This is a genomic window from Qipengyuania sp. (genome assembly GCF_965277845.1).
In the GTDB taxonomy this organism is placed as follows: domain Bacteria; phylum Pseudomonadota; class Alphaproteobacteria; order Sphingomonadales; family Sphingomonadaceae; genus Qipengyuania.
Genome location: NZ_OZ255844.1, coordinates 2,918,268 through 2,975,134, shown reverse-complemented (window position 1 = coordinate 2,975,134; position 56,867 = coordinate 2,918,268). Strand labels below are relative to the sequence as shown.

The 56,867-nt window shown below is 59.1% G+C and carries 54 protein-coding genes, 1 tRNA gene and 1 pseudogene (2 of these 56 cut by a window edge); 30 read left to right on the top strand and 26 right to left on the bottom strand.

What is annotated here, in order from left to right; genetic code table 11:
• The 4 genes from ACQY4G_RS14535 to ACQY4G_RS14520 form a co-directional block, all read right to left on the bottom strand.
• Positions 1-1,381 carry the 5' portion of a cation:proton antiporter gene (locus tag ACQY4G_RS14535; protein ID WP_421991915.1) on the bottom strand. It extends 380 nt beyond the left edge of the window, so 1,381 of the gene's 1,761 nt are visible here — the first part of the coding sequence; it begins with the start codon at positions 1,379-1,381; its stop codon lies off the left edge, out of view.
• Between the two features lie 50 nt (positions 1,382-1,431).
• A complete protein-coding gene (locus tag ACQY4G_RS14530) occupies positions 1,432-3,087 on the bottom strand; it encodes a GNAT family N-acetyltransferase (protein ID WP_421991913.1) in 1,656 nt (551 codons plus the stop codon).
• 162 nt (positions 3,088-3,249) lie between these two features.
• The gene (locus ACQY4G_RS14525) at positions 3,250-4,470 is read right to left on the bottom strand and encodes an NADP-dependent isocitrate dehydrogenase (protein WP_067689935.1); all 1,221 of its coding nucleotides are present in this window, start codon (positions 4,468-4,470) and stop codon (positions 3,250-3,252) included.
• A gap of 305 nt (positions 4,471-4,775) precedes the next feature.
• Positions 4,776-5,012 (bottom strand): hypothetical protein, encoded by a 237-nt coding sequence (locus tag ACQY4G_RS14520; protein ID WP_291177007.1) that lies wholly within the window; start codon positions 5,010-5,012, stop codon positions 4,776-4,778.
• Between the two features lie 571 nt (positions 5,013-5,583).
• Between ACQY4G_RS14520 and ACQY4G_RS14515 the strand changes: the two genes are divergently transcribed.
• On the top strand, positions 5,584-6,837 hold the full coding sequence (locus tag ACQY4G_RS14515) for a sugar transferase (protein ID WP_421991911.1): 1,254 nt from the start codon (positions 5,584-5,586) through the stop codon (positions 6,835-6,837).
• Positions 6,838-6,943: 106 nt separating this feature from the next.
• Entirely contained in the window at positions 6,944-7,846 is a 903-nt protein-coding gene (locus ACQY4G_RS14510) for an IS1595 family transposase (RefSeq protein WP_421991909.1), read from the top strand.
• Positions 7,847-7,971: 125 nt separating this feature from the next.
• Here ACQY4G_RS14510 and ACQY4G_RS14505 read toward each other — a convergent pair whose 3' ends face one another.
• Entirely contained in the window at positions 7,972-8,406 is a 435-nt protein-coding gene (locus ACQY4G_RS14505) for a hypothetical protein (protein WP_421991907.1), read from the bottom strand.
• 380 nt (positions 8,407-8,786) lie between these two features.
• Entirely contained in the window at positions 8,787-9,461 is a 675-nt protein-coding gene (gene nusG, locus ACQY4G_RS14500) for a transcription termination/antitermination protein NusG (RefSeq protein WP_421991905.1), read from the bottom strand.
• A gap of 102 nt (positions 9,462-9,563) precedes the next feature.
• Here nusG and ACQY4G_RS14495 point away from each other — a divergent pair, with 102 nt between their 5' ends.
• From ACQY4G_RS14495 to ACQY4G_RS14425, 15 genes are all read left to right on the top strand, one after another.
• Positions 9,564-9,953, top strand: a complete 390-nt coding sequence (locus ACQY4G_RS14495) for a MarR family EPS-associated transcriptional regulator (RefSeq protein ID WP_421991903.1) — start codon at positions 9,564-9,566, stop codon at positions 9,951-9,953.
• A gap of 324 nt (positions 9,954-10,277) precedes the next feature.
• The gene (locus ACQY4G_RS14490; RefSeq protein WP_421991901.1) at positions 10,278-11,333 is read left to right on the top strand and encodes a glycosyltransferase family 4 protein; all 1,056 of its coding nucleotides are present in this window, start codon (positions 10,278-10,280) and stop codon (positions 11,331-11,333) included.
• 90 nt (positions 11,334-11,423) lie between these two features.
• A complete protein-coding gene (locus tag ACQY4G_RS14485; protein WP_421991899.1) occupies positions 11,424-12,860 on the top strand; it encodes a hypothetical protein in 1,437 nt (478 codons plus the stop codon).
• Positions 12,805-14,106 (top strand): glycosyltransferase, encoded by a 1,302-nt coding sequence (locus tag ACQY4G_RS14480; protein ID WP_421991897.1) that lies wholly within the window; start codon positions 12,805-12,807, stop codon positions 14,104-14,106. The genes ACQY4G_RS14485 and ACQY4G_RS14480 overlap by 56 nt, the downstream gene beginning before the upstream one ends.
• Positions 14,103-15,020, top strand: coding sequence for an NAD-dependent epimerase/dehydratase family protein (locus ACQY4G_RS14475; RefSeq protein WP_421991895.1), 918 nt, complete (start codon positions 14,103-14,105; stop codon positions 15,018-15,020). Before ACQY4G_RS14480 ends, ACQY4G_RS14475 begins: the two co-directional genes overlap by 4 nt.
• Complete coding sequence (locus tag ACQY4G_RS14470) at positions 15,017-16,018, top strand: sulfotransferase family protein (RefSeq protein ID WP_421991893.1); 1,002 nt, start codon at positions 15,017-15,019, stop codon at positions 16,016-16,018. Before ACQY4G_RS14475 ends, ACQY4G_RS14470 begins: the two co-directional genes overlap by 4 nt.
• 51 nt (positions 16,019-16,069) lie before the next feature.
• Complete coding sequence (locus ACQY4G_RS14465) at positions 16,070-16,930, top strand: class I SAM-dependent methyltransferase (RefSeq protein WP_421991891.1); 861 nt, start codon at positions 16,070-16,072, stop codon at positions 16,928-16,930.
• A gap of 22 nt (positions 16,931-16,952) precedes the next feature.
• Positions 16,953-17,963, top strand: a complete 1,011-nt coding sequence (locus ACQY4G_RS14460; RefSeq protein WP_421991889.1) for a sulfotransferase family protein — start codon at positions 16,953-16,955, stop codon at positions 17,961-17,963.
• Positions 17,960-19,045 carry a DUF1972 domain-containing protein gene (locus ACQY4G_RS14455; protein WP_421991887.1) on the top strand — a complete coding sequence of 362 codons (1,086 nt, stop codon included), beginning with the start codon at positions 17,960-17,962 and terminating at the stop codon, positions 19,043-19,045. Before ACQY4G_RS14460 ends, ACQY4G_RS14455 begins: the two co-directional genes overlap by 4 nt.
• Positions 19,046-19,049: 4 nt before the next feature.
• The gene (gene rfbC, locus ACQY4G_RS14450) at positions 19,050-19,610 is read left to right on the top strand and encodes a dTDP-4-dehydrorhamnose 3,5-epimerase (protein WP_421991885.1); all 561 of its coding nucleotides are present in this window, start codon (positions 19,050-19,052) and stop codon (positions 19,608-19,610) included.
• Positions 19,607-20,659 carry a dTDP-glucose 4,6-dehydratase gene (rfbB, locus tag ACQY4G_RS14445; protein ID WP_421991883.1) on the top strand — a complete coding sequence of 351 codons (1,053 nt, stop codon included), beginning with the start codon at positions 19,607-19,609 and terminating at the stop codon, positions 20,657-20,659. The genes rfbC and rfbB overlap by 4 nt, the downstream gene beginning before the upstream one ends.
• A 7-nt stretch (positions 20,660-20,666) precedes the next feature.
• Positions 20,667-21,509, top strand: coding sequence for a dTDP-4-dehydrorhamnose reductase (gene rfbD / locus ACQY4G_RS14440; protein ID WP_421991881.1), 843 nt, complete (start codon positions 20,667-20,669; stop codon positions 21,507-21,509).
• A 14-nt stretch (positions 21,510-21,523) separates the two neighbouring features.
• Positions 21,524-22,414 carry a glucose-1-phosphate thymidylyltransferase RfbA gene (rfbA, locus tag ACQY4G_RS14435; protein WP_421991879.1) on the top strand — a complete coding sequence of 297 codons (891 nt, stop codon included), beginning with the start codon at positions 21,524-21,526 and terminating at the stop codon, positions 22,412-22,414.
• 159 nt (positions 22,415-22,573) lie between these two features.
• Positions 22,574-23,374: an FkbM family methyltransferase gene (locus tag ACQY4G_RS14430; protein ID WP_421991877.1), complete on the top strand. Its 801-nt coding sequence runs from the start codon at positions 22,574-22,576 to the stop codon at positions 23,372-23,374.
• Positions 23,375-23,488: 114 nt separating this feature from the next.
• A complete protein-coding gene (locus tag ACQY4G_RS14425; RefSeq protein WP_421991875.1) occupies positions 23,489-24,808 on the top strand; it encodes an oligosaccharide flippase family protein in 1,320 nt (439 codons plus the stop codon).
• A gap of 45 nt (positions 24,809-24,853) precedes the next feature.
• On the opposite strand, the gene ACQY4G_RS14420 is transcribed toward ACQY4G_RS14425, so the two are convergent.
• On the bottom strand, positions 24,854-25,393 hold the full coding sequence (locus tag ACQY4G_RS14420; RefSeq protein WP_421991873.1) for a tyrosine-type recombinase/integrase: 540 nt from the start codon (positions 25,391-25,393) through the stop codon (positions 24,854-24,856).
• 406 nt (positions 25,394-25,799) lie between these two features.
• Between ACQY4G_RS14420 and ACQY4G_RS14415 the strand changes: the two genes are divergently transcribed.
• Together ACQY4G_RS14415 and ACQY4G_RS14410 are read left to right on the top strand one after the other, a co-directional pair.
• Positions 25,800-26,057 (top strand): helix-turn-helix domain-containing protein, encoded by a 258-nt coding sequence (locus ACQY4G_RS14415; RefSeq protein ID WP_421991871.1) that lies wholly within the window; start codon positions 25,800-25,802, stop codon positions 26,055-26,057.
• On the top strand, positions 26,014-26,199 hold the full coding sequence (locus ACQY4G_RS14410) for a hypothetical protein (protein ID WP_421993680.1): 186 nt from the start codon (positions 26,014-26,016) through the stop codon (positions 26,197-26,199). The genes ACQY4G_RS14415 and ACQY4G_RS14410 overlap by 44 nt, the downstream gene beginning before the upstream one ends.
• A gap of 33 nt (positions 26,200-26,232) precedes the next feature.
• On the opposite strand, the pseudogene ACQY4G_RS14405 reads toward ACQY4G_RS14410, so the two are convergent.
• Positions 26,233-26,307 (bottom strand): annotated as a pseudogene (locus ACQY4G_RS14405) (hypothetical protein); the annotation flags it as partial.
• Positions 26,308-26,563: 256 nt separating this feature from the next.
• A complete protein-coding gene (locus ACQY4G_RS14400; RefSeq protein WP_421991869.1) occupies positions 26,564-26,779 on the bottom strand; it encodes a hypothetical protein in 216 nt (71 codons plus the stop codon).
• 518 nt (positions 26,780-27,297) lie between these two features.
• Here ACQY4G_RS14400 and ACQY4G_RS14395 point away from each other — a divergent pair.
• The 4 genes from ACQY4G_RS14395 to ACQY4G_RS14380 all read left to right on the top strand — a co-directional run bounded on the left by ACQY4G_RS14395 (position 27,298) and on the right by ACQY4G_RS14380 (position 32,831).
• A complete protein-coding gene (locus tag ACQY4G_RS14395) occupies positions 27,298-28,704 on the top strand; it encodes an O-antigen ligase family protein (RefSeq protein WP_421991867.1) in 1,407 nt (468 codons plus the stop codon).
• Between the two features lie 70 nt (positions 28,705-28,774).
• On the top strand, positions 28,775-29,500 hold the full coding sequence (locus tag ACQY4G_RS14390; RefSeq protein WP_421991865.1) for a polysaccharide biosynthesis/export family protein: 726 nt from the start codon (positions 28,775-28,777) through the stop codon (positions 29,498-29,500).
• Positions 29,497-31,641 carry a GumC family protein gene (locus ACQY4G_RS14385; protein WP_428483080.1) on the top strand — a complete coding sequence of 715 codons (2,145 nt, stop codon included), beginning with the start codon at positions 29,497-29,499 and terminating at the stop codon, positions 31,639-31,641. Before ACQY4G_RS14390 ends, ACQY4G_RS14385 begins: the two co-directional genes overlap by 4 nt.
• A 17-nt stretch (positions 31,642-31,658) precedes the next feature.
• Entirely contained in the window at positions 31,659-32,831 is a 1,173-nt protein-coding gene (locus ACQY4G_RS14380; protein WP_421991861.1) for a hypothetical protein, read from the top strand.
• 329 nt (positions 32,832-33,160) lie between these two features.
• Here ACQY4G_RS14380 and ACQY4G_RS14375 read toward each other — a convergent pair.
• Together ACQY4G_RS14375 and cpdR are read right to left on the bottom strand one after the other, a co-directional pair.
• Positions 33,161-33,235: transfer RNA gene (locus ACQY4G_RS14375), tRNA-Val, on the bottom strand.
• 79 nt (positions 33,236-33,314) lie between these two features.
• A complete protein-coding gene (cpdR, locus tag ACQY4G_RS14370; RefSeq protein WP_067689845.1) occupies positions 33,315-33,707 on the bottom strand; it encodes a cell cycle two-component system response regulator CpdR in 393 nt (130 codons plus the stop codon).
• Between the two features lie 197 nt (positions 33,708-33,904).
• On the opposite strand from cpdR, the gene ACQY4G_RS14365 reads away from it, so the two are divergent.
• Entirely contained in the window at positions 33,905-34,855 is a 951-nt protein-coding gene (locus ACQY4G_RS14365; RefSeq protein ID WP_421991859.1) for an N-formylglutamate amidohydrolase, read from the top strand.
• Positions 34,856-35,068: 213 nt separating this feature from the next.
• Here ACQY4G_RS14365 and ACQY4G_RS14360 read toward each other — a convergent pair whose 3' ends face one another.
• The 5 genes from ACQY4G_RS14360 to ACQY4G_RS14340 all read right to left on the bottom strand — a co-directional run bounded on the left by ACQY4G_RS14360 (position 35,069) and on the right by ACQY4G_RS14340 (position 40,362).
• Positions 35,069-35,881 carry a class I mannose-6-phosphate isomerase gene (locus tag ACQY4G_RS14360; RefSeq protein ID WP_421991857.1) on the bottom strand — a complete coding sequence of 271 codons (813 nt, stop codon included), beginning with the start codon at positions 35,879-35,881 and terminating at the stop codon, positions 35,069-35,071.
• Positions 35,878-36,843: a mannose-1-phosphate guanylyltransferase gene (locus tag ACQY4G_RS14355; RefSeq protein WP_421991855.1), complete on the bottom strand. Its 966-nt coding sequence runs from the start codon at positions 36,841-36,843 to the stop codon at positions 35,878-35,880. Before ACQY4G_RS14355 ends, ACQY4G_RS14360 begins: the two co-directional genes overlap by 4 nt.
• A 170-nt stretch (positions 36,844-37,013) precedes the next feature.
• Positions 37,014-37,823 carry a hypothetical protein gene (locus tag ACQY4G_RS14350; protein ID WP_421991853.1) on the bottom strand — a complete coding sequence of 270 codons (810 nt, stop codon included), beginning with the start codon at positions 37,821-37,823 and terminating at the stop codon, positions 37,014-37,016.
• Positions 37,824-38,058: 235 nt separating this feature from the next.
• On the bottom strand, positions 38,059-38,847 hold the full coding sequence (locus ACQY4G_RS14345) for a SapC family protein (RefSeq protein ID WP_291171918.1): 789 nt from the start codon (positions 38,845-38,847) through the stop codon (positions 38,059-38,061).
• A 66-nt stretch (positions 38,848-38,913) separates the two neighbouring features.
• A complete protein-coding gene (locus tag ACQY4G_RS14340) occupies positions 38,914-40,362 on the bottom strand; it encodes an FAD-binding oxidoreductase (protein ID WP_421991851.1) in 1,449 nt (482 codons plus the stop codon).
• Positions 40,363-40,547: 185 nt separating this feature from the next.
• Here ACQY4G_RS14340 and ACQY4G_RS14335 point away from each other — a divergent pair, with 185 nt between their 5' ends.
• Positions 40,548-41,090, top strand: coding sequence for a hypothetical protein (locus tag ACQY4G_RS14335; protein ID WP_421991849.1), 543 nt, complete (start codon positions 40,548-40,550; stop codon positions 41,088-41,090).
• A 118-nt stretch (positions 41,091-41,208) separates the two neighbouring features.
• Positions 41,209-42,558 (top strand): DEAD/DEAH box helicase, encoded by a 1,350-nt coding sequence (locus tag ACQY4G_RS14330; protein ID WP_421991847.1) that lies wholly within the window; start codon positions 41,209-41,211, stop codon positions 42,556-42,558.
• A gap of 44 nt (positions 42,559-42,602) precedes the next feature.
• Here ACQY4G_RS14330 and ACQY4G_RS14325 read toward each other — a convergent pair whose 3' ends face one another.
• A complete protein-coding gene (locus tag ACQY4G_RS14325) occupies positions 42,603-44,912 on the bottom strand; it encodes an ATP-dependent helicase (protein ID WP_421991845.1) in 2,310 nt (769 codons plus the stop codon).
• A gap of 147 nt (positions 44,913-45,059) precedes the next feature.
• On the opposite strand from ACQY4G_RS14325, the gene ACQY4G_RS14320 reads away from it, so the two are divergent.
• Both ACQY4G_RS14320 and ACQY4G_RS14315 read left to right on the top strand, forming a co-directional pair.
• Positions 45,060-45,365 carry a hypothetical protein gene (locus tag ACQY4G_RS14320; RefSeq protein WP_291176922.1) on the top strand — a complete coding sequence of 102 codons (306 nt, stop codon included), beginning with the start codon at positions 45,060-45,062 and terminating at the stop codon, positions 45,363-45,365.
• Positions 45,366-45,641: 276 nt separating this feature from the next.
• Positions 45,642-46,043, top strand: coding sequence for a hypothetical protein (locus ACQY4G_RS14315; protein WP_421991843.1), 402 nt, complete (start codon positions 45,642-45,644; stop codon positions 46,041-46,043).
• Between the two features lie 61 nt (positions 46,044-46,104).
• Here the strand turns inward: ACQY4G_RS14315 and rsmD are convergent, their stop codons facing one another.
• Genes rsmD through ACQY4G_RS14300 form a run of 3 tightly spaced genes read right to left on the bottom strand, consistent with a single transcriptional unit; the run spans position 46,105 to position 48,605 of the window.
• Positions 46,105-46,659: a 16S rRNA (guanine(966)-N(2))-methyltransferase RsmD gene (rsmD, locus tag ACQY4G_RS14310; RefSeq protein WP_421991841.1), complete on the bottom strand. Its 555-nt coding sequence runs from the start codon at positions 46,657-46,659 to the stop codon at positions 46,105-46,107.
• Positions 46,656-47,423, bottom strand: a complete 768-nt coding sequence (locus tag ACQY4G_RS14305; RefSeq protein WP_291176912.1) for a pseudouridine synthase — start codon at positions 47,421-47,423, stop codon at positions 46,656-46,658. The genes rsmD and ACQY4G_RS14305 overlap by 4 nt, the downstream gene beginning before the upstream one ends.
• An 18-nt stretch (positions 47,424-47,441) precedes the next feature.
• On the bottom strand, positions 47,442-48,605 hold the full coding sequence (locus ACQY4G_RS14300; protein ID WP_421991839.1) for an aromatic ring-hydroxylating oxygenase subunit alpha: 1,164 nt from the start codon (positions 48,603-48,605) through the stop codon (positions 47,442-47,444).
• A gap of 71 nt (positions 48,606-48,676) precedes the next feature.
• Between ACQY4G_RS14300 and ACQY4G_RS14295 the strand changes: the two genes are divergently transcribed.
• On the top strand, positions 48,677-50,410 hold the full coding sequence (locus ACQY4G_RS14295) for an AmpG family muropeptide MFS transporter (protein WP_421991837.1): 1,734 nt from the start codon (positions 48,677-48,679) through the stop codon (positions 50,408-50,410).
• A 64-nt stretch (positions 50,411-50,474) separates the two neighbouring features.
• On the top strand, positions 50,475-50,852 hold the full coding sequence (locus ACQY4G_RS14290) for a PilZ domain-containing protein (protein WP_067689804.1): 378 nt from the start codon (positions 50,475-50,477) through the stop codon (positions 50,850-50,852).
• Here the strand turns inward: ACQY4G_RS14290 and ACQY4G_RS14285 are convergent.
• The 6 genes from ACQY4G_RS14285 to pyrF all read right to left on the bottom strand — a co-directional run.
• A complete protein-coding gene (locus ACQY4G_RS14285) occupies positions 50,849-52,150 on the bottom strand; it encodes a bifunctional folylpolyglutamate synthase/dihydrofolate synthase (protein ID WP_421991835.1) in 1,302 nt (433 codons plus the stop codon). The two genes, ACQY4G_RS14290 and ACQY4G_RS14285, sit on opposite strands and share 4 nt — an antisense overlap.
• Before the next feature lie 8 nt (positions 52,151-52,158).
• On the bottom strand, positions 52,159-53,007 hold the full coding sequence (gene accD / locus ACQY4G_RS14280) for an acetyl-CoA carboxylase, carboxyltransferase subunit beta (protein WP_291171877.1): 849 nt from the start codon (positions 53,005-53,007) through the stop codon (positions 52,159-52,161).
• Between the two features lie 152 nt (positions 53,008-53,159).
• Positions 53,160-53,948: a tryptophan synthase subunit alpha gene (gene trpA, locus ACQY4G_RS14275; RefSeq protein WP_421993676.1), complete on the bottom strand. Its 789-nt coding sequence runs from the start codon at positions 53,946-53,948 to the stop codon at positions 53,160-53,162.
• A 477-nt stretch (positions 53,949-54,425) separates the two neighbouring features.
• Positions 54,426-55,643, bottom strand: a complete 1,218-nt coding sequence (gene trpB, locus ACQY4G_RS14270; RefSeq protein WP_291171871.1) for a tryptophan synthase subunit beta — start codon at positions 55,641-55,643, stop codon at positions 54,426-54,428.
• 87 nt (positions 55,644-55,730) lie between these two features.
• Complete coding sequence (locus ACQY4G_RS14265; protein WP_421991833.1) at positions 55,731-56,372, bottom strand: phosphoribosylanthranilate isomerase; 642 nt, start codon at positions 56,370-56,372, stop codon at positions 55,731-55,733.
• Positions 56,373-56,382: 10 nt separating this feature from the next.
• Positions 56,383-56,867, bottom strand: the 3' portion of a protein-coding gene (gene pyrF / locus ACQY4G_RS14260) for an orotidine-5'-phosphate decarboxylase (RefSeq protein ID WP_067689789.1). Its footprint extends 190 nt past the window's final position; the window shows 485 of its 675 coding nt (coding positions 191-675); its start codon lies off the right edge, out of view — the gene reads right to left on this strand; the stop codon is at positions 56,383-56,385.

Genomic DNA, 56,867 nt, shown 5'->3' with positions numbered 1-56,867 from the left:
CGCCGAACGTGGCGCGAAAGCCGCTGCGCTTCGCATCCTCGATCAGGTCCGGATCGGAATCGAGCGCGATATAGGGTTTCTCATGCGCGTGGAGCATCTGCGCAACCAACAGACCCACGCGGCCCGCCCCGACGATGATGACCCTTGCTTCATTACCCGTGTCCTCGGGCAATTCGGGAATGGGTTCGACCCTCCGCGCGATCGCACGACCCAGACGTGCGAGCAGCGGCGTGACGGTCAGGCCGATGGCGGTCACGATCTGCCAGAACTGGGCTGTGCCGGGTTGGATCAGCAGGGCCGAGCTGGCCGCGGCGATGATGATGAGGCTGGTTTCCGATGGGCTTGCCATCAGGATTCCCGTTTCCGCGGCCGTGCTGCGGCGTGCGCCCATCAGACGGAGCAGAACGCCGGTGACCAGCGCTTTGAACGGCAGGATCAGCAGCACCGCTGTCGCAATCAGGCCGAGGTTCTCCCAGATCGTCTGCAAGTCGATGCTCATGCCGACCGTAATCAGAAAAACACCCAGCGCGAGCCCCTTGAAGGGCTCCATGATCGTTTCGACTTCACCGTGATATTCGGTCTCGGCAATCAGCAGGCCCGCGATCAGAGCTCCGACGATCGGCGACAGGCCCACCGCCGCGGTGGCGAGGCTGGCGCCGATCACCACCAGCAGGGAGGCGGCGAGGAAAAGCTCTGGGCTCTTGGTGCGCGCGGCCTGGCCGAACAGGCGAGGAAGGGCGACACGGCCCAGGATCATCATCGCGGCGATGACGAGGCCGCCCTGCCACAGAGTGGTGAGCATGCCTTCCCAGCCCTCTCCTGCCGCATTGGGTGCCATGGCGCCGAGGACGAAGATGATCGGCACGATCATGATGTCTTCGAACAGCAGCATGGCCAGGGCCGCGCGGCCGACCGGCGAATGCGTGCCGGCGATGGGCAGCACGATGGCGGTCGAGGAGAAGGCGAGGGCAAATCCGAGTGCCAGGGCGCCGGTCCAGAACTGGCCCATCATCGACAGCGCGATCGCGAGGCAGCTGCCGATCACGATAAGCTCCATCGCGCCGAGCCCGAAGACCAGTTTTCGCATTTGCCACAAGCGGTTGAAGCTGAGTTCGAGACCGATCGTGAACAGCAGCAGGATTATCCCGAACTCGGCAAATGGCTCCAGCGCCTCGGGATCGGATATGGTTATGTGATTGAGCCATGGATGCTCGAAGACGAGCCGCCCGAGGCCATAGGGCCCCACGGCAATGCCGATCAGGATGAAACCGATGATCGGTGTTACGCGAAAGCGCGTGAAGACCGGGATGACGAGCCCTGCCGCCCCGAGAATCACCAGCGCGTCCGATACCGCCGGGCTTGCGAATTCAGCCGATGCCATGGACTTACTCGTAACCGCGCCTTGCTACGCTGTCACGACGCTTGCGCGGGCTACCCCCCGCCGGCATGCGAGGGGCCGAGCGGTTCGCGGCGCGGGCGCGGTTTGCCCGGGTGCTTGCCGTCCTCGTCCCATTCGATGCGGTAGAGGTCGAAGCGGCGGTCGGCGAGGTTGCGCACCGTCCCCTCGGCACGGGCCCAGCTGAGATCGGCGAGGTTGATATCGCTGATCGTCAGCGTCTCCACATTCTCGCTGGCCTCGGCGGCGATCCCGTCGCGCGCGAAGGGGAAATCGCAGGGCGTCAGAATGCAGCTTTGCGCATATTGGATGTCCATGTTCGCGACATTGGGCAGGTTGCCGACATTGCCGCTGAGGACGATGAAGCACTGGTTCTCGATCGCTCGCGCCTGCCCGCAATAGCGCACGCGCAAGTAGCCCTGGCGGCTATCGGTGCAGAACGGCACGAAGATGATTCGCGCGCCCTCGTCGGCCAACCGGCGGCTGAGTTCGGGGAATTCGCTATCGTAGCAGATCTGCACACCGATCGGACCGCAGTCGGTCTGAATCACCTCGACCTTGTCGCCGCCCTTGATGTTCCACCAATACCGCTCGTTCGGGGTGGGATGGATCTTTTCCTGCGCGTGGACCGACCCGTCGCGCAGGCAGACATAGGCGACGTTGTGAATGTCGCCGTCCTCCATCCGTGTCGGGTGCGAGCCGGCGATGATGTTGATGTTGTAGCGCATCGCCATTTCCGAAATGTCGGTGCGCAGGCGCGGAGTGTATTCGGATAGCCGCTCGATCGCTTCGACCGGCGAGAGCTCCTTCTCCTCGAAACTCAGCAGCATGAGCGTGAAGAGTTCGGGAAAGACGATGAAATCCGCCTCGTAATCGCTTGCGACATCGACGAAATAGCGAATCGCGCGCATGAATTCGTCGTAATCGGCAACCTGGCGCGCCTGGAGCTGGCAGGTCGCCACGCGCACCGCCTCGACCCCGCGCGGGAGTCGTTTCTTGACCGGTTGGTCGCGCTCCACATAGGGATTGCGCCAGACCATCATGACGGCATTGGCCATCGAGGCTTTGTCCTCCGGCAGGTAGCCTTCCATGATCCGTTCGGGCTCGAAGCCGTTGGCCAGTTGGAAGCGCAATACGGGGTCGTGCAGTTTCCCTGCGACGACCTTCTCAAGATAGTCTTCCGGTCCGTCGACCCGCCGGCGAAAACGTCGATAGTTGGGCATCCGTCCGGCGAATACGATACCGGTCAAATCCTTCTCTTCGGCGAGCGCGCGGCGTTCTTCGTAAAGCCGCCGCCCGATGCGCACGCCGCGTACTTTGGGATCGACGCACATCTCGTAACCATAGAGCCAGTCGCCGGTGGGATCGTGCCGGCTGCCATAGCCATTGCCGGTGATCTCGTCCCAGTCGTGCGGCTGGAATGCGAGCGCCTGAGCCAGTTGCATAGTCGCGCAATAGCCGACCACTTCGTCGTCGAGCAGGGCGACGAAGCAGCCTTCCTTGAAATTGTTGATCTGGCCGCGGATTTCGCCGTGGGTATAGGCGGGCATGTCCTCGTAGACCCGGCGAACGAGTTTCGCGATGCCGGGGATGTCCTTGATCATCGCATTGCGCACCTCGAGCCGGCGCTGGCCGAACTTCTCGGTGCCCTTGCGTTTCACACTGCGCGTCTTGGTCGGCTGCTTGGCCATTAGCCCCTCGATTAAAATGTTTGCGAGCGACCGAAGGTCGCGCGGCATTCCTTGGTCATACCGTGCCAGAAAAGCAAAGGGCGCCGCGTCATTCGACGCCGCGCCCTGGATTGCTCCCTCGCAATGCTCATCGCAATGACGAGCAAGCGGGGTGGTTCCTCATCAGGCCCAGGCCTGCATTTCCTTCTCGAGATTCTCGACGATCGCCTCGAAGAATTGTTCGGTGGTCATCCAGCTCTGGTCCGGACCGATGAGCAGCGCGAGGTCCTTGGTCATATTGCCGCTCTCGACCGTCTTGATGCAGACCTTCTCGAGCGTTTCGGCGAACTTCACCACCTCGGGGGTGTTGTCGAAGCGGCCGCGATAGATCAGCCCACGGGTCCAGGCGAAGATGCTTGCGATCGGGTTGGTGCTGGTCGCCTTGCCTTCCTGATGCTGGCGATAGTGGCGCGTGACGGTGCCGTGCGCGGCTTCTGCCTCGACGGTCTTGCCATCGGGCGTCATCAGCACCGAAGTCATCAGGCCGAGCGAACCGAAGCCCTGCGCCACCACGTCCGACTGAACGTCGCCGTCGTAGTTCTTGCAAGCCCAGACGAATTTGCCGCTCCACTTGAGCGCGGCAGCGACCATGTCGTCGATCAGGCGGTGCTCGTAGGTGATGCCGGCTTCCTTGAACTTGTCCGCGAACTCCGCGTCGAACACTTCCTGGAACAGGTCCTTGAAGCGGCCATCGTACTTCTTGAGGATGGTGTTCTTGGTCGACAGGTAGACCGGCCAGCCGCGGTCGAGGCCGTAGTTCATGCAGGCGCGCGCGAAATCGCGAATACTGTCGTCGAGATTGTACATCGCCATGGCGACGCCCGAACTCTGGAACTCGTAGACGTCGAGATCGATGTTCTCGCCGTTCTCGCCTTCGAACACCAGGCGCAGCTTGCCCGCGCCGGGGATGAGCGTGTCCTTTGCACGGTACTGGTCGCCGAAAGCGTGGCGACCGACCACGATCGGGTCGGTCCAGCCCGGGACGAGCCGCGGGACATTGTCGATTACGATCGGCTCGCGGAAGACGACGCCGCCGAGGATGTTGCGGATCGTGCCATTGGGGCTCACCCACATCTTCTGGAGGTCGAATTCCTCGACACGCGCTTCGTCGGGCGTGATCGTCGCGCATTTTACGCCGACGCCATACTTCTTGATGGCGTTGGCTGCGTCGACAGTGATCTGGTCTTCCGTTTCGTCGCGCTTTTCGATCGACAGGTCGTAATACTTCAGGTCGACGTCGAGATAGGGCAGGATCAGCCGTTCGCGGATCCACTGCCAGATGATTTTCGTCATTTCGTCGCCGTCGAGCTCGACGATCGGGTTCGCAACCTTGATCTTCGCCATGGGTTTCCTGTTCATTCGGATGTGTGTTGCGCGCGCCATAGCAGAGCGCCGGGCGAGGGCAAGGGAGCGGTCGCACCATCGCGGCCCGCCGAGAGCGAGCGAAGGTCAAACGCACCGACCTGCGACCATGGACCTTTGCCACGGCCATTACACGACCGGCAGGATCGGCGGAGATAGGGCACGGCAATGGCCCCGATGGACCGGTCAAGCGATAGATAAAGCGGCGATCGGAATTTACGCCGCACATGAAAAAACCGGCCGCGGAGAAGCTCCGCGACCGGTTCAATCAAAATTCAGTCAGATCGTTACGGGCTGACCGGCGTGTCGTCGTCGTCGCTTGCAGCGGCGATGATGCCACCGATAACGGCGAGGCCAGCCAGGATAGCGATGATGAGGCCAGTGCCACCCAGTTCCGAGCTATCTTTGGCGCTCTGCGAAGAACGCTCAACGGCAACCGAGGCAGCAGGTGCGGCCGAAGCAGCTACGGGCGCGAACGCCATTGCAGCAGCCGAAGCCGAGATCATTATTTTCTTTGCAATCATGTTTATCTCCGTTGCATTTTTTGTTCACGACAAGCGACACAAATTTCGCGCCGCAACGCGCCCGTTTTCGATTCTCTTGGTAATTGAAGTGACGCGGTGTCGCAACCCCTTTTGTCCCCTGAATCGAACCGTTTGTCTGCTTGAAGCCCCAATAATTCCGATTGGTTCCCAGAAAGTTGACGTCTCAGCTATTTTTGGGCCCGTCGAACTTCGCTCTTCATAAGCTGCGTCGTTGAAGCAGAATGCTCCTCCAACTCCCCGTCGGCGGAGCTTACACGGAAGCTGAACGGTTTACTTTGGCCCAACCATTGCCTTGCCTCATCCCTAACGCTGCGATGTCAATCCTGCGGAGTTCGGCCCTGCCGATCTGGCAGCTGTGAAGGACACTTTCTGACAATCCCACTATGGTAAGTGGACTGACCTCAGGCTATCGGCATTAACTTAGAAAAACCCGGCTGGTCTGAATTGCAAGTTGAGGCTAGATAGAGACAAGCGGCGCTAAGGCTCTCGGAGGAAAATCTTGTCAGTAAATTTGCCCTCGGCGATAGTTCGTCGCGGCTTATTCCACTCGTTGCGATTTGAACTCGCTTTCGTTCTGTTGCTTGGTGTGGCAGTGCCGATTTTTGTACTCGCGGTGGTTGAAGTGGGTGCACCTCCCAGCCCTACACGGGCGGTCAATTGGATCACGCAAGGGCCCGCCGGGAATTCGCTCGTAGGCGTGACGCTCTGCGCCTTGGGTGCGATCGCAGTTCTTCGCCGATTGCGGTTCTATCCGGGCGTGGCTGTCGCCAGGTCGATTCTGCCCGTGATGGGGATCTCATTCGGATTGCTGATCGCGGTCATCGCCGGGTTCAGGCTCGATTATTCCAGTAAAGTACTTGCCACTGGATTCTTTGGCATTTTGACCGCGCGTTTCGCCATCACTGCAATGCGATCACGAGCCAAGGGCTTGTTGTATTACCTCGTTCCGGGAGGGCGGGCAGATCTCATTAGTGAATTGCGTTCAGCGCCAGTCCTGGTCCTGACAAACCCCTCATTAAAGAATCTGCCCGATTGTGCGATCGTAGCCGATGTGTATGCGGACCTCGCGCCCGAATGGGAAAGATTTCTTGCCGAAGCTGCGATCTCCGGTCGCCCCGTGTATCATTACAAGCAAGTTTGGGAGGCGGAGACCGGTAGGGTGCAGATAGAACATCTGTCCGAGAATAGCTTTGGCGCGCTCGTCCCGAACTTCGCTTATCAGAAAATGAAGCGTGCGATCGACTTGGCGCTTTCCTTGCTCCTGCTTCCGATTATCATCCCTCTGGTTTCTGTTTGTGCCCTAGCCATTAAGTGGGACAGTAAGGGGCCGGTATTCTTTCGCCAGCGCCGAATGGGGTTCCGCGGGAATGAGTTCCGCGTCCTCAAGCTTCGAACGATGAGCGAAGGGCACGACGGAGAAAATCGCGATCTGTCGATCACACGGTCCGGAGACAAACGTGTCACAAAGGTCGGCGGTTTCCTGCGCCGGACCCGGTTGGATGAATTGCCCCAGGTCATCAACATCTTGCGCGGCGAGATGAGCTGGATCGGACCGCGGCCCGAGGCTGTGAGCCTCTCGAAATGGTACGAAGGCGAGATACCATTCTACCGGTATCGGCATATTGTCCGTCCAGGGATCAGTGGATGGGCCCAAGTTAATCAAGGACATGTAGCCGAAGTGGATGAAGTGGACGAGAAACTTCAGTATGATTTCTACTATATCAAGAATTTGTCCTATTGGTTGGACATCATTATAGTGCTGAGAACCGTTAAAGTCATGCTTTCTGGCTTCGGTTCCAAATGAAGGTGGCGCCGCCTACATTGGATGTGTGGGTCGGAAATGGCCATAAACTAAATTATGGGGGTGTATCCCCTTTACATACGTAACGGATTGTGGCATATAATGGGGTATGACGAAGCCCCTCACTACCGCCCAATTCTTCCGCCAGTTTCCTGACGATGAAACCTGCCTTCAGCATCTGTTCGATGTTCGCTTTGGACAGGGTTATGAGTGCCCCAAGTGCGAGCGCGAGAGTAAGTGGTTTCGCATCAAGGCAGAGCGCGCCTATTCCTGCCAGTGGTGCGGCCACCATCTGCACCCGACCGTTGGCACTCCGTTTGAAAAGACGCGCACGCCTCTCCAGCTTTGGTTCTATGCGATCCACCTATTCACCGTCACCCGCCACGGCGTATCGGGCAAAGAACTCCAGCGTCAGCTAGGCGTGACCTACAAGACCGCTTGGCGCATGGCCAAGCTCATTCGTGAGCACATGGCGGACGTTGATGGCGACCATCCTATCGGCGGTGAAGGCACGAATGTCGAGATTGACGAAACCCTTATGGGCGGCGTGAAGCGCGGCAAACACAATCGCGGTAGTGCCGCCAAGACCGTTGTAGTGGGCGCTCTTGAACGTGGCGGCGATCTGGTGGCCCAAGTGGTCCCGAACCAGCGCCGCGCTACCCTAGAGCCGTTTGTGACCGCCAACGTCCGTATCGGCGGCAACGTCCACACTGACGAGCTGCGCTCTTATGCTCGCCTGTCGGATGCTGGCTACCGTCACGCTCGCGTGAACCACGGCGCGATGGAATATGCCTATTACGATTATCGCCTAGCCGAGACGGTGACGGTCAACGGCATCGAGAATTTCTGGCGGCACCTGAAATGCTCAATCAACGGCACCCACACCAGCGTCAGCGCCAAGCACCTGAACAGCTACGTCAAGGAATTCGAGTATCGCTTCAATCGTCGCAATTGTCCGGAGACGATGCTTCCGGAGCTTCTTTCGACTTTCCGGCCATTGACCGCAGCGTAGCTTCAAATACCTCGCGGTCGCCAATCTCGCCTTCGTGTTCTGCGATGAACTGGTCGAGTTTGTCGCCATCCAATGCTTGCTTTAGGGTGATCATCATGCGATTCTATCACACATGACTGATGCAGTCACTTTGATCCGGAGTTTTTCCGCCTTTCAATGGCCGCCGCCTTTCGGCGCTCATGGCGATTGGGGGTAGACGATGTTGCTATTTGTTTTAGGGGCTGCGTCAGCATCTCTTGTGTGGGCCGTAACTGTCCTACTGGTGTCGCGCCGTCGATCCGCTGCTTCTCAAGCTCTTCGCCAATCTTCTCAAGAGCTTTCGATTGCCGCTCTGCAACTCGTCGATCTTCTTCAGCGGAAGCGCCAGACTGTTTCCAATAATAATGCGCTAGAAGAATAGTTAGGATAGCGAGCAGGACACCGAGAGCGCCAGCGTTGTCGTTCGTCCAATTCCATGCATCGGCTAGCCGATCATCTATTTCAATTACCTCTTGGTAGGCAGTATGGGCATCCTTCTCGCCTGCCTCGACAGCTTCCGCGATTTCTTTGAACTTCTGCACTTTCTCCCGCGTCATTCCCGGCGCGGTAAGAGCGTGAATTATGCCATCCGGGGCTGTGTAATGCCCTGGGTGCACAACCGCATCTCCGCCACACTCCGGACACCTGCTGACGTGCGTACCTGTGATATGCAGATTTTGAATGCTCCCACCTTCACCGATCCCGATGAAATTGCTCTCGAGAGTCTTCCCGCATTTTCTACATGTTGCCATTAGCGCCATGCCGGAATCCTAGAAAGCAGAACCCCGCAAGAGTCAATTACCTATGCGAAGGGGATACACCCCAAATTATGGTGCTGCGTGTTCTCACCCGTTCGATCAACGGCCGGTTACAATTTCGACAATCGCAGGGGGCAGCATAAAGTCTCAGCGAACTCGGCTCACTAAATCACAACCCTCAAATCTGAACGCGGCATCGAAGAACGTATTGATTGGCCCATCATATCGATGAGCACCCACGCGCGTTCGTTCGCCGCCAATTTCTCCACTATTCCAAAAAAATTGGCCAAGGGCCCGTGGCTGATCTCAACCCTATCTCTTTCTGCGACGGCGACATGGTTCCGAATGCAGCCTTCATTGTCGCAACGGCTCATGAGTTCTCCGATGAGCTCCTCCGGCACGGTCGCGGGTTCGAGACCAAAGCTCACCAATTTTGCTACCCCATAAGTGGAGCGTATTGCTCTCCAGGGTGTATCATCCGCCTCGATGCCGACGAACAAGTAGCCTGGGAAAAAAGGAGTCTTCACTGGCGTCAGCTGACCTCTTAATCTACGGGTCCGGCGGTCTAGCGGAAGGAAACATCTAAAGCCCTGCCGTTCCAAGTTGCGCTTGGCTATGGAGGTCGAATTGGGCTTTATCTGCGCAAGCAACCAGAGGGCTTTTTTTTCAGGTCTCATTTGGCTCGTCCATTTGATAAGTTCGATGCTTTCTTGTGCACGACCAATGTACCCTGATTGAGAAGGCATTCGGTGAGAGTTGCGGTGAAGCCGGTTAATGGTTGCAGGGAACTGTGAGGTCCGTTTGCCCTTGACCGCTATGCGCAAGCTGATATCGCTCAAAGTTGAACGATGCAAATGCATTGTCACATAGATGGCCCTGATTCCGTGCGGATGGTGCTCACCAGGCTCGGTGCGGTAGCGTGCCTAATTCCAATGTGATCGGTGGCTGGTCGTCCTACAAAACTCAATGAGAATGCACGCTTTCGAGCGCTTCGCCTGCTCGAAAAAAAGCCCAACGTTTCTCAACGCGAACTGGCTGAAGAAATCGGAATCAGCGTGGGTAGTGCGAACTATGTTGTCCGCGCGTTAATTGAGAGAGGGCTGGTCAAGGTGGCCAATTTCAAGGCTGCCGAAGATAAGCGTCGATATTCGTATATTCTTACGCCCAAGGGGCTCGCTGAGAAGGCTGCGCTGACCGGTCGGTTTTTGGTAAAGCGGCTAAAGGAATATGAGGCGCTGAGAAAAGAAATTGAGGAACTCAGATTGGAAGATCGGCCTCGATCCGGCGAAGGTTCCGAAGTCTCTTCTGTTGATGAAGACGGGGAGGTGTAATCGTATGCAGCGGTCTGTTTTGGCCTTTCTGGTCCAACCCCTTAATCGCATCATTGTTGGAAGAATTTTGCTATCGGCGGAGAATAAAGAAATTTTGATTGCGATGCTTTCTCGCTTAGTGAGATTGTGAGCTTGCGGTTACTTCTTACAAACCCGGCTCCGGGCCGACTTGTCAGATGCTCAGGGTTTTTCGTTATCGGGTGTTTGGTGTCCAAGCATGAACCAAAAGTATCATGGTAAGTTTAGCTCCTCCTGCCACACCTCAAGGAATGGAAACTTACAAGCTGATTGCGACCAGGTGAGTCTATGCGAATTCTTATGATCATGAACGGTGAGGGCATTGGCGGTGCTGAACTTCAATTCGTTGAACTGGCCAACCAGTTGGACCATAATCATGATGTGACCTTGGTCTGCCTACAGGGCTCGAACAGTGTGCAGGCTGGCAAGCTTTCGCCCAATATTCAAATCAAAGAGTTCCCATACCCTTCTGGGAGTCGATCGCTCGGCCAGCTGTTTCGTGCGATTCAATTTTGCCGCCGCCTCGAATATGATGCAATCGTCACAACAGCATTCATCGGCGACTTTGTCGGCTCCCTTTCCAAACACGACGCAAGACAAAAGTTGATATCTTTGCAGACGATCTCCGCGAAGAAGCGACATCATTTCGCGGACAGAATCTTGCTGAAGCGTTACGATTCTCTGGTTGCGGGATGTCGAGATATCGAGAAATTCCTTATCTCGAACGGTCAAAGTCCTGGCAAAATTCGAGTAATAAATAATTGGGTCGACTTCTCTGCGCGAAAGGTAACGAAGAGCGTGTCAGAAGTTCGGGCAAATTATGGCTTTGGGGAAGCGGGAGCGGTCGTGGGTTGTATTGGGCGCATGCACCATCAGAAGGGCCAAGAGTATCTCATTCGTGCCTTTCTGACACTGTCCGAGCATCTGTCAGACGCGATGCTTGTCCTCGTCGGAGATGGTCCACTCAAGAGCGAGATGATGAAAGAGGCCGGGGCGTCCAAAAGGGTAGTCTTTACTGGAACGGTCACAGGAGACGATTACACAAACCTCCTCAACTCATTTGATGTATACGTGCAGCCTTCACGCTTTGAAGGGCTGCCTCGAACCTTGCTCGATGCAATGTACATGGGTTTGCCGATTGTCGCGAGCGCTGCCAACGGCATGAGTGACATAATCAAACACGGGGAAAATGGATGGTTGGTCCCGCCAGAAGATGAAAGAGCCATCGTAACGGCACTTGAATATCTTCTCCGAAATCGAGAGTGTGCGCAAAAAGCTGGAAAGATTGCTGCACATGACGCTCGCAAGAATTACGCCATGAGCGAGCAAACTGCGAAAATTGAGCAATTGATTTTTCAATGATAGGGCTCTCAAGCGACGTTTGCCAAACGAGTAAATGGCAGAGGGACATTTTTTCTTTGCCTATTTGCAAAAACCCCGGAGTTTAGGCTGTTGTATTTCTTAATTGCTGCAATTTGGCTGGTTTGCTTCTGGGAATGGCTTATTAGCTTCTTGCCGTTGGAAGACGCAATCCGCGCCGCCTTGACGCAAGTTCCAGAGTTGGTGATACTTATTGGTGCGTTGGCGGTCCAAGGTAAGCTTGGATCGTCACACAAGGGGTTTCGCGGCATCGGTTATGGCTTGGATCCGTTGCTGCTTTCGTTCCTTGCATGGATTATTATATCTACCCTCCTGACGACCAGCAGCGCCGGGCGCTACCTGGCCCCAGATCTCTTCGTCTCGCTTCTTAATATTAAGGCCCTAATTAGATATCTCGCTGTCTTCTATCTTATTGTGAAGATAGACTGGTCTGCGACGGAATACATCAAAGTCCGATCAGCAATCTTGATGGTTGTAGTAGTCGAAGCAGCTATCGGACTGGCGCAGATATCTTTTGGGCAAGCTGCGCTCGAGTTCTTCTCTCCAAAGGGCATTGAAGATGCATTCGGTGTTACAAGAGATACATTCTTGGACCGTGGGAGGAGTTCTATTGAGATTTACGGCACTTTCCGAAATACTATTTCGTTCGCATATTTGATGATGATCGGGGCTATAATTATTTTAGTATCAGGTGTCCGATTTGGCCCGATTGGACCGCGAATTCTTGCACTCCCGCTAACAGCACTGATCTTTGCCTCTGGATCGCGAGTAGTTCTTTTCCTGACATTGGCAATATACATATTGTACTTTTTTAAATTCAATGTTGCCCGAGTATCAAAAGCCAAGATTTTCTTTCTTTCGATCACAGGTGTTTTCTTCTTGGTAGCGACCTACGTTTTTATCTTGAGCCTAGATCTAAATATTGAACGTGGCGCCGCCGCGTTTGTGTTCTCCAGAGACTATATTGAAGCAGCGATGAACCAACGGCTGGGAATCGTAACTCTTGTCTTGCCTCAACTGATTTACGACCCTCAAATTTTATTTGGATTTGGTGCAGACAAATCTTACATTGCCAGTTACGCAATAAACACAACCTATCTGACAAATTATGCCCTGATAGCGTCGCTAAGACTTACATTAGAAGATGTGTACTGGATATCGTTGTTATTATACTTCGGAATACCTGGATTTCTTTTGTTTTGCGTTTTTCTATACAAGATTTACGCTCGATTATCGGATCTGGTGCGGGTTAAGGATCGCTGGTTTTCCGAGGCCGCTGAGATTGCTAGACTTCTATTGCTACTCAGCATTCCGCTGAACTTCGTAAATCAGGCCTTTGAAGTTCAGGTCTTTGCCCTGGTTGTCTGGTCTTTGTCCGCAATTGCCCTTCGAGGGGCACAACGGCCTGTGTCGCGCGATATCAAGCGCAGTCCACAAGACTCGGTGCAGCTTAATGTCGCACACGGTGCTGCAGCGCTTAATGCCGATCTCCGGGCTCGTTTACGATGAAAGAAACAGGACTGGGCAAGGTGGTGAGATGAGAGTTTTGCTTGCCCACAACAATTACAGCATTGCCGGCGGCGCTGAGGTGTTCTTCCACGAAATCGGCCGGCTGTTGGAAGAGCACGGCCACGAGGTGGCGAAATTTTGCTGCGCCGAAGAAGGGCTATCTGTTCGCTATGCTGAGCATTTTCCGCGGATCGATCACTATGGTGACGGTGGCTTGCTCGCCAAGGCCTTTCGGGTTCCTTCTGTCATCTACAACAATAAAGCCAAGGCAAGGATGGCGAAGGTGCTGAACGATTTTCGGCCTGATATCGTACACTGCTTTGCGATCTATGGGCGTCTTACACCCTCTATCCTCGATGCAGTTCGCGAAACTGGCGTTCCAACGGTACTTTCCTGCAACGATTATAAACACATCTGCCCCAACTATAAGCTTTTCCACCATGGGCGCGTCTGCATGGATTGCAGGGGCGGGAGGTTTTACAACGCGATCTTGAACCGATGCTGCCATGACGATCTTGCGGTCAGTGCGGTTGCCGCGCTGGAGGCATATGCGCACCAACACATGGATGTCTGGCGTAAGAATGTCGTTCGCTTCCTCTTCGCGAGCCGCTTCATGGAAGAAAGAACGCATGAATTCTGGGGTGAGGGGCAAGTCAGGACCGACATCTTGCAGAACCCGTTCGACGCTAGCGAGCACTACGTGGAGCCGCACGCTGGCGATGCAATACTCTATTTCGGGCGGCTAATAGAGGAGAAGGGCGTCAAAGTCCTGCTCGACGCTGCGAGGCTCTGCCCCGAGGTGCCGGTGGTGATTGTTGGTGACGGTCCTGACGCGCCCAAGGTTGAAGCTACCGCTTCCGAACTTCCCAATGTCCGCTTCGTTGGCCCGGCCTGGGGCGAGAGCCTCAGGCGACATATGCGCGCGGCCCGAGCGGTGGTCGTCCCTTCGCTGTGGCACGAGAACTTCCCATATGTGATACTGCAGGCATTTGCTGCGGGCTTGCCGGTGATTGGTGCGCGTCGCGGCGGGATTCCTGAATTGGTCGCTGCTGGGCAGCATGGCTGGCTTTTCGAACCCACCAAGGTTGTCGAATTGGCTGCAATAATGCAGCAGGTCGCCAAGCTTCCAGCTGAAAAAATCGAATCCATAGGCTCGAAGGCGCAGAATTATGTGTCCGTTACATTCAGTGACGATGCGATTTATGCAGATCTGGAGCGAATCTATGCAGAGGTGTTGAAGTCGTGAGGGCTCTGGTTATTGGCGGCAGCGGCTTTATCGGCTCGCACCTAGTAGATGCTCTCATCCACGCAGGGTATTCCGTCCGCACTTATGACCGAGTATCGGAGCGGTTCCGCCCGAACCCACAGCGTGTCGAGTTTGTGCAGGGCGATTTCAGCGATAGTGCGATGCTGGCAGAGGCTTTGACCGGAGTCGATATCGTCTTTCACCTCTTGTCTACCACCGTACCCGGCACGTCTAATCTCGATCCAGTAGCCGATATCGAAGGGAATCTCGTTAACTCCGTACGACTCCTTGCACTGATGCGTGAGGCCGGAATCAAGAGGCTGGTGTTCTTGTCATCCGGAGGCACTGTTTACGGCATTCCGCAATCCGATCCAGTCGCGGAAGACCACCTTCTGCAGCCGATCAGTTCCTATGGCATTGTCAAGTCGGCCATCGAGCAATATCTGCACATGGAGCATCACCTATACGGGTTGGATTATACCGTGCTGCGCGCGTCCAACCCCTATGGACCGAGGCAGGGGCATGGCGGAGTGCAGGGGGTGATCGGCACCTATCTTTGGAGCTACGCACATGGCGAACCGCTCCAGCTTTGGGGCGATGGCAGCGTGGTGCGCGACTTCATCTATGTCGAGGACCTGGCCGAGCTGTGCCTCAGGGCTGCGCAGAGCAGCAAGGTTGGCTGCTACAATGCAGGTAGCGGCGAAGGCCATTCGATCCGCCAGGTCATCGATGCCATTTCCGCTGTCGTCGGCGAAGAGATCCAGCCCGAGGTCAAGCCGGGCCGGGGGATCGATGTGCCGCGTTCGGTACTCGATATCAGCAAGGCGAGGGAGGCGTTCGACTGGGCACCAGCCACTTCGCTCGAAGACGGTATCCGTCGCAACTGGGCCTGGGTGCAGGAGCAGCCGGCATGATCTTTATCGTCGGCAACTCGCGGAGCGGCACCACCATGCTGGGCCGCATCTTCGGCATGAATAGCCGTGTGCACAGCTTTGGTGAGCTGCATTTCTTTGAGCAGATGATCGCCAGCGATACGCTCCGTAGCGATCCCGAGTGGCCGCGGGACAAGCTGCTCAAGCTGGCCGAGCGGCTCATCACCTCATCGCGCGAAGGGCTGTTTTTCAATGTGCCCGAAGGCAAGTACACCGCCGAAGCCGAAGCGATCATTGCCGGGCTCGACCGTCGGGGTCCGGTCAGCCTCTATAAGGCTGTTCTCGCCGCACACACCGCCGAGGCGGGGAAGGCCATCCCGCTCGAGCAGACGCCGCGCTACCTCTTCACGACCGAAGAAATCCTCGAGGCCTTCCCCGATAGCCACGTGATCAACATCGTCCGCGATCCGCGTGACGTAATGCTGAGCCAAAAGAATCGCTGGAAGCGCGGGCGTCTTAGTGGCTCGGGCATCCCGCTACTCTGGACCATTCGCTCGTGGGCCAATTACCACCCCGTCACGACCTCGAAGCTGTGGAGTTCGGCGGTGAAGATGGCCGACCGCATGGTGAGCCACCACCGGTTCCATTCAATCAGCTACGAAGGCCTGCTGAACGATCCCGAGCCGGTCTTGCGCGGAGTCTGCGCGGAGATCGAACTGCCGTTCGAGCCCGAGATGCTGCAAGTGACTCAGGTCGGTTCCTCAATGGGCATAGACAAGCCCGACCAGCGCGGGCTCGACAAGAGCCGCATCGGCTCATGGAAGAATGGCAAGCTGACTGATGCCGAAATTGCCATTTGCGAACAGGTCGCCGGCAAGCAAATGCAGGCACATGGCTATGAACTCTCGGGCCGCAGTGCCAACCCGCTATCGTTACTGACGGCCAAGGCCGGTTTCCCTATCAAGCTGGCCTTCGCCAGCGTCGTTAATCTCAACCGGTTCAGGAATCTACCCCAGATCGTGAAAAGAAGGCTTTCCTAACGATGGTTGCGCGCTCCCTCTCCACTCCTCTCCAAACACTAGAACGGCTCCATGCTTCAGAGAATTAGCCAGACCATTTTCCAGGGCGTCAGCTGGCAGCACCCGGTCATCGCCGCTGGACTGAGAGTGCTCGACCCGATCGACAAGCTGGTGCGCGTCGCGGGCGGGCGCGGGGCTTACCCGCCGATGTCGATCCGCGTGCGCTCGAACGGCCTTCGCAAGCAGTTCAACGGCAAGCGGTTCGAATCCTTTGGCAAGATCCTGGCAGAGGAGCTGGCCAATCGATCCGGGCTGAAGCGGGATTCCAAGGTGCTGGAGATCGGCTGCGGCTGTGGCCGGTTCGCGTTTGGCCTTTCGGACGTACTCGAAGACGGCGCCTATACCGGCATCGACATCGATGCGCCCTCGATCGTTTCGGCCAAGAACAATACCTTCCTCCAGCGCAAGAAGTTCCGTTTCGAGCACCTAGACGTCCACAACGCCGAGTACAATCCGACCGGCAAGGTGTCGGCCAACGAGTACCGCTTCGAGTTCGACGACAACAGCTTCGACGTGGTGTTCCTAGTTTCGGTCTTCACCCACATGTTGCCCGATGACGTGAGGAACTACATAAAGGAAATTGGCCGCATGCTGAAACCCGGTGGGCACCTGATGTTCACCACCTTCGTTATGGATTCGGGCACCAAGTTCGACGGCAACGATTTCGTTTACGGCACCGGCCCATACCGCTCCTCGCACCCTGAGATGCACGAAATCTGTGTCGGCTATTACATCGATTTCCTCGACGAATGCCTAAGGGAGGCCAGGTTAGTTCGGACCGATGACCCTGTCTACAGCACCAAGGGCCGCAGCGTGCCGGATGCCCAGACGACCGAGTTCGGCCAGGATCTCATCATCGCCCGCAAGGGCTGACGGGACTGCGCAGAGATCAGTCATGATTGCCCAGATCGACAGTGCATACATCAGAACGCGGCCCACGCGCCTGTGGTCGCGCATGGTCAGTTATGCGCTGTTCGAAGGGCGGCCGCTGACGACGCGCGGGCGCTGGATAAACCCGCTGATCCGCGCGCACTCGAAAGTGTTCGGTGCCCTGCCCGCAATCCGGAAGGTGCGGGCACCGGTCTATATTCTCGGAACCGGGCGATCGGGCACGACGATCCTCGGCATCGTACTGTCGATGCATCGCGAAGTCGGCTTCCTCAACGAGCCCAAGCTTCTGTGGGCTGAATTGTACGCAGGCGAAGACCTGATTGGCAGCTACAACCGCAATCCGGCGCGCTACCGGCTCGAAGCGGCTGATATGACCGCCGCGATAAGGGGCGTGGCGCACAAGCTCTTCGGCGGCTACCTCGCGGTTAGCAACACCAGCCGGGTGGTCGACAAGTATCCCGAGCTGATCTTTCGCACCGAATTCGTGAAGTCGATCTTTCCCGATGCGAAGTTCCTGTTCCTGTCGCGCTCGGGCAAGGCCACCTGCGCTTCGATCGACGGCTGGTCGAAGCGGCTGGGCACCAAAGAGGGTGGCGAGACACACGACTGGTGGGGGGCCAATGATCGCAAGTGGCGCCTGCTGACCGGGCAGCTTGTGCCCGAACATGCCGATCTCGCCGTGCATGCGGACAAGTTGGGCGACCTTGACCACGCCGGTCGTGCGGCAGTCGAATGGATCATCACCATGCGCGAAGGGATGCGGCTGCTCGAACAGGGCAACGAAGACATTCTTCATGTCCCCTATGAGGCCCTGTGCGCAGAGCCCGAGCGCTGGGCGAAGAAGCTGGAACACTTCCTCGAGCTCGAACGGGATGAGGTTTTCGAACGCTATGCCGCCGAAACGCTATCGAACCCGGCGCGCGAGATCACGTTCGACTTGCCCGCTTGGCTACAACCGGTTTTCGATGCGACCGAGGCCGAACTTGAGTGTGTGTCGCAGGAGAGCGCGGCATGAGCGCGCAGAAAGTCGCCATCCTCGGCACTGTAGGCGTGCCCGGCAATTACGGCGGGTTCGAAACGCTGGCCGACAACCTGGTGCGTTTTCACGAGGCGACCGGCCGTGCGACGGAACTGACCGTCTATTGCTCGGCCAAGGCGTTCGATGCACAGCCCGACCACTATCACCGAGCGGCGCTGGTTTATGTCGGCTTCGATGCCAACGGTGTGCAGTCGATCCCCTACGATATCGTCGGCCTCGTCGACGCTGTGCGGCGCGGACATGACCGGATTCTGCTGCTGGGCGTCTCTGGAGCCCTGATCCTGCCGCTGCTTCGTCTGCTCACTAAGGCGAGAATCATCACCAATGTTGATGGGATCGAATGGAAGCGCCAAAAGTGGCGGGGATTGGCGAAGCACTACCTGCGGTTCGCCGAATGGCTCGCGGTCAGGGCTTCGGATGTGGTGATTGCCGACAACCAGGCCATCGCCGACTACTTGAAGCAAAGCTACGGCTGCGATGCCGAAGTGATTCCTTATGGCGGTGACCATGCGGTGGAGGCCGAAGCCGATCCCGCCGCCGCCGCCCACTTGCCCGAAAGCTATGCCTTGGGGCTGTGCCGGATCGAGCCGGAGAACAATATCGGCATGATCTTGGAGGCCTTTGACGGGCTTGACATGCCGCTGGTGTTCGTCGGCAACTGGGACAAGGGCGAGTATGGCCGCGCGCTCAAGGCCAAATATGCGGGGCATCCAACTATCACTATCCACGACCCTATCTATGACCCCGAGGGCCTGCGCGAAATTCGCGACCGGGCGACGCTTTACCTGCACGGCCATTCGGCTGGCGGCACCAACCCGGCGCTGGTCGAGATGATGCACTTCGGCATCCCCATCGCCGTGCATGGCTGCGCCTTCAATCGCCATACGACCGAGGGCCAGGCGGTCTATTTCGAAAGCGCGCAGGAGCTGCGCGACGTGGTGACAGGGCTCGCGCCCGAGCCGGCTGCGCAAATCGGAGCCCAGATGGTCGAGATCGCCCGTCGCCGCTACACTTGGGACGCGATCGGCAAGGCCTATTTCGCGTTGCTCGAGGACTGACCGCATGGAGATCACCCCCACCGCTATCCCCGACGTACTTGTCATCACCCCAAAAAGGTTCGGCGATGCGCGTGGCTGGTTTTCGGAGACGTGGAATGCCGCCCGTTTCAAGGCTGCGGGGCTCGACTATGCCTTCGTACAGGATAACCACTCGGCCTCGGCCGATGTCGGCACGTTGCGCGGCATGCATTATCAGGCCCCGCCGCGCTCGCAGGACAAGCTTGTGCGGTGCACGCGGGGGGCGATCCTTGATGTTTTATTCGATGCCCGGAAAGGCTCGCCGACCTATGGCCAATGGGTCGCCGAAGAACTGACGGCAGAAAACGGCAAGCAACTGTTGGTGCCCAAGGGGTTCTTGCACGGATTTGTCACATTGGTTTCCGATAGCGAAGTTCAGTACAAGGTCACCGATTACTACGATGCCGAATGTGATGGCTCGGTCCGCTGGGATAGCCTCGGTATCGACTGGGGCCTTTCGACCTCTCCGATACTGTCCGCCAAGGACGTCAACGCCCCGGCCTTCCAGCACTGGGAATCACCCTTCATCTACGAGAGAAATCCATGAAAATCCTTGTCACCGGCGGCGCCGGCTTCATCGGATCGGCCGTAATCCGCCTCGCGATCCCGCGTGGTCACAGTGTCGTCAATGTCGATGCGCTGACCTATGCGGCCTGCCTTGAGAATGTGGCCCCGGTTGCCAACAACCCTGGCTACGCCTTCGAGCATGCCGATATCTGCGATCGCGATGCGCTCAACCGCATCTTCGCCGAGCATCGGCCCGATGCGGTGATGCACCTCGCCGCTGAAAGCCATGTCGACCGTTCGATCGACGGCCCGGGCGAGTTCATCGAGACCAATATCATGGGCACCTTCAACATGCTGGAGGCGGCGCGAAAGTATTGGGTGGAGAATGACAAGCCTGAGGGTTTCCGCTTCCACCATATCAGCACTGACGAAGTTTACGGCTCGCTTCCGCCCGATCCGGAGATCAAGTTCACCGAGGATACTCCCTACGATCCGCGTAGCCCATATTCAGCGTCGAAGGCCAGCTCGGACCATTTGGTGCGCGCGTGGGCCGAGACCTATGGCCTGCCGGTCCTAGTGACCAACTGCTCAAACAATTACGGCCCTTATCACTTCCCCGAGAAACTGATCCCGGTCGTCACAATCAATGCGCTGCATGGCAAGCCGTTGCCGATCTATGGTGATGGTTCGAACGTGCGTGACTGGCTCTATGTCGAAGACCATGCGGATGCGCTGATGAGAGTGATCGAGAAAGGTAAGGTTGGCCGCACTTATAATATCGGCGGCGAGAACGAGTGCTCAAACCTCAAGCTGGTGGAGACGATCTGCAAGATCCTCGACGAGAAGCGTCCGCGCGAAGACGGCAGCTCCTATGCCGATTTGATCACCTTCGTCGCCGACCGGCCAGGCCACGATGCGCGCTATGCCATCGATCCGGCACGCATTCATACTGAACTGGGTTGGCGTCCTTCGGTCACGGTCGAAGATGGCCTCGATAGAACCGTCCAGTGGTATCTCGACAACGAAGATTGGTGGCGACCCCTGATGGAGCGCAAGGGCGTCGGACGGCGGCTGGGGACCAGGAAGTAACCTGCCTATGACCGTGCTGGTGTTCGGAAAGACAGGCCAAGTGGCGCACGAATTGCGAGCGCGCCCGCAGGTGATGGCGCTGGGACGTAACCAGGTCGATCTATCGGACCCGGGCTCCTGCGCAGCCGCGATTGCCAGCTATAGCCCTTCCGCAGTTATTAACGCCGCGGCGTACACTGCAGTTGACAGGGCAGAAGAGGAAGAAAATCTCGCAACGCGGATCAATGGGGATGCGCCGCGGGCTATGGCCATTGCTTGTGCACAATATGATATCCCCTTCGTCCAACTCTCGACTGACTATGTATTTGATGGGAGTGGAGAAGCAGCATGGCGGCCAGATGATCCACCCTCACCGATCTCCGCTTACGGTCGCAGTAAGCTGGCTGGTGAAGACGGGGTGAGTAGGGCGGGAGGGCGCTTTGCTATTCTGCGCACGTCTTGGGTGTTTTCGCCGTATGGCAGAAACTTCGTTAAGACCATGCTGAAGCTAGCCGAAACAAACTATGAGCTCAGGGTGATCGCAGACCAGATCGGCGGACCTACGCCAGCATGGGATCTCGCGCAGGCCTGTTTGGCTATTGCCAGCCAGCTGGAAGCCGATCCATCAAAGGCAGGTGTATACCATTTGTCCGGCGCTCCGGGTGTTTCGTGGGCCGATTTTGCTCGTGCGATCTTTCAAGAAGCAGGGCTTAACCACATAGTTCATAATATCCCCACAAGCGAATATCCATCTCCAGCGGCGCGCCCGCTTAATTCAAGGTTGGATTGCCGGACGACGCAGGAGGTGTTCAACATAACTCGGCCTGACTGGCGCGCTGGGCTTAGAGCTACGATTAACCAACTCGCATAGAAAGACACAGTCAAATGTCGCAAAGAAAAGGAATAATTCTTGCTGGCGGATCTGGCACTAGGCTTTATCCTGTTACTATTGGCTTATCGAAGCAGCTTCTACCTGTTTACGATAAGCCTATGATCTATTACCCGCTAAGCGTCCTAATGCTATCGGGTATTCGCGAAATCGCGATTATAACGACGCCAGAAGATCAGCCTCAATTCAAGCGTATGCTGGGTGATGGAGGCCAGTGGGGCATCAGTTTGACCTATATTGAGCAGCCTAGCCCTGACGGATTGGCTCAGGCTTATATTCTTGCCGAGGAATTTCTGAGCGGTTCGTCATCTGCGATGGTGCTCGGAGATAACATATTCTTCGGACATGGCTTGCCGGATTTACTTTCCACAGCGGTGCACCAAGTAGAAGGCGGCACCGTGTTTGGGTATCGTGTAGCTGACCCTGAGCGATATGGCGTCGTCGATTTCGCAGACGATGGTTCGGTTCGCTCGATTGCCGAAAAACCTGAGGTGCCCGCGTCCAATTTTGCGGTTACCGGGCTATACTTCCTTGATAGCACGGCTCCGGCTCGCGCCGCGAAGGTCAAACCTTCGGCTCGCGGCGAGCTTGAAATTACATCCTTGCTAGAGAGTTACCTGCAAGACGGGATGCTGCAAGTAAGCTTGATGGGAAGAGGCTATGCGTGGTTGGATACAGGCACGCATTCAAGCCTTCTGGATGCTGGGAATTTCGTGCGCACGCTGGAAGAGCGTCAGGGGTTGCAGGCGGGCAGCCCTGATGAGATTGCTTTCTACAACGGCTGGATTAATAGGGAGGAGCTTTTTGATAGAGCCAAAGTCTTCGGAAAGAGTGCGTACGGTAGATATTTAGATCAACTACTCAGGTCGCCTGAGTTTACTTTGTAAATCTGTGTGGCGCACATTCGTCGCGGATCTATGCATCAGAACCCAACTGGCTGCGGCTGGACCGTCGCTACAATTGGTGGCTAGTTGCTAATGTTTCTCTCAAACTCTCTACTCGATGCCCCGCTTGCCAAACTCTAAGGACAACCTCACGCTCGGAGGATGAAGATCCGGATGAAGTATCTACTTTCCGTTTTTTTGCGTATTCCCGCCAGCTTATTTCGCGCAAGATGTCGCTTTGTACGCATCTCACCGAACAGGACCGGGAAAATATATTTCTACGATAAGAAGAACAGAAGAATATTCCATGTAATGGCGCGCGACGCCGTTGATTCTAATACCGCCGACCAGATTTACAAGAACCATGACTACGATCTTACTTTCCTCTTACGATATGATGAACTCCAAGAGAAGTATGATAAAATAGTCAAAGATGGACACGTTCCACTCATCGTCGATTGCGGGGCAAACATTGGTCTTGCCGCTCGCTACTTTGCTGAGGAATTTGCCAGGGCACGCGTGGTTGCCATTGAGCCCAGCAAGGCGAACTGTACTATGATCCGCAGAAACTGCGGGCATCTGGAAAATGTTGAAGTGTGTGAAGCTGCGATCGGTTCAGAGGCGGGGTTCGTCGAAATTGATGACTGCGAAGCAGACGCCAACTCTTTTAGAACGGTAAGAACCGAAGGGCAGTATGGGATCGGCGTTATAACCTTTAACGATATACTTTCCGGAAGAGCTAATCACGAGCCACTAATCGCCAAGATTGACATCGAGGGGTTCGAAGATGACCTGTTTTCTTCCTCGACCGAGTGGGTATCCAAGTTCCCGCTAATTATTGTTGAAACGCATGACTGGATGATTCCTGGAAGGGCGACCAGTCGTAATTTTCTCCGGGTTATCGCCGAACATAAACGCGATTTTGTCCATCGAGGGGAGAATGTGTTTTCAATTGCAAACTGAGCCAATGGATATACGCCTTTGGTCAAAGTCTACTGACCTTGGCTTGTGAGTTTACGGATCATCCCGCCGAAAGATCAGGGCGGGGTCGAGTGAAAGTTGAGTGCAGCAGGCTTGATGACCCATCCCCTTTCGCGACTATTTGAACGTGCAAGCAGCAACGATGCTATATTGCGCAACTTGCTCAAGGGTGCGGGATTTGCAGTTGCGTTGCGCGCAATGGGCGCAATTCTCGCCCTGATCCTCAACGTAACTATTGGGCGATTGTTGGGGCCCGAAGGCGCCGGCCTCTATTACCTCGGGCTCGCTGTATGCACCGTTAGCGCTGTCGTTGTGCGCCTAGGGATTGATCAAGCATTGCTTCGCCAGATCGCAACCTTTGCTGCGAGGCGTGAATGGGGCCGGGCGGTTGGACTGTTCCATCGGGGCTTCTCGGCAGTTGCGGCTACCGCTATTCTCGCAGCCCTTCTCATCGCACTAACTGCCCCACTTCTTGCGAACCAAGTTTTCGGCAAGCCGCGAATGTCTGAGATCTTGATAAGCATCGCACCCTGCATCGTTACGTTCGCGCTGATGACAGTTGTGGCTGAAGGCTTGAAGGGCCTAAGTCGGTTTAAGGATGCTATGCTAGTCTCAGGGGTGGTTTACCCAGCGGTTGCCTTGTTAGCAATTTGGCCCCTTGCCACAACGCTCGGAGCATCTGGGGCCGTGTTCTCCTATTTCTTGGGAACCTTGAGCGCAGTAGGGTGGGGGCTCGTGGTCTGGCGTCGACAAGTCAAGTCGTATGCAGTTTCGAACGTGTTCGAAGGGCGGGACTTATGGTCAGTAAGTTCTAAACTCTGGGTGATGGCCCTAGTTTCGAATGCGTTGCTGCCTTGGGGGCCGATCTTAATGCTGGGCGCCGTTGGTACTTCTACAGACACAGGTCTTTTCGGCGCTGCCTTGCGACTCTCAGTTGTAATTTCGTTTTTCCATACGGCGGCATACTCCGTCGTTGCACCGACCTTTGCGAGGCTCATAGAGGCAGAGGATTTCCTAGGTCTTCAGCGGGTCGCATGTAGGTTTTCGTTGGTTATTTTTGGTCTTTCGGCCCCGTTCATTTTCGCCATGATACTCGCAGGCGAGTCGATAATGGTACTGTTTGGCGGGGAGTTTGTGGAAGGAGCGCTTGCGCTGCAGATCCTTGCAGTTGGACAAGGGGTAAATGTTTTGATCGGAGCTGTCGGGCTACTGCTAATGATGTCTGGGCACGAGCGAGATATTCGTAACGCGTCGTTTTTTTCCGCTGTGGTGCTTCTCCTAGCCAGCCTAAGTCTGATCCCAGCTTACGGCAGTGTGGGAGCCGCCATTGCAAGTGTGCTGACCCTATTGTCTGGTCTTGCATTCAACTTCTTTCTTGTAAGAAAGCGCCTCGGTTTTTACATGTTTCCACGCTGACACGAGCCTTTACTGACGGTTATGCTACGACGATTGTGCCGCAGTTCAAGGTAGGCTCTGCCAAACATTATGCTCGGCTTTTTCAAGATATCGAGCGAGCACATTCACTGATTTCCAGCCGCCTGCCCGCATGATGGCGGCTGTATCAACCCCCCACTTCAACAGGTCCTGCGCAGCACCCACTCGCATTGAGTGGCCGCTGAACGACGCGATCAGGTCTGGGCGCAGGCCGCAGCGCCGCGCTGCTTCCTTGATTACTCGCCGCACAGTCGTTGTCTCAAGGCAGCGATCAATCACCCTGCTCCGGTAAATCGGGCAGAACAGCCACTCGATCTCGGGGCCGCGGTAGTCGAGCCAGTCCCGCAGCATATCAGCGGTTCGTCTTGACGTGAAGGCGATCCGACCCTGGCCATACGGGTCAGCCTTTCTGTGGCGGATCAGCACTCTGAGCGTTCCGTCGCTCCGCGGGCCGACGTCCTGATTTCGCAGCACAATGAGTTCTGATCGCCGCGTAAGCAGTTCATAGCCCAGTGCGAGCCTCGCGCGATTGCGCAGGCCCCACGGCGTATCGGGCTCGCTTTCCAAAAATCAGTCGAGATGGTTACGCGTCAGCCCTTTGGCCTGGCGAGGAGGGACGGTTTTCTAGCGCCTGACCTTGCGCATGGCGAGATTGATGTCCTCGTCATAGGTCGGGTTGGGAAGCCGCAGGAGGCGGTGCACCTTTCGGATTGCATAGAGCCGCCGCTGTACGGTGGAAGGAGCCTTGGTCTCCCCCTGGTCTTCGAGAAAATGGCAGATGGTTTCGACGCTGGCGGGGAACGGCTTTTCTATCCGGTTCTCTACGCACCAGTGCCCGAAAGCCTCGACATCGGCTTAATAACTTCGCATTATTGCTGGCGAATAGGCGCCCTCGAGGCGCCGAAATTCGGAGCGCCAATCACAGTTGATATTTCGAAGTTTCACGCGACTCTTATGATAGAAATCAATCATAATGCAAGGCCCGGGATTGATCGCGCAGCAGATAAAGGCTGCTCGCGGAGCTCTTGGATGGTCGGTGCAAGATTTGGCCGATAGAACCGGCGTAGGAACAGCTACACTCTCAAGGTATGAACTAGCGAATGCTGTTCCCCGATCGCGAGAAGGCAACCTAGTGAGAATTAGGGCGGCTTTCGAAGCCGAAGCTATCGAATTTGTCGGAACGCCCGATGATCGACCTGGCATCCGTATTGGAAAGCCGCCAGTCCCTTAGCCACAGCTCCAAGCTTTCAGAAATCGTCGAGCATTTCCTTGCCGTCTTTGAGCAGCTTGCCAATAAATGTGCGAAGCTCCCGAGGTTCGCGCGAGTATCCGCCGTGCTTCAGCGCGTTCTTGTTGCCTATCGGCGCGCCTGACCCCTTTGCGCCGCCATGCATCCGGCAACGCTTCTTCCCACTGACCGCAGGCGCCTTGCACGCTGTGCCCTCGCGGGTCTTTGCGCCGCAGCGTGGGCTTTCCCGCATGGGGCCGGTGTTGCGCTTATGAGTACCGGTCACCTGCCCTTTCTTTCCCGCGCCTTCCTTGCCTGCGGCAGGTCTAGCGGTATTGTGTCATCCGGCCTGTGCTCGAGCTCAGGTGCCTTGGTCTCGCTATTTTCCTTACCGTCTGCCTCCATGTTTCCGACGAAGGCCTCCCCGCCTTTCTCTACGCGGACATGCTCGACCGTCACCTTCTGCGGCCCCTTGCCGCGATGCTTGTTCAAGGTTTCGAACTGGCGTGTTAAAGCGCTATCAGTTTGTGGGCGTGCTTCAGGTTGATGTCACGGTCCTCAAACGTCTGATTGGGTAGCGCCGCACGGCGCAAACACTCCAGCGCGGCAAAATGTGTCCCGACCATTTGTTGGGCGAGCATGCCTTCAGCACCATCTGAAGGTTCCAGGCTGTTAAAGTGCTCGCTCGCCCGGGCGATACGGGTATTTATTTGCTCCTCACTCATGTTGTCATGACGCCAAAGGAGGTTGGCCAGTTCATTTACGCGGTCCTGTGGGATCTTGACCTCTTCGACCTTGAGAATCTTGCGCGCTTGCTCATCGGTTAAGAGCCGGGACAGGCTCCGATTGCTTGTCTTGTCCTTTGGGCATTGGCCGCTGTCCTCATCTTACGAGTTGGGCGGACTATACAGCATATTCCGGGCCAATTCAGCGCCAATTTACAGCCGAGTATTACTGTACACGGGGTTGTTTGCCGATTTCTGTCGATGAGACCCCCACCCCAGTGGTTTCGAGAGAACGCACGCGACATCGCGGCAAGCAGATCGGCAAGGGCAAATGCCCGATAACGTGCAGCTTCAGGAATTCGGTCTTCTAGCAAGAATGCGATGTCAAGTGGCATTGGCGCTGGGTTCAAAGCGCTAAATGTCTGTGGACATTTAGGTCGCTATTTGCCCAACGCCGTTGCATACGGCTTGGACGCTGCAAAGGGTGCGCAGCTCGAACGACGGAGGTGCAAACTACGATGGTCGGTAGCCGTGAGCGACAAGGGCAAGTGGGAAAAACGGGGGAGGGCTTGGACAGAGGCTGGATCATACTAGGACTGCTGGCTCTCGCGGTGGCGTTTACGGGAGGGGCATCCAGATTTGATGCAATCCAAATCGTTCCGCTGCGCACTTTGTCCGCGCTCTTCTTGGTGTCATCACTTTTCTTTCTAACAAAGGAAAGACTAGAGGCCGTGTGTGCGCTCATCATGTTGTTTGTATGCTATGCGTTGATCGTGGTAGTGCAGCTCGCTCCTTTACCACCGTGGTTATGGCAGAGCGTGCCACACCGCGCTGACATCCTTCAATTGGACGCCGCGCTGGGTCTTGAAGGAATTTGGCGCCCCTTGACGCTGACTCCGATGCGTAGCTGGAATGTGCTCGGGAGCCTGGTCGTGCCGGCAGCCGGCTTGTTTTTGGCAATTGCCCTTCGTGCGTCTTCTCTGACGCTATTGCGAATTGTTGCCGGGTTGGGAGTTCTCAACGCGCTGTTGGGCCTTTTCCAGATCGTAATGGGAAGATCGAGCGTTTTCTATTTCTATGAAGTAACCAACAGGGGTGGGGCAGTAGGTGTTTTCGCAAATGAAAACCACGCGGCAGTTTTTGCGGCTTGTTCTATTCTGGTAGTGACATTGCTCGGTCTAAGGGTCCGTAAGGAGCGGAGTGCGGTTTGGGAGCGCTTGATCTATCCTGCTGCCTTTTTCTTGATCCTTTTGGTAGCGTTGGCCGGGGGGTCAAGGGCTGGCTTCGTAGCCGTCATCGGCACGATTCTGGTCTCAATGACTATGCTCGCTTTGTCTCCGCGCCCTCGCAGGGGGCTTCGCGCTGAGCAGTCAGTGGGTCGGTGGCTTGACCAGCACCCTCGCCTGATATTGGCCATTCCGGTCATTTTGGTTTCGCTGACGGCAGCTGCATTTCTGGCGCTTGACCGGACGCCAGCCTTTCGTGACATTCTGGTTAGAGATAGCTTTGAAGATTTGAGATGGTCATTGTGGCCGGTGATTATCGAGATGCTTGAAGGCCATTGGGCGTTAGGAACGGGTTTCGGATCCTTTGAACAAGTATATCATATCTATGAGCCATCGGCATTGCTGATGCCTTCTTATGTCAATCAAGCGCATAACGATTGGGCGCAGTTTATTATCGAGGGAGGACTGCTGGCAGGGCTTCTTTTGACTGGACTTCTTGTTTGGATGGTAAAGGCGATCGGGACCATATCGTTGCATCGAACGCGTAGGGTCGACGCTATCTTTTGGATGAGCATCTTTGCGATTGTCGCAGCTGCGTCGTTGGTTGATTATCCCTTGAGAACTCCTCTCTTTCAGCTAGTCACCATCTGGCTCTTGCTCGCCCTTTCGCGAGATGCCCGTGATATGAATGCAACATAGTTTGCTCGCTACGGGAATTTCTGGGGCGACGCGGCTTTCATCGTTTCGGAGTTGCGCTAAGGCGCGCATCATGAAGACAACAAAATCAATCAAAAATTTCAGATTAGCCTTGAGCGGGTTGATGCTGCCTCTTGCTCTTTCAGGGTGTGCAACAGATCGGACCTATGGTCAGGCGCCAGGGATTGAGATTGCTGAGCTGGATGAGCTTCCGGCTCCTCGCATAGAGAACCTGTATGTTATCGGCCCCCAGGAAGCGCTCGAAATCGAAGTGGTCGGCGCTGAACGGTTAAGCGGGAAGTATCTCACGGATGGAGACGGGCGCATTTCTTTTCCCCTCGTGGGTTTGCTCGACCTTGGAGGACTGGCGCCCAATGAGGCGGCCGACATGATCGCGAACTTTTTGCGGGGCAGCTATCTGCTCAATCCTCAAGTGCGCGTGATTCCAGAAGAAATTCCTCCCCCTACCGTATCGGTCGGGGGTCAGGTTGATGAGCCTGGAGAGTACCCGGTGCTTGGTCGTCAGTCTCTTTTGCGCGTCGTCAATCAGGCGGGCGGCTTGGCGGAATACGCGAAGTTGGACGATGTATTGATTCTACGGACCGTTGGGGGGCAGCGCTATATCGGCGCTTACAATATCCAGGCGATCCAGCGCGGTAATTACGGAGATCCGACGGTATATCCCAACGACATCATCATCGTGGGGGATTCGCCGAACCGAAGGCGCCTGGACAGCATTTTGCGGTTCGCGCCCTTGCTCTCGACTTCTGCTATTCTAATTGATCGGATTGGACGTTGAACAATCTCAATTTTACGTCTCATGAGCTCGCTGGACGAGATGATCGTCGTGAGCTGATCGATGATCGTGATTCCAGCGATGACTCCTTTGCCATCGACTTGGAGCGGTATTGGCACGAGGCTATTGGCCTAAAGTACTGGCTCGCGGGACTAATTGCGCTGGGTCTCCTGCTCGGTATTCTTGTCACGTTGCTGGCTACTCCGCTGTACCAGGCCAGCGCACGCTTGGAAGTGTCTCAGGTGACAGCCGACGTCACCAACCTCGACTCACTCGAGGTCGATAGCCAGATATCGGAGCTTCAGTACCTCAACACCCAGTATGAGCTTCTGGTTTCAAGGTTCATGGCCAAGCGCGTGATGGAGGCTGGTAATCTCTCCCGGGACGAAGCCTTTCGCGAAGCATTCGTGATCGAAGATGGAGAAAATTTCGAAAAGCGGATCGAGGAAGTACTCTTCGATAATGTGAGTATCGATCCCATCACGCAGTCGAGCCTGGTCGATGTAAGGTTTTCCAGCCCAAATCCGGTTGTCTCTGCCGAGATCGCGAATCTCTGGGTCCAAGAATTCGTGGCTGCCAATTATGAAAAGCGCTTCGGTGCGAATATAGAGGCGCGAGATTTCTTGCAGAGCCAAATTGCGGAACTCCGCGAACGTCTTTCAGAATCTGAGCAGGAACTCGTCGAATACGCAAATGCCAACGAAATTCTCGTGCTCAATGCGGGAGGCGATTCAGGATCGGGAAGCGCCGGCCAAACGCTGGTCGGTGCCGATTTGGAGGCGCTCAACACCGCGCTTGCCGCAGCAGTTGCGGATCGTATCAGCGCGCAGACTGCGGTTGTCGGTGGTAACTTCCCCAGCAATGATCCCCGAAATCAGTTGCTATCGAGTTTGAGCGAAGCAGAAGCCGAACTCGCTGTTCTTCGCGCTAATTTCGGACCGGATTATCCGGAGGTGCAAGAAAAACAAGCGGAAGTAAACTCGCTTCGATCGGCAATTTCCGGTGGTAGTCGCGATCTCCTTCAATCAGCGAGGATCAGAGAAGCGGAACTTCGCGATCAAGTCGAGCAGGTCAAGCAGCGCTTCCTCGGGCAGCAGGGCCAGGGGATCCGATATGGAATCCTAAAACGAGAAGTAGATACCAACCGCGAGATCTATGATGCATTGTTGCAGCGCTTCAAGGAACTCGAAGCCTCGGGCGCGGGTCAGAACAATATTCAGATCATTGACCAAGCCGACGTTCCTGCGGATCCTTACGCTCCCTCTTTGGTCCAGAACCTTTTTGTGGCTCTGGTCGCGAGCTTTATATTCGCCGCAGGCTTGGTCTACCTCAAGGTGACCCTCAGCCAGACCTTGCAGGATCCGGAAGACGTCCGCAGGCGTCTCGGTCTTCCCCTCCTCGGCGCCATACCTCGCGAGATGGACGGCGATTTGGCCGAGCGCCTCACTGAGCGTTCTTCGGAGATAAACGAAGCCTATACCACCGTTCGTACCAATATGAATTTCCTAACCCCCAAGGGCGCGCCGGAAGTTTTGATGTTCACCTCTTCGGTGCCAGCGGAAGGTAAGAGCGTTTCTTCGGTCGGGGTCGCCACCAGTTTTGCGCAGTTGGGCAAGCGTACGCTGTTGATCGATGCCGACCTGCGTAACTCAAGGCTTAGGGATACGCTCGATCTGCATGGCTATGACAAGGGCGGGTTGGTGCCTCTCCTTGCCAGCCAGGAAACCGACATGGCGTCGCAGATCGTCTCGCTCGAGCAATATGGCTTCGATTTTCTGCCGATGGGCCGCACCCCACCCAATCCGGTCGAGCTCCTTGCCGGCGAGAGGTTCGCGCAGATCATCGAAGCTGCCCGCGAGGCTTATGATCAAGTCCTCATTGACGGCGCTCCGATGTTGGCTCTGGCTGACGCGGTCGAAATGTCGCGGGCCGTCGATGGCGTCGTCTTCGTCATCGAGGCGGAACGGATCAAGCTGCGAGGCATCGAGAATGCGATCGGCCGCCTTCAGCGCTCCGGCGCGCAGGTCTATGGCGCCATCGTCACCAAGGTGAGCCAGAAGAACTCCGCATATGGCTACGGCTACGGCTACGGCTATGGTTACGGCTACGGCTACGGTGAAGAGAAGCGCGAGGAACCGGCCTGATCGGCCAGACCTGATCGATGAAGCTGGCTCACCCAATCCGTCTTGTCGCCATGGCAATCTTGGGTTTGGCACTCGCCATCGCCCTTGCGGCTCAGTCGGCGGGGATCGCTCTAACGCGTAAGGCGCCTGAGACTGCTCTGTCGCTATTCCCGCTTAATGGTCTGGCGCAGGAGGAACTCGCGTCCTCGGCGTTTCTCTCGGTCGCCGAAGGTCTGGTTCCTGCCGAGGTTGGAATGCCGATGGCGGAGCAATGGGCTCTCGAAGCTTACCGGAAGGAACCTCTCAGTCCCGAGGCGCATGCAATTCTCGCTCTGGCCGAAGAGGATGCAAATACCCGCTCGGAAATCGTGAGCCTGGCTTCGCAATTGAATCGGAGGAACCCCAGGCTTCAGGCGGTGGTTCTCCAGGAACAAGTGGCACAACAGGATTACCCCGGGGCCATCGCGACTCTCGATCGCATTCTACGCGTCCGGCCTTCGCGATCCGCCGAGCTGTTTCCCAGTTTGATCCCGCTATTCGCGCGAGAGGGAGCTGTCGACGAATTCGCTCGAATTCTCGACGGCACATCGCCGTGGCATGAGGTCTTTTTCCGTTACGCGGTCAGAGAACCGGCGGCGCTTTCCAATCTTCTCGAATTGCGCAAGCGAGTGTCCTTCGACAATCAGCAGCTGGATCAGACCCTGCTCAAGAATCTCGTTGCCGAGGGCGAGCTCGATGCGGCTTACGGATTCTACGAGCAACTACGCGACGGTGATCAGTCCAGCGATCGCGTAGGAGTGCTCGACTGGGACAATACATTTGCGCCTTTCGAGTGGGCATTCTCCGATCGCGCGGGATTGCGCGCTCAGCCAAGTTTGAGCGCGGAGCAACTCGAAATCTCTGTGAAGCCGGGTGAAGGCGGCGTGGTTGCACGACGCCTCATCAAAACACCCGAGAGTCCCTTCGTCCTGGAAATCGAGCACGACATCGAATCGTCTCAAGCCCTGCAGGATATTGATATCGGCCTTCGCTGTGGCGGTGCGGATAACTCTCTTGTGCTGGAACAAAACCTGGCGAGCCAAGGCAATGGATTCGAGATCGCCAGCCTCCCTGATTCGTGCTCGTTCATCGAGATACTCATCGAGGCCAGGGCATGGTCGGGGCGCTCTGCCCTGAATGCGGAGATCGACTCTGTTCGAATTCGGAACTGACTGATTGGTATCGAGCCGTTCGGGACGGTTCTTCACTGAGAGTTGATACGATCGCTGCGCGTCCGAACCAACGGCGTCACACGATCCTCGCCCGACCGGCCAGGTGCCAGTCGGAGACAGCAGATCGATGCAATGTCTGCGAAGGGGTAGCGATTGACTGGATACAGAGCCTCCCCATTATGTCCGGCTTTCGACATGGGGCATAATTATCGGCCGGTTCGATCCCGCTCAATTTGACCGAATGTCCAAGAATCGTCGTCGCAGGCGCTCAGGGAACGCAAAAAAGCCCGCCAAGATGGCGGGCTTTTTCATGCCTCATGGGGCTTCGATGGTGGGCGTACCAAGGTTCGAACTTGGGACCCCTACGATGTCAACATAGTGCTCTACCACTGAGCTATACGCCCACACCATCGGGCGCCCCGTTGCGGGGCAGGCGGGCCATTTAGCGAGGCTTCGAATACCGCGCAAGGCCCTATCGCAGACTTATTGCAATCGCGCGTTGACCCGGTCATCCAGAACCCGTTCCACCTCGAGGACGAGGTCGCGCAAATGGAACGGTTTCGACAAGACTTTGGCATGCGGCTGTTCGCGGCTGGCCTTGAGTGTGACAGCGGCGAACCCGGTAATGAACATGACTTTGGTGTGCGGGCTCACGTCGTTGCAGCGTTGCGCCAATTCGATACCGTCCATTTCGGGCATGACGATATCCGAGAGCAGAAGGTCATAGCCTCCATCCTCCAGCAACGGGATCGCATCGGTGCCGCGATCGACCGAATCGACCGCATAGCCTGCATTGACCAGCGCCCGTTCCAGATAGACGCGCATCGCATCGTCATCCTCGGCGAGCAGGATTCGTTGTGTCGGTGATTCCGTCATACGGTCTATGTACTCCGCGCGCTTTAAAAAAGCATGTATGCAAAACAGGGATCGTTAATGGGACGGAAGGCGCGAGGTGGCTGGCACGACCATTGGCGATTCCGATTCCTGCGCAGCCTGCCGGCACGCGGAAAATCTCGCGCCCGATGAATAAATCCGAGCTTGATTAATGGGGCTGCGAGACCGACGGTGAAATCATGAACCACGGCAAGGCGATACTGTCCGGCGATGCCGAGCAATTGACCGGGGGCGCGATTCCCGGAAAGCCGGGACCATCCTACAGGCTATGGCGCCGCTCGGACGCCGAAATGCCCGTGCTCATCGCGTCGCCGCATTGCGGCCGGTGCTATTCCGACGATGTTCTTGCCGCCTTGCGCGATCCCGACCAAGCGCGGCTGCGACTGGAGGATCGCCATATCGATGCTGTGGCGCACCCGGTTGCCGCCGCCTCGGGCAGCAGCCTTCTGCTTGCCGAGGCGCCCAGAGCGATGATCGACCTCAATCGATCGGTCGAAGATGTGGACTGGGGCATGGTCCGCGGCGCTAGACCCGGGCCGCGACGCCATTCGCTGGCAAACCGCCGCTCGCGCAACGGATTGGGCCTCGTGCCCCGGCGCATCCCCGGCATGGGCGAACTCTGGCGCCGACCATTGACCATGCCGGAACTCGATGAGTGGATCGAATCAATCTACCGGCCCTATCACGCTGCCCTGGGTGCCGAACTGGAGCGGTTGCGCGATCGGTGGGGTGTCGCGCTGTTGGTGGATCTGCACTCCATGCCGCCGTTGAAGAAATCCCATCCGCAGGACCGGCCGGCCGAATTCGTCATCGGCGACCGGTTCGGCGCGTCCTGCGATCCGGGGCTTGTCGACCTGGCCATCCGCTATCTCGGCAACCACGGTCGGCGAGTGGCGCATAATCGGCCCTATTCGGGTGGATACGTGCTCGATCGGTATGGGCAAACTGCGCGCGGCATCCACGCCGTTCAGATCGAGGTTTGTCGCACGGCCTATCTCGATACGCGGCTCGACCTGCCCAGTGCGCGCCTGGCGGCGATAGCAAAGCTGCTCGCCGGGCTCGTGCGAATGCTCGGGGCGGAATCCAGGACCATGGGGCGGCGGGGGCAGATAGCTCAGGCTGCGGAATAGTGATCCGCAACAAAAAACCACCCCGCGCTATGCGCACGGGGTGGCCAAGGTTCAGGGAGGAAATGCACTCGCGTGCATCTGCCGGGAGGGCCATGAGGGGAAGCGCCGCCCGGCGATTACGAAATGGTGGTGCGACGCATCGGTTTCAAGTCCACGACGGCCGCTGCTGCAGCACGGTTCGGCGCAGATATGGTGCGGCCTGTCAGAGCGACTTCAGCAGGTCGAATTGGGCTGAGCCAACAGCAAAAAGCAATCACCGGAAATTGACTGCGGATCGAAGTCCAAGGCGAGGGCGCATTCCCCTGTGGCAAGCTGGTCGTTACCAATCGAAGCCTCGCCTGAAAGCGGAATTAGGAGTGTGGGTCTATCGTCCAGGGGAGGAGCGGGGCTGGAGCTGCCACATTGCCAGAAACTCAGGCTGAAGTGAGGACCATCGAGCAGCACGCCGGCATCGGTGTCGAGCCTGCTCCGATACTCAGACTGGTAAGGGCCAGTTTTGGCAATCTTCACTGCCTGATCTAGATGCAATTCTCGTGGGCGGCCGTAGTCGAACAGCCGAAAGGTGATATCGTTGTGTTGCTGGACCTCGATCAGGCTGACCCCGCCTCCGATCGCGTGGACGGTGCCCGCGGGAATGTAGAAAGTGTCTCGGGGTCGGACTTCGTGCCACACAAGCATGTCGACAATGCTGCCGTCGATCGCAGCCTGCTTCATGGCATCCGGAGTGATCTCCTCATGAAATCCGGCCGCGATGGTCGCGTCTGGCGCCGCGTCCAGAATGACCCAGCACTCGCTCTTGCCGCTACGTCCAAGGTTCATAGACCGCGCCTGGGCATCGCTCGGATGGGCCTGTACCGATAAGCGCTCGCTGGCAAATATGTATTTCACCAGCAGTTGTTGGAGCTCCGGGGGAGGTTCGAACCAGACCTCGCCGATGCGATTCTTCGATGGATGGGAAAAGGGCGCAGGCAACTTCTCGACGCCCCAGACCTTCTCGACGAAGGTGCTGCTAAGCTTGCGGATCATTGGTCCTTGCATCGGCTTGCCTCACCGACACGTTGCACGGCGCTGCGGGCGGTCACGAGGATATCCTCTCCATCGACCACCACGATCAGATCGTTAGCACCGATCAGAGTGACATGTGGTCCGTCGCTATCGATCATGACGCCTGTGGCACCGATAACTTCGCCCGGACCCACAATCACATTGTCGTCAGAGGGAAGCTGGCGCTCGCGGAACAGCGCATCCCAGTTGCCGATGTCGGACCATCCCATGGAGACATCGACCATCGCGGCGTGATCCGTGTTTTCCATCACGGCGTAATCGACCGATTCTCCTTCGATCGCGGCAAAGCTGTCGGAATCGGGGCGGAGTATCGCGCTTACCCGCGTTCCAAGCTCGTAAGCGCGCCTGGTTGCCGAAGACAGATCGGGCCGATGCCGCGACAACTCGGCCAAGAACTTGCCGGCCCGGAAAGCGAAGATACCTCCGTTCCAGGCGTATCCGCCATCCGCAAGAAATCCGAGCGCCGTGTCCAGATCGGGTTTCTCGACGAACCGTTGGACCCGATAGCCACCATCCAGCGCCTCGCCGCGACGGATGTATCCATAGCCTGTTTCGGGAGCCGTTGCGGCGATACCGAATGCGACCAGCCAATCCTCGGTTGCCATCTGCGCTGCGATCCGCGCAGCATTTCTGAACGCTTCCGGATCGGTTATGTGGTGGTCGCTCGGGCAAACAAGCATGATTTCGTCGGGGTCGAGGGCCAGGGCCGCCAGAGCGATGGCAGGCGCGGTGTTCCGACCGAATGGCTCAACTACGAAGAGCGCATCGGGAGCATTGATTTCGGCCTGGTGCTCGGCAAATCGAAGGTGCCGCTCCCCGACAACAACTACGGGACGGGTGAAGATCTCGCGGTCCGCGCACCGCTCCAGCGTAGCCTGAAAAAGTGTCTTTTTACCCAAAAGCGGAATAAACGGCTTCGGCATCGCAGCACGACTTCGCGGCCACAGCCGGGTTCCACTCCCGCCACAAAGAACCACCGGTACGATCTTCGACAACGCTTTTCCCCAATTACCCCGGGCCGATCGCCCCGCTCGGATATCGCGCCCCGACCGTAGCTCGCAAATGTTCGATGTCGAGGTGCTAGCGAATGGTGTTAGCGGTCGGTGGTTGCGGTATCGAACTCCGGGGAGAAATACCGCGACCAGTCGGCGAGGCCGTCGTCGCGGTCCTGCGCTGCGCGTTCGATCGTCGCCAGTTCCGCCTCGATGAACTCGACCCGTTCGTCCCAGCCATCATGCGTGCGCTTGCGGAAGATCCAGCCGCCGTGCCGGGGCCCCCAGGTGCGCATGAAGCGAATGGCGGCGCGCGGATCGTAGCCGGCGTTGTGGAGAAGCCAGGGCATCAGCCGGTCGGCGTCACGCTCGGACAGGCGCACCAGTTTGCGCTTCCAGCCGATCTCGCGAAAGGTCTGCGGGTGGCGCAGGATGTTGTGCGCCATTTCATGGGCCACAGCGGCGGCAAAGGCGGCCTCGTCATAGGCGAGGCCCGGGAAATTCTCGCCTATGAGCACCCGGTTCCCGTCCGCTGCGGCGCTTTTCTTCGAATCGACAAGCTCGAAACGCGTCGGGCAGGCGGGGACGCCCTCAAGCCGGGCCGTCCTTGCAAGAGCACCTCCATGGGATTGCCAGGATATGTCGACGCCGCCGCGGGACAATGCTGCATCGATCGAATCGCGTAGTGCGGAAACTCGCTCCCAGCGCGGTTCGGATTTAGGCCAGGCAACGGAAACGGATTTGCCTTCGATCGCCAGGATCGTGTCGTTCTGGCCGATGCCGATGGCGGTGGCTGGCGATCCCGGGGCGACAGCCTGGGCGGCGATGTCGCCGGTCAGGCCGAACAGTGTCCGGACAGCGGCAGGGTCACCATAGCTGTCGGCGTCGTGCAGCAGCAGGCCCGAGACCATGATCGCCCTATCGCAGAATGGGGCATTGGCCGTAGCCAGTCGATACCCGACGCGAAAAAGCCGGTCCTCGCTTTTCTGGAAAACCTCGAGCGGAACAGGCTTGGTTGTCGCCTCGCTACCATCTCCTGCCCTGGCCGGAATGGAGTGAGCGAGTGCCGCGCCGCCAGCCACAAGGCAAAGCGCGCGGAAAAAGGACGCCCGGCGATTCCATCGCCGGGCGCGTATTCCAGTTCGGTTATGCGGTCGGGACACCGGCGGTCGCGGCATCGGGTTGGGGAACCTTGCCCTGCTGGAGCTGGCGGCCGAAAATGGTCCGCATCATGTCCATCGAGAAAATCTGCGCCCAGATCAGCGGCAGCAGACCGTTCTCGGTCCACTTGCGCAACTGGTCGCCGCGCAGTTCGCGCAGCTTTTCCTGGTTGATCATCTGGAATCCGCGATAGACGAAAGGCTTGTCCTTGCCCTGCTCGGTGATGGCGATTTCGCCTTCCATCAGCAGGTCGTGGTCCTTGAGCTCCTTCATGAAAGCCTGGGTCCGCTGACCGGCCTGTTCGAATTGTTCGCAGAACTCGAGGATCTGCTTGGTGCCTTCGCTGGGTTCGCCATTCTCGAACAGCGGCTGGCCATCGTCGAATTCGCCAATGTTTTCCGCAGTCGGGTCGAAGCAGAGCGACAGGTCCTGGCTGTCCTGCTTGAGCCGGGCGAGCATGAAGGGATAGCGGCGGACATAGGCCGGGATGTAGACCTGCTCGGTAACGGTGCCTTCTTCGTCGACGAAGGTGTTGACGCCGTCGTTGAGGCCCATCAGCGCCAGCGGAACGGCATCCGGACCGGTCGAGAAAACGATCGGCATATCGCGCTGTGCCTGGACGAATTCGTCGACCGTCAGCGGCACGGCATGCTGCTTGGCAAGCCAGGGCGCCTTGGCCATCGGACGCGAGCGATAATTCGCATGGTCCTTGCTGTTGAGGGGCATCAGGTCATTGAAGAAAAGGGGCAAGTTGGGCTGCGGCGCGCTGGCCATGGATCTCTCCGAAATTCGATTGGATTGGGCGGCAAGCCCGATGGGCCAGCGCTCGGTAGGCGCGCTTTACGGCGTTGCAGCATCGGGCGCAAGCGGCACGAGCTTGCCCGGATTGAGTATCCCCTGCGGATCGAGGGCCCGCTTGATACTTCTCATGAGGTTCAGCGCAACCGGATCGCCCAGTCGCCCGAGTTCGTCCCGCTTCATCTGGCCGATCCCGTGTTCCGCGCTGATCGAACCGCCGAATTCCGTGACGAGGTCGTGGACATAGGCGCTGATCGCTTTCCCGTCGCTCTCCTCCCACTCGCCGCGTACCGCGCCTGCGGGAGCGAGCACGTGATAATGAATGTTGCCATCGCCGAGATGGCCGAAGCCGACCGCCAATGTACCGGGAAAGCGGTGTTCGATGCGCGGCGAGGCGGTTTCCACGAACTCGGCCATTCGCGCTACCGGTACCGAGATATCATGCTGCATTGCCGGCCCGATCGCGCGCTCGGCAGGGGAAATGCTGTCGCGTAGTTGCCAGAAGTCCTCGGCCTGGGTTTCGCTTGAGGCAAGTACGGCATCGTCTACCAGGCCAAGTTCCATCGCGTTCTCGAAGATATCTTCCACGAGACGGTCGAGATGGTCCGAGTTCCGATCTTCGGTCACCAGCTCGACCAGCGCATGCCAGGCATGGTCTTCGGTCAGCGGAGAACGAGCATCGGGCAGGTGCGCCAGGACCGATTCGAGGCAATGCGCGGGCAAGACCTCGAACCCCTCGAGCGCCGGCCCGGCCATTTGTTCGCAATGTCGCAACAGTTCGCTGGCCGTCGAAATGCTCTGCACCCCGACCCAGGCGACCCGGCGTTCAGCGATCTGCGGCAGCAGGCGCAGCGTGGCGGCGGTGACGATCCCCAGCGTACCTTCCGACCCGATCAGCAACTGTTTGAGATCGAATCCGCGATTGTCCTTCTTCAGCGGTACCAGGCCGGAGAAAACCTCGCCATCGGCAAGCACCGCTTCGATACCGAGCACCTGCGCGCGCATCGTGCCGTGGCGCAGGACCTGTGTCCCTCCTGCATTGGTCGAGATCAGCCCGCCGATGGTTGCGGATCCCTTGCCGCCAAGCGTGAGCGGGAAGCGCATTCCTTCGGCCTCGGCAGCTTCGTGCAGCGATTGGAGCACGACCCCGGCATCACAGGTGACTTGCAGAGCATCGGCATCCAGTTCGCGAATGGTATTCATCCGGCGCAGCGACACCACGACGCTGTCTCCGCTCTCGTCGGGCGTGGCGCCGCCCGACATCCCGCTGTTGCCTCCCTGCGGAACGATGGGCACCCCGTGGGCGCCGCACAGGCGAACGAAGCGGGCGAGCTCCTCGGTCGAAGCGGGCGACGCAAGACCGATTGCCTTTCCGGTGTAGCGTCCCCGCCAATCGGTAAGCCACGGATCGACCAGCTCGGGATCGGTGGTGAATCCTCGCGGCCCCAAGAGTTCGGTGGCAGTGCTGCTGAAGGTGTCGCTATTCGTCATGTGTGGTCCCCTTGCCACAGCTTGCCGCGCCAACGCCACCGCTTGCCAATCGAGGCAGAACAATTAAGCCCGTATTCAAGCGGGGGAGGGCAACGGACAAGTCCGCGATTTCCCGCACGTAAACCGGATCCCGGTCGAGGAGCGTTCGAATTTAATCCATGTCGCTTCTGTCTCCCCTGGCTGCCATGCTGATTGCATTGGGCACACCGCAAGGCGCGGTGGAGGATGCCGTCGTGCATCAGGGCGCGGCGAGCGAGAGCGGACGGATCGATGCCGAGGCGCTTTCGGCGAGAGGGTCAGCCTGGACCGGATTCATCGACAGTTTCCGAGTGCCGGTGGCCAATCAGGTCCGGATCGAACGGCGTGTTATCTTGCGGATCAACCCTCGGCCAAGCAATATCAGGCGCGGCTTCCTTGCCGACCTGCCACGCCAAAGGGTCCCGACGCGGTTCGTCGAACGCCCGCATGGTAAATGTGTCGATGCTGGCGATATTGTCGGCGTGTCCGACCGCGGCAGTAGGCTCGTGATGTATATGCGCAACCAGCAGATGATTACCGCCGAACTCGAGAAGGCCTGCAGCCCGCGAGATTTCTATCTCGGTTTTTATGTCGAGCGCAATGAAGACGGGAAGCTGTGTGTCGATCGCGACCGGTTATTGTCGCGAGCGGGGGCGAAGTGCCGGATATCCAATCTCAGCCGGCTTGTGGCAGTGAGTGACGAACGCTGAAGCGGCCCACGCGCCGATTTCTTGACTTTTGGGGTATTTCCGGCGAAGGGCGCCGCTGCCGATGCTGCGAAGACGCAGATTTGTGTCGGCCAATGTTCCAGGGACAGTTTCGAACCGCATGACTTTCGCCGATCTCGGCCTTTCCGAAGACTTGCTCAAGGCAGTAAGCGAAGCCGGCTATACCGAGCCGACCGACATCCAGCGCGAAGCGATTCCGCCGGTGCTCATGATGAAGGACATCATCGGCATCGCGCAGACGGGAACCGGCAAGACCGCGAGTTTCGTCCTGCCGATGATCGACATCATGGCCAGCGGACGCCGCCGGGCGCTGATGCCGCGCTCGCTCATTCTCGCCCCGACCCGGGAACTGGCGGCGCAGGTGGCCGAGAATTTCGAGAAGTACGGCAAGAACCACGATCTCAAGCTCGCGCTGCTCATCGGCGGTGTGCAGATGGGCGACCAGGTCAAGGCGCTGAACGAGGGTGTCGATGTCCTGATCGCGACGCCGGGTCGCCTGATGGACCTGTTCGAGCGCGGCAAGATCCTCCTCAACGGCTGCGAACTGCTCGTCATCGACGAGGCCGACCGGATGCTCGATATGGGCTTTATTCCGGACATCGAGTTCATCTGCTCGAAACTGCCGGAATCGCGCCAGACCATGCTGTTCTCGGCCACGATGCCGCCGCCGATCGAGAAGCTGGCGAAGAAGTTCCTCGACAATCCCAAGCGGATCGAAGTCAGTCGCCGCGCTTCGACGAACGAAAACATCACGGCCTTCAAGGTGCCGGTAAAGGCCCGCCAGAAGCGCGAGACACTGCGCTGGTTGCTGGAAAACGATCACATCGAAACGGCGATTGTCTTCGCCAACCGCAAAACGACTGTGCGCGAGCTCAATAAGAGTCTGCAAAGCTACGGTTTTCGCAGCAGCGAGATCCATGGCGATATGGACCAGTCCAGCCGGATCAAGGAACTCGAACGGTTCAAGGCGGGCGAGGTCAACATTCTCGTAGCTAGCGACGTCGCGGCGCGCGGGCTCGACATCAAGGGCGTCAGCCACGTCTTCAATTTCGACACGCCGTGGCATCCGGACGATTATGTCCACCGCATCGGCCGGACGGGCAGGGCAGGGGCCAAGGGTCGCGCCTTCACCTTTGTCGCCGATGAAGATGCCGAAGCAATCGGGAATGTCGAGAAGCTTACCGGCGCCGAGATCAAGGTCTTCGGCAAGGAGGACGTACGGGTCGATTTGGTCGAGAAAGCTGCCGAAGCTGAAGCCGAAGACAAAGCCGACGAAAAGCCCAAGCGCAGCCGCAAGAAGCACAGCGAAGATTCTGCGGGCGAAAAGCCCGCGCGCAAGGCCAAGGCCGACCGCGCACCGCGGCGAAAACGGGACGAGGACGAGGCTCCTGTCGCACCGGGCGAATGGAACGGCCCGCGCCCCGGCTTTCTCGACGTCTCGGCAACCTGAGTTCTCCTAGCGGCGGCGGACCGGTTCGCCCGTGTCCGCCGCTGCTAATCCGCCAGCTTCACGAAGCTGTCGAGAACGCGTTTTTCGCCCGCCTTCTCGAATTCGATGGTCAGCTTGTTGCCTTCCTGATCGGTAACGCAGCCATAGCCGAACTTGTCATGGAACACGCGCGCCCCGATGGCGACGTCGCTGCGCGGCTTGGCGGCGAAACTCGCGGCGCTGCGACCGGGTTCGGCCAGCCGCTTGGGCGTGCTGTCGTAACCCGACGATAATGCCCGTTGCCAACCCGGCCCGCGCGCGCCGGAGCGATCAGGGCGATTCGACGAGACATGCGCGAAGGGATCGTCGGTCTCGCTCCAATTCGCCCGCCAGAGCGAGGCCCCGCCGGTCATGGTGGTTTCGCTCTTGATGTGCTCCTCGGGCAGTTCCTCGATGAAGCGGCTGGGGATCGAGCTTGTCCATTGGCCGTAGATGCGCCGGTTCGCGGCGTGTAGGATCGTGCAGCGGCGCTTGGCGCGCGTGATCGCAACATAGGCGAGACGACGTTCTTCCTCGAGGCTGGCGAGCCCGCCTTCGTCGATGGACCGCTGGCTGGGAAAGACGCCTTCTTCCCAGCCGGGCAGGAAGACATGGTCGAATTCGAGGCCCTTGGCCGCATGCATGGTCATGATGGTGACCTTCTCGCCTTCGTCGGCGCGGTCATTGTCCATCACGAGGCTGACATGCTCGAGGAAATCGCCGAGAGACTCATACTCTTCCATCGCGCGGGCAAGCTCCGTGAGGTTCTCCAGCCGCCCGGCGCTCTCGGGGCTGCGGTCCTTCTGCAGCATGTCTTCATAGCCGCTTTCGGCGAGCACTGTGCGCAGCAGTTCGGAAGGCGTGACCTTCTCGGCCATCTCGCGCCAATGGACGAACTGGCCCAGCAGACCGACGAGGCTGTTCTTCGCCCGTGCGGGCAATTCGTCGCTATCGCACAGATCGAGGCTGGCCGCGGCGAGCGGCATCTGCGTCCGACGCGCATGGCGGCGCATGGCCTCGAGCGTTTTAGCGCCGAGACCGCGCTTGGGCTGGTTGTAAATACGTTCGAAGGCGAGGTCGTCGGCGGGCTGGGCGATGGTGCGCAGATAGGCAAGCGCATCGCGAATTTCGGCGCGTTCGTAGAAACGGAAGCCGCCGACGATCCGGTAATTGAGACCGATCTGGATGAAGCGGTCTTCGAATTCGCGGGTCTGGTACTGCGCGCGAACCAGGATCGCGACCTGATCGAGCGGGGCACCTTCAGCCTCGAGCCGCTCGATCTCCTCGCCGACGCGGCGCGCTTCTTCGGGCGCATCCCACACGCCGATGACGCGGACCTTCTCACCCGCCGGAAGTTCGGTCCACAGCGTCTTGCCGAGCCGTTCGCTATTGGCATCGATCAGACCCGAGGCGGCGGCGAGGATCTGCGGGGTGGAGCGATAATTTTGCTCCAGCTTTATCACCGCTGCGCCCGGAAAATCCTTTTCGAACTTGAGGATATTTGCGACTTCTGCGCCGCGCCATGAATAGATCGACTGGTCGTCGTCACCCACCACGCAGATGTTCTTGCGCGTCTGCGCGAGGAGGCGCAGCCACAAATACTGAACCTGGTTGGTGTCCTGATACTCGTCGACGAGGATGTATTTGAAGCGCTGTTGGTACTGTTCCAGCACGTCGCGGTGCTGGCGGAAGATATTGAGCATATGCAGCAGCAGGTCGCCGAAATCGCAGGCATTGAGCGCCTTCAGCCGGTCCTGGTACAGCTTGTAGAACTGCGCGCCCTTGCCATTGGCGTAGGCTTCGTTTTCCACTGCATCGAGATCGCCGGGATTGAGGCCGCGATTCTTCCAGCGATCGATCAACCCGGCGAGCTGGCGCGCGGGCCAGCGTTTCTCGTCGAGGTCGTTTTCCTGGATCAGCTGCTTGAGCAGGCGGAGTTGATCGTCGGTGTCGATGATCGTGTAATTGCTCTCCAGCCCGACCAGCTCGGCATGGCGGCGCAGCATGCGCGCGCCGATCGAATGGAAGGTGCCGAGCCACGGCATGCCTTCGACCGCATCGCCGATATGCCGTCCGACCCGCCCGCGCATCTCGCGTGCGGCCTTGTTGGTGAAGGTTACGCACAGGATTTCGCTCGGCCAGGCGCGGCGGGTCGCGATGAGATGCGCCAGCCGTGCGGTCAGCGCCGCCGTCTTGCCGGTGCCGGCCCCGGCCAGCATCAGCACGGGGCCCTCGGTCGTCAGCACCGCCTCGCGCTGCGGTGCATTGAGGCGGGCCGCGTAGGGCGGAATGTCGCCGGTTTCGGCGGTCTGATCGGGGGATTCGGGAAGAGACATGGAGGCGTGAACAGTTAGGGAACAGGGCGCTCAGACGCAAGGCGACATACGGATACGCAGAAGGCAATCGCTGACAGACAGTCGGAACACAAGGGACCGTCGCCGCGTTGCAAGGCACGTAAATCGCCGAATTCAAGGGAGAATACGATGAAGCCCCTATTTGCAATCGCCGCGGCATCGGGCCTTGCTCTGACTGCCGCACCTGCCTTTGCCGACGATCACGGTACGAAAGCCAATTCACCGGAAGTGGTTGAAACGAACGCCAGGGGCCAAGCCACAAAAGTGCGGATCGATGGCAAGGTCTATGACGTCTGCATGAAAGACGATCAGGACGGCTGCATCAACCCGCGCGCCGCCGGGCTTAAATGGGGCAACCGGCCGCTGAGCTACTGGCCTGGCAAGCCGGCGAGCGAGATCGAAGGCCCCTTGCCGGCCGAAAAACCGGACAGCTAATCTCGGCTTTCCGCCCGCGCTCCCTTCTTACCTGGGTTAGAGCGCGGCGCTTGGAGGGGGCGGGGCTGCCATGGCGGCTCCGCCCCTTTTTGTGCCACCTCTGGAAGAGACCACCCGACGTGAATTTCGAACGACTGACGCCGGAGCGTTCAGAATGCAGGATGTCGGGGCCGGCGCTGGCTTGCGCAGCTATTCCTCCCCACCGATAAGGATAGCACCTGAAGGGAAGGGTCAGGGTCGCGTTCGTCGCGCATGTAGAAATCCGCGGAGGATCACATGCGTAAGACTTTTTGGTATTTCATCGGTGGCCAGCTCGCCACCATATCGATTCCCGTAGTGGCGCAGGATACCGAGCCGGCTCCGCAAGTTCAGCCAGCTCCGCTGCCTACGGAGCCGGGGAACGTGCCGCTCTCGCCCGACCAACAGGCGATTGTCGACACGTGGCCCGCCGAGCGCCAGGCGGAGTTTCTTCGTTGGCCGCCGCAGGTGCAGGCGTATTACTGGGCGCTTCCGCCGCAACGACAGGACATGCTTTGGCAGCTGACCGACCGGGATCGCCTGGCAATCGCGGATATGGACGAGGCCGGGCGGGACGAAGCCTGGGCGATCATCGAGAGTCGCTTGCAGGCAAACCCGATGGCAGATCCGCCTGCCAATGAAAAGCCTAAGCCGGACTAGGCGGGCGAACCGCCCGAGGTCGACGAACCGACGCAATAGGTGGCTCGACAGGTTAGATAGGTTAAGCCGCGTCGGCGGCCAGTTTCAGCAGGCTGAGCTTGGCCTTGCCGACGCGGCGATCCTTGACGATTTCCAGTCCCTTGACGGCGATCTGTTCCTTCGCACCGGTCTCGAGCGCGATCCATGTGGCCTGACCGATCCAGCCGAGCCGCAGCATGCGATCGAGTGCGACCTGTCCCGCTCCCGTATCATAGGGCGGGTCGAGCAGGATCAGGTCGTGCGATTGTTTGGCAGGACCCAGCGACATGACCGATGCCTGCTGCACCGTGGCGCGCGGGCGGGCGTCAAGCGCATCGATATTGGCCCTGATCGCCTTGATCGCCGCGCTTTCCTGTTCGACGAAAAGACACGACGCTGCACCTCGCGATAGCGCTTCGAGACCCAGTGCACCCGAACCCGCAAAGAGATCGAGCACCGAAAGGCCCTCGAAACTGCCCAGACGGCTGGCCAGCATGTTGAACAGCGTCTCGCGCGTCCGGTCGGCAGTCGGCCGCGTCAGTTCGCCTGCGGGTGCGGCAAGTTTGCGCCCCCGCCATTCACCCGCGACGATTCTCACCGGCGTCCTCCGCGGGCCAGTTCGCGCTTGAAGGCCATGACGTCGCCGCGTTTGATTTCGAGTGCCTGCCCGCGCGGAAGATCGCCGATGTGGAACGGGCCATAGCCGATCCGCAGGAGCCGGTTCACTTCCAGCCCGAGATGTTCGAGCACCCGCCGTACTTCGCGGTTCTTGCCCTCGCGCAGGGTCAACTCGATCCAGCGGTTCCTTCCCGAGCCACGTTCCAGATCGGCTTCGATCCGGCCGTAGCGCACACCATCGACCTCGATGCCTTCGATCAGCTTGTCGAGATCTGCCTGCGTCACGTCGCCGAAGGCACGCGCGCGATAGGTGCGCGGAACGCCGCTCGACGGCAGTTCCATCGCGCGCTTCATCTCGCCGTCATTGGTCAGCAGCAGCAGGCCTTCGGTGTTGTAGTCCAGCCGACCCACCGGCATCACGCGCCCTGCATCCTTGGGCAGTGCGTTGCGCAAGGCGGCGTAGATCGTCGTTCGACCCTTGGGGTCGTGTTCGGTGGTCAGCATGCCGGCCGGCTTGTGAAAGGCGAACAGGCGTGTTTCCTCGACCTTACCGACGGGTTTGCCATCGACCGTTACGCCTTTGAGGCTGGTCAACTTCACTGCGGGCGTGTCGAGCACCTTGCCGTCGATCGCTACGCGCCCGTCGGCGATCATGCGTTCGATCTCGCGGCGGCTGGCAACACCTGCACGCGCGAGCAGCTTGGCGATCCGGTCGCCTTCTTCGGGTAGTCGGTTGTCGGCCATGGCCGCGCAGCTAGGCCTTCAGTTGGCAGCCCGCAAGGCCTCTTCGACGGTCTCGTGGTAGCGCCTGATACCGCCTTCCATCGTGCCGAGCGTGAGATGCGGCACCGCGCCGGTCGCCAGACCCTGCTGGCCGAGCTCGGCCGCGCGAAAATCCTCGGAGGCGAAAACCCCGCCGTCGAGCAGCGCCCAGCTGCGCTCCCAGTGATCGCGCGCCTTGTCGGTCGCTGGGTGCTCGGGAATGAGCATGAAATCCTCGACCAGCGTGCGGTCGTGCCCCTGCGGCATCATCACCATGACATTGATGTAATCGGGGCTGGGGATGATCAGCGCGCCGGGGAGAAGCTGATAAGCATAGGTCACCACGCGGCGCAGCGCGGCCATATCCTCCAGGTCGATTCCTTCCATCTCCTCAAGCCGCCCGACGGCGCTGCGCGAATGCGGCCCGATCATGTCGCCGCTGGTCGCGCCGTCCTTGAAGAACGGGCCGATGGTCTGCGCGTGAAGCCGTGTCACATGGTAGCTTTCCAGGAAGGCATCCATGATGAGCTTCCAGTTTCCCGCGACCTCATGCGTCTTGCGGCGGAACAGGACCTGATCGCCCATGCCGAGCGCGTCGAAATCGGCGCCAAGCTTTTCGGCATAGGAAAAGTCCGCGGTCTCTTCCTGCGGGCAGAACCAGATCAGCCCGCCGGTTTCGCTGCTCGGCAGCTCGACGAGGCCATATCCGGTCTTGTCGAGGCGCGGAAACGTATCGGAGCGGGGCAGGGCGAGCAGGCGGCCGTCAACCGAATAGGTCCAGGCGTGGTAGGGGCAGACGAGCTTCTTGGTACACTGCACATCCTCGCCCTCGACCAGTCTTGTGCCACGATGACGGCACACATTGAGGAAGACATGCGCCTTGCCCTCCGCATCGCGCGTGATGAGCAGCGGACGACCGGTGGCATCGTGCGGGACCGCCATGCCGGGATCGGGCAAGAGGGCCGAGGGGCACAGGATCTGCGGCAATCGATCGTAGATCGCAGCCTTTTCGCGCGCCCAGTAGTCGGGATCGATATAGACGCTTGCCGGGACGGTCGTCGCTTCCGACGCATCGCGCTTGCGACCCTCGGCAATGTCCTTGGCCAGCGCAAGCATGCCGTCGGTCGGGCGGCCTGTGGGATGTTTGGTGTCGACAGCGCTCATGACGCCTGTTCCTTCCTCTCTCTCACCGCTAGTGTCGCAAAAAATACGCTGGATTGGAAGGACGCTAGGGAATGGCCGCGGTCGCAGAAGAAAAGAAAAAGATCTCCGCCTGGCGCGCGCTCGGCATGGCGCTGGGCAATCGCAAGACCGGTTTCATGCTGCTGTTCGGTTTCGCCAGCGGGCTGCCCTTTGCGCTGTTTCTCGGCACGCTGTTCGCCTGGCTGACCGAGGCCGAGGTCGATCTCGAGACCATGGGGATATTCTCTCTGATCGGGCTCGCCTACGCCTTCCAGTTCCTGTGGTCGCCGCTGATCGACAAGGTCAATATTCCGCTGCTGCGCAAACTTGGGCGCCGGAAGCAGTGGATTGTCCCGATGCAGTTGCTGCTGGGCACCATTCTCGTCACTATGAGCCTGCTCGAGCCGCGCTCCCAACTCGGCATGTTCTCGCTGCTGGCAGGAATCGGTGCCTTCGCCAGCGCAACCCAGGATATTGCGATCAACGCCTGGCGTATCGACGTGGCGGACGAGGTGGCGACGATCGATATCCTCTCGACCGTCTATCAGATGGGCTACCGGCTTTCCTCGCTCGTCGGCGGGGCGCTCGGCCTGATCATCGCCGCGCGGATCGGTTGGCCGGAAACTTATGCGCTGATGGGCGCGATCCTGCTTTCTGTGGGCTTTGTCGGTCTTTGGGCGCCCAATGCCCGGGAGAATGCCGTCGATGTCGCCTCCGAAAGCGAAAAACAGGTTCGCGCGCTCAGGCAGGCCGGGGAACTCGAGCCTGCGATCCGCAACCGCGCGTTGGCGCTTGTCGCAGTCCTGTGGGCCGGGGCAATCGGCGTGGTCCTGGCCTTCATGATCATGTCGATGACCTACGCGCCGGAGGATCGGCCCAATCCGACCGAATTCACCGTCAATGTCGGGCCGTGGATAATCGTCGCGACCATTATCCTTCCCGCGCTGATTGCGGGATGGCTCGCCGCGAAGAAACGCCGGGGCGAACACCTGCTGGCTGCCGATGAAACGCCCGCGACCGGCGGTGCATACGCGCTCGATCATCTCTACCGCGCGCTGGTCCTGCCGCTGGTCGAGCTGGTCGGGCGAATGGGCTGGTCGCTGGTGCTGATCTTTGCAGTCGTGTTGACCTACCGGATCTGCGACGCGATCTGGGGCACTTTCGCTTATCCGTTCTATCTCGGCGAACTCGCCTATACGAATGACGACGTGGCCTTCGCTTCGAAGTTCTTCGGTGTCGGCGCGATCATTGCCGGATTGGCTCTGGGCGGACTGATGCTCACCGCGATCGGTCGCATGCCGACCCTGCTCATCGGCGGCGTGCTGGCCGCGCTGACCAACCTGCTCTACGCCGACATGGCCATCGGCGGTGCCAATATGCAGGCCTTCAGCGACGCGGTGGGCTTCACCTATCTGATCGAGCAGGTGCCCGCGATCGGCGATGCGGACCTCGCCAAGCTGACGATTACCATCGGGTTCGAGAACCTCGCCATCGGTATCGCCGGGGCGGCCTATATCGCCTGGCTGTCCTCGATCGTCTCGAAGAAGTTCAGCGCGGTGCAATATGCCCTGCTGTCCTCGCTCACCCTGCTGGTCGGCACGCTCGGTCGCGGAGCCCTGGGCGAGATGATCGAGGAGCAGGGCTACTTCGATGTCTTCATCCTGACGACGTGGATCGGGCTGGCAGCAGCGGTGCTGGTGTGCATCGAATGGTGGCGCGAAAGCCGCTCCAAAGCCGCAGCGGGGATCGTTGCGCCCGAAGCGGGGGAGGCCATGCCGGCAGAATAGGCTGGTAAATCGCAGTAGCCGCTGGAAAGCTTGTCGTAACCATCGCAGTGTAGTCTCGGTCTCCATGACCGACACTACGCAACATGTTTCGCCGCTGCGCCGCGATTACCAGCGGTTGACCCTCGGCGTTCCGGCGATCCTCGAGACGATCGACGCACGGCACCGCGTGGAAATCGTCGATATTTCGCAGGGCGGGGCGCAGCTCGTCTTGCCACGCAAGGATGCGTTCGCACAGGAATGCCTGCTGATCTGGTTGCATTACGAAGCATTCGGATCGGTCAGCTGGCGCAAGGGTGCGCATATCGGCCTGACTTTCGATGAGCCCCTGTCGCACAAGACGATTTTCGAAACGCGCAGGAATGCGGAGGCGATCGTCAGACAGGATGCCGAGCGCACTCAAAACGAGGCGAGGAATTGGGCACAGGGACCGCTGCGGTTTTAGTCCGGCATCTCATCGTTCAACCGCAACACTGCCCCCGCGAGATAGAGCGAGCCTGCGATCAAAATGGGATAATCGTCGGGCGCGATGTTCCGCAGCGCTTCCTCGGCACTCCCCGCAAAGCTGGCACCTTCGCCGAATGCATCTGCGGGATGGCTGTCATGGCCGGGTACGGGGACGATCTGCAGCGAGTGGATACGGCCCGCTAACGGATCGAGCAGGGCGCGCGGGTCCTTGTTGGACAACATGCCCAGGATGAGGTGAAACCGCGCACCGAGCGCGCCTGCGATTGCTTGGCCCGCATCCCGATTATGCCCGCCATCGAGGAGGATGCTATGGCCCTCCGCAAGCGCCGTCAGCGGCCCGCGCGCAAGGGGATGAAGCCGTCCGGGCCAAGTCGCCTCTCGCATCCCCGCGACGATGGCACTTTCCTCGACAGGCAGTCTGTCCTGATGGCTCAGCATGGCGGCTGCCAGTCCGGCGTTTCCATATTGATGTTCGCCGGGCAGCGAGAGTTCGGGCAACTCGAAATGGTATCGGTTGTCGCGATATTCGCCGCCCTGCCAGCCATCGACGTACCAGTCCCGCCCAGCTTCGAAATGGGGGGCCGCGTGGCGCTTGGCCTGTTCGCGGATCGATGCGATCGATTCGGGCGGATAGTGCGCCATGGTCACCAGCGGTACGCCCGGTTTGGCAATGCCCGCCTTCTCGAAGGCGATACGCGCCATCGGTTCTTGCGGTACGTTCTTCTCGGGCGCGAGCAGGAAGCGCTCGTGATCGAGGCCCAACGACGCGATTCCGCAGGCAGCGAGGACATCGGGCTGCAGCACGTTGGTTGCATCGAACCGTCCGCCGAGGCCGACCTCGACCACGCAGGCATCGGCTGGGACGCGTGCGAACTCGGTGAAGGCGGCGGCGATTGTCACTTCGAAGAAGCTTGGATTCAGGTCATCGCCTGCGTCGAGAACCTCGCGCAGCAGTTCGGCCAGTCGATCATCCTCGATCAGCCTGCCCGCCACGCGAATTCGTTCGTTATAGCGCACGAGATGGGGGCTGGTCGTGACGTGGACCGCGTAGCCCTGCGCTTCGAGCATCGCGCGCAGAAAGGCGCAGGTCGAGCCCTTGCCGTTGGTCCCCGCAACATGGAACACGGGCGGGAGCCTGCGATGCGGGTTGCCGAGGCGATCGAGCAGCGCGCGGATCGTCTCGAGGCCGAGCCTGCCATCGGGCACGGAGAGCTGCCCCAGCCGGTCGAGCTGGGTCTGTACCCCCCCATGGTCGGAGCGGGCGAAATCCCGCATGGCGCGGCTCAGGCGGCCTTGGCGGGCGCCAGGTAGTCGAGTAACGTCGCCAGCGTGTCCTTCAGGTCGTGGCGGTGGACCACCATGTCGACCATGCCGTGCTTGTGCAGGTATTCGGCGCGCTGGAAGCCGTCGGGCAGCTGTTCGCGGATCGTGTCCTGGATCACGCGCTGTCCGGCAAAGCCGATAAGCGCGCCGGGTTCTGCGATATGGACGTCGCCCAGCATCGCATAGCTCGCCGTCACGCCGCCCGTGGTCGGGTCGGTCAGCACGACGATGTATGGGAGCTTCGCTTCCTTGAGGCGGCGCGTCATCACGGTCGCCTTGGGCATCTGCATCAGGCTGAGGATGCCTTCCTGCATGCGCGCGCCGCCTGCCGCAGTGACGACGATATAGGGGCAGTGCCGGGTCAGCGCGCGCTCGGCGCCCTGGCAGAAGGCGGTGCCCACGGCCATGCCCATCGATCCGCCCATGAAGCCGAAATCCTGTACGCCGACGACCGCGGGCTTGCCCTCGATCGCACCAGAACCGACGAGGAAGGCATCCTTGTGCGGGCTCTTGGCGCGCGCCTTCTTGAGGCGGTCGGTATATTTCGACGTATCGCGGAACTTGAGCGGGTCTTCCTTCACATCGGGAATCGGGAGGACCTCGTAGCCCTCGTCGAGCAGCTGGCGCAGGCGCTCGTCGGCGCCGATCCGGCCGTGGTGGTCGCAGCGCGGGCAGACGAAGGAATTGTCCTCATACTCCTGCGCGAACACCATCTGCTGGCAGCTGGGGCACTTGACCCACAAATCCTTGTCGGTGCTGCGCTTGGACAGCGAGGTGATCGAATTGCGGACGCGGGTGAACCAGTTCATGGGTGGGCCTATAGTCGGGTTGTCACAAAGCTCAAATAGGCAGCGAACCGGCGGAAGACCGTCATCCCTGCGCAGGCAGGGATCCAGATGAGCTAACGTCAGTCTCCAAGAACCGAGGTTATCTAGGCCCCTGCCTGCGCAGGGGCGACGAACTAGCGGGCGGCGCGAATGGCCCCGGCCAGCTCTGCGGTCAGCTCGCGCAGCTTGCCAGGCGCGTCGGCGCCATGTTCGGCGACCAGATCGACCAGCGCCGAGCCCACGACCACGCCATCGGCCACGCGCGCAATCTCGCTTGCCTGCTGCGGCGTGCGCACGCCGAAGCCGACCGCGACGGGAATGTCGGTCGCCTTCTTGATCCGGCCGACGTTGGCTTCGATCGATTCGATCGCCGCCTGCTGCATCCCGGTAATGCCAGCGACTGCGACATAGTAGAGAAAGCCCTCGCTCCCCTCGACCACGGCAGGCAGCCGCTTGTCGTCGGTCGTCGGGGTGGCGAGGCGGATCGGGGCGATCCCGGCATCGCGCAGCGCCGGGCCGAGCGCATCGTCTTCCTCGGGTGGGATATCGACGCAGATCACGCCGTCGACGCCTGCTTCTTTCGCAGCGGCGGCAAACCATTCGGGACCGCGTCGGATCATCGGATTGGCATAGCCCATCAGCACGAGAGGCACCTCGGGATGGCGCTTACGGAACTCGGTCGCGATGCGCAGCACATCGGCGGTGGTCGTTCCGGCGCCGAGCGAACGGATATTGGCCTGCTGGATCGCGGGGCCATCGGCCATGGGATCGGTAAAGGGCATGCCCAGTTCGATCACATCCGCGCCGCCCGCGACCAGCGCATCGAGATTGGTCGCCGTGTCGCCATCGCCTGCGGTGAGGAAGCAGACGAGCGCGGGGTGGGGTTTGGCGAAGGCTGCGGAAAGGCGATTCGGGCTGTTCATGGTGTCAGGTTTGTTCATCTAACTCGGCAGAAGTCTGAGACATGGACCGGGTGTTACACTGTCCAAGCGGAAAAAAGTTCGTGCGGCGGAGCGGCGCCTTTTCGCGAGAGAAGAGGGAGAGGCGAAGGGGTGTCATTAGGCGGTCGTGGCACAAATGGAGGCCTGTAGGACAGCTTCAATACTACCGTCGCCCCGGCCCCCGAGCCGGGGTCCCGCTATCTTCAGCGAGGCGCCGGAACAAGCTGGACCCCGGATCAAGTCAGGGGTGACGAGTTCCAGTTCGATAAATATCAAACCTTCAGTCCAAGAGATTTGTGAAAGTCAAAAGTAACCAGATAAATGCACCTGCAGCGACACTTACGACGACATGACGAAACCACTCGACCGGTTCATCTCTAAAATAATTCAGAACCGAAAACCACAGCAGCGAAGTTGCCGCAACGAGCAAGGCGGTCGGCAACGCTTTACGAAATCTCGTCAAATCTCCACTCCCAGCTTCTCCGCCACCGTGAAGATGTCCTTGTCGCCGCGTCCGCACAAATTGGCGAGGATCACGCTGTCCTTCGGCATATCCTTCGCGCGCTTGGCCACGGCGGCGATGGCGTGGCTGGGTTCCAGCGCGGGTATGATGCCCTCGGTGCGGCAGAGAAGCTGGAAGGCCTCGAGCGCCTCCTCGTCGGTGACGGCGGTGTATTCGACGCGTTCCATATCCTTGAGCCAGGCGTGTTCGGGGCCGATGCCGGGATAGTCGAGCCCGGCGCTGATCGAGTGGCCCTCGGTGATCTGACCGTCCTCGTCCTGCAGCAAATAGGTCTTGTTGCCGTGCAGCACGCCGGGGACACCGCCGAGCAGGCTCGCGGCGTGCTCGTCGCCATCGAGACCATGGCCCGCCGCCTCGACGCCGAGCAGCTTGACCTCCGGATCGTCGAGGAACGGATGGAACAGGCCGAGCGCGTTGGAGCCGCCGCCGATGCAGGCGACCGCGAGGTCGGGCAGGCGACCGGTGCGATCGAGCATCTGCTGGCGTGCCTCCCTGCCGATAACGCTTTGGAAATCGCGTACCAGCTCGGGATAGGGATGCGGCCCTGCGGCGGTGCCGATGATGTAGAAGGTGTCGTGGACGTTTGCGACCCAGTCGCGCAGCCCTTCGTTCATCGCGTCCTTGAGCGTGCCGCGCCCGCTCGTGACCGGCACGATCTCCGCACCCAGCAGCTTCATGCGAAAGACGTTGGGCGATTGCCGCTTCACGTCCTCCGCGCCCATGTAGATCACGCAGGGCAGGCCGAAACGCGCGCAAACCGTGGCCGTGGCGACGCCGTGCTGGCCCGCGCCGGTCTCCGCGATGATCCGCGTCTTGCCCATGCGGATCGCCAGCAGGATCTGGCCGATGCAATTGTTGATCTTGTGCGCGCCCGTGTGGTTGAGCTCGTCGCGCTTGAACCACACCTGCGCCCCGCCGAGCGCCTCGGTCAGCCGCTCGGCGAAATAGAGCGGGGAGGGGCGACCGACGTAGTGCTCCAGCAGGTCATCGAACTCGCGCTGGAATTCGGGATCGGCCTGCGCCGCGCGATATTCACGCTCAAGGTCGAGCACCAGCGGCATCAGCGTTTCGGCGACATAGCGCCCGCCATAATCGCCGAAATGGCCGCGTTCGTCCGGCTGGTTGCGGAAGGAGTTGGGAGTGGAATCGGTCATCGCGACATCCAATGCCGCCCTGTCCGCGTGAAGTCGAGACAAGATAGGTTGCGATTGTAGTATCGTGTCTTGCTTGTCGCGAACCGGTCAGGCGGCGCGCACCGCATTGCAGAATGCGGCAATTCTTTCCGCATCCTTGACCCCCGGCGCGCTCTCGACGCCGCTGGACGTGTCGACCAGCGGCGTGCCGGTTTCCGTAATCGCCTGGGCTACATTCGAAGGGCTCAATCCTCCCGCCAGGCCCCAACCGGTCTTGCCGCGGTAACGCGACAGCAGCGACCAGTCGAACCGCAGCCCCATCCCGCCGGGCAGCGCTGCATCCTTGGGTGTCTTGGCATCGAAAAGGGTGAGGTCTGCAACACCGCGGAAGTCCTGCGCCGCCGCGACATCGTCTGCGGTAGCAACGGGCAGCGCTTTCCAGACCGGGAGACCGAAGCGTTGTTTAACCTGCGCTACGCGCTGCGGCGATTCTCCACCATGCAGCTGGATTGCATCGAGGCGTGCCGCGTTTACACCTTCGGCGATTTGGCCATCATTCGCATCCACGAAAAGACCGACCCGCCCGATCGTCGATCCCGACCGCGCCGCCAGCGCCGCCGCTGCATGGGCATCGACATGGCGGGGCGAGGGCGGGAAGAAAACGAAGCCGACGAAATCGGCCCGCGCGGCGATGGCCGCGTCGAGCGCGTCGGGGGTCGAAATTCCGCAGATTTTGATCGCGACGGACATGAGGCTGGAGCTAGAGCGTCGCCTCGATCTCGCGCGCGGCCTGGGCAGGGTCCGCCGCGCGACTGATCGGGCGGCCGATGACCAGCACGCTGGCGCCATGGTCGCGCGCCTGTCGGGGAGTGACCACGCGCTTCTGGTCGCCGACCGCGTTGCCTGCGGGACGCAGGCCGGGGACGACGAAGAAACCATCCTTCCACCGGTCGTGGACCGATTTCACTTCCTGTCCCGAACAAACGATCCCGTCGAGCCCGCTTTCCTGTGCCAGGTCCGCCAGGCGCATGACGTGATCGTGCGCATCGCCTTCTATTCCGGTACGTTCCAAGTCGCGCTGATCCATACTGGTCAACATGGTGACACCGACGACCTTGGTGTTTTCTCCCGCAGCGGCCTTCGCATCCTCCATCATCGCCCGGCCGCCGCTCGCATGGATCGTGACGATTTCGGGTTCGAGACCATGTATCGCGTGCATCGCACCCGCGACCGTGTTGGGAATGT

Coding starts and splice junctions, on each gene's coding strand:
- ACQY4G_RS14390 (WP_421991865.1), top strand. CDS start 28,775: ATGAAGACAACAAAATCAATCAAAAATTTCAGATTAGCCTTGAGCGGG.
- ACQY4G_RS14295 (WP_421991837.1), top strand. CDS start 48,677: ATGGCCGCGGTCGCAGAAGAAAAGAAAAAGATCTCCGCCTGGCGCGCG.
- ACQY4G_RS14460 (WP_421991889.1), top strand. CDS start 16,953: ATGATTGCCCAGATCGACAGTGCATACATCAGAACGCGGCCCACGCGC.
- ACQY4G_RS14410 (WP_421993680.1), top strand. CDS start 26,014: ATGATCGACCTGGCATCCGTATTGGAAAGCCGCCAGTCCCTTAGCCAC.
- rfbD (WP_421991881.1), top strand. CDS start 20,667: ATGACCGTGCTGGTGTTCGGAAAGACAGGCCAAGTGGCGCACGAATTG.
- trpA (WP_421993676.1), bottom strand. CDS start 53,948: ATGAACAGCCCGAATCGCCTTTCCGCAGCCTTCGCCAAACCCCACCCC.
- ACQY4G_RS14430 (WP_421991877.1), top strand. CDS start 22,574: ATGAAGATCCGGATGAAGTATCTACTTTCCGTTTTTTTGCGTATTCCC.
- ACQY4G_RS14425 (WP_421991875.1), top strand. CDS start 23,489: ATGACCCATCCCCTTTCGCGACTATTTGAACGTGCAAGCAGCAACGAT.
- ACQY4G_RS14400 (WP_421991869.1), bottom strand. CDS start 26,779: ATGAGTGAGGAGCAAATAAATACCCGTATCGCCCGGGCGAGCGAGCAC.
- ACQY4G_RS14395 (WP_421991867.1), top strand. CDS start 27,298: ATGGTCGGTAGCCGTGAGCGACAAGGGCAAGTGGGAAAAACGGGGGAG.
- ACQY4G_RS14315 (WP_421991843.1), top strand. CDS start 45,642: ATGCGTAAGACTTTTTGGTATTTCATCGGTGGCCAGCTCGCCACCATA.
- ACQY4G_RS14285 (WP_421991835.1), bottom strand. CDS start 52,150: ATGCGGGATTTCGCCCGCTCCGACCATGGGGGGGTACAGACCCAGCTC.
- ACQY4G_RS14510 (WP_421991909.1), top strand. CDS start 6,944: ATGACGAAGCCCCTCACTACCGCCCAATTCTTCCGCCAGTTTCCTGAC.
- trpB (WP_291171871.1), bottom strand. CDS start 55,643: ATGACCGATTCCACTCCCAACTCCTTCCGCAACCAGCCGGACGAACGC.
- ACQY4G_RS14330 (WP_421991847.1), top strand. CDS start 41,209: ATGACTTTCGCCGATCTCGGCCTTTCCGAAGACTTGCTCAAGGCAGTA.
- ACQY4G_RS14350 (WP_421991853.1), bottom strand. CDS start 37,823: ATGGTCTCGGGCCTGCTGCTGCACGACGCCGACAGCTATGGTGACCCT.
- ACQY4G_RS14465 (WP_421991891.1), top strand. CDS start 16,070: ATGCTTCAGAGAATTAGCCAGACCATTTTCCAGGGCGTCAGCTGGCAG.
- ACQY4G_RS14340 (WP_421991851.1), bottom strand. CDS start 40,362: ATGACGAATAGCGACACCTTCAGCAGCACTGCCACCGAACTCTTGGGG.
- ACQY4G_RS14490 (WP_421991901.1), top strand. CDS start 10,278: ATGAACGGTGAGGGCATTGGCGGTGCTGAACTTCAATTCGTTGAACTG.
- ACQY4G_RS14520 (WP_291177007.1), bottom strand. CDS start 5,012: ATGATTGCAAAGAAAATAATGATCTCGGCTTCGGCTGCTGCAATGGCG.
- ACQY4G_RS14325 (WP_421991845.1), bottom strand. CDS start 44,912: ATGTCTCTTCCCGAATCCCCCGATCAGACCGCCGAAACCGGCGACATT.
- ACQY4G_RS14415 (WP_421991871.1), top strand. CDS start 25,800: ATGCAAGGCCCGGGATTGATCGCGCAGCAGATAAAGGCTGCTCGCGGA.
- ACQY4G_RS14380 (WP_421991861.1), top strand. CDS start 31,659: ATGAAGCTGGCTCACCCAATCCGTCTTGTCGCCATGGCAATCTTGGGT.
- rfbC (WP_421991885.1), top strand. CDS start 19,050: ATGGAGATCACCCCCACCGCTATCCCCGACGTACTTGTCATCACCCCA.
- ACQY4G_RS14335 (WP_421991849.1), top strand. CDS start 40,548: ATGCTGATTGCATTGGGCACACCGCAAGGCGCGGTGGAGGATGCCGTC.
- ACQY4G_RS14290 (WP_067689804.1), top strand. CDS start 50,475: ATGACCGACACTACGCAACATGTTTCGCCGCTGCGCCGCGATTACCAG.
- rfbB (WP_421991883.1), top strand. CDS start 19,607: ATGAAAATCCTTGTCACCGGCGGCGCCGGCTTCATCGGATCGGCCGTA.
- ACQY4G_RS14345 (WP_291171918.1), bottom strand. CDS start 38,847: ATGGCCAGCGCGCCGCAGCCCAACTTGCCCCTTTTCTTCAATGACCTG.
- ACQY4G_RS14365 (WP_421991859.1), top strand. CDS start 33,905: ATGAACCACGGCAAGGCGATACTGTCCGGCGATGCCGAGCAATTGACC.
- accD (WP_291171877.1), bottom strand. CDS start 53,007: ATGAACTGGTTCACCCGCGTCCGCAATTCGATCACCTCGCTGTCCAAG.
- ACQY4G_RS14360 (WP_421991857.1), bottom strand. CDS start 35,881: ATGATCCGCAAGCTTAGCAGCACCTTCGTCGAGAAGGTCTGGGGCGTC.
- ACQY4G_RS14530 (WP_421991913.1), bottom strand. CDS start 3,087: ATGGCCAAGCAGCCGACCAAGACGCGCAGTGTGAAACGCAAGGGCACC.
- ACQY4G_RS14305 (WP_291176912.1), bottom strand. CDS start 47,423: ATGGCCGACAACCGACTACCCGAAGAAGGCGACCGGATCGCCAAGCTG.
- cpdR (WP_067689845.1), bottom strand. CDS start 33,707: ATGACGGAATCACCGACACAACGAATCCTGCTCGCCGAGGATGACGAT.
- ACQY4G_RS14525 (WP_067689935.1), bottom strand. CDS start 4,470: ATGGCGAAGATCAAGGTTGCGAACCCGATCGTCGAGCTCGACGGCGAC.
- ACQY4G_RS14320 (WP_291176922.1), top strand. CDS start 45,060: ATGAAGCCCCTATTTGCAATCGCCGCGGCATCGGGCCTTGCTCTGACT.
- ACQY4G_RS14300 (WP_421991839.1), bottom strand. CDS start 48,605: ATGAGCGCTGTCGACACCAAACATCCCACAGGCCGCCCGACCGACGGC.
- ACQY4G_RS14455 (WP_421991887.1), top strand. CDS start 17,960: ATGAGCGCGCAGAAAGTCGCCATCCTCGGCACTGTAGGCGTGCCCGGC.
- ACQY4G_RS14355 (WP_421991855.1), bottom strand. CDS start 36,843: ATGCCGAAGCCGTTTATTCCGCTTTTGGGTAAAAAGACACTTTTTCAG.
- ACQY4G_RS14265 (WP_421991833.1), bottom strand. CDS start 56,372: ATGTCCGTCGCGATCAAAATCTGCGGAATTTCGACCCCCGACGCGCTC.
- rfbA (WP_421991879.1), top strand. CDS start 21,524: ATGTCGCAAAGAAAAGGAATAATTCTTGCTGGCGGATCTGGCACTAGG.
- ACQY4G_RS14470 (WP_421991893.1), top strand. CDS start 15,017: ATGATCTTTATCGTCGGCAACTCGCGGAGCGGCACCACCATGCTGGGC.
- ACQY4G_RS14480 (WP_421991897.1), top strand. CDS start 12,805: ATGTCGCACACGGTGCTGCAGCGCTTAATGCCGATCTCCGGGCTCGTT.